Below are 50,971 nucleotides of genomic sequence, written 5' to 3' on the forward strand. Positions count from 1 at the left end.
GCGGAAGGGCGAACGACGGCCTGGAGAAGGGGAGCAGCATCGGCCACTTGCGCACCGACATCCAACAGGCGAGGCTCCTCCCGACCCTTCTTCGAGAGCAACCGGGAAGTCAGTTCACCACCCCGCACGGCGGCGGCGCCCAGGGCGCGCAGCAGCTTGTCTCGTTCCGATCCGGAAAGCTTCTTGATTAGCAGATGCTGGATGGAGGTGATCACGGCGAACAGGTTGCGAAGATCGTGAACGATCTCTCGCGCAAGATCCTGGCTCGATAGGCCAGCCTTTAAGTCGCTCGAGTCCCGCATCATCGCCTCCACACTGTTCGAGACGATTTTAGGAAATGCGTGCTTCCTCCCTATTCGCAACTTCCCGTAAGTAGCCTTTCTTCAAATCTCGTTCGGGTGATTGGCCTGCGGCATTTACGAATGTCGGCCAGAGCAGCGCATCCCCTAGGATCACTCAGGCAAGCGCCAGCGGCGCATTTGAGTGAAAGGCTGTACGAGCCATGACGATCCGCAACCTGTCGCCCCTTCTTCATGCCAAAAGCATAGTTCTGGTCGGAGCATCGGAGCGCAAGGGAGCCGTCGGAACCCTGGTGCTCGACAATCTGCTTGCGGACGGATTTGAGGGCAAAGTCTATGTCGTCAATCCGCATCCGGTCGCCCGACAAGGCGTGACATGGTTCGCGACCATCGACAGCCTCCCGGAGGCGCCTGAACTAGCGATCGTCATGACACCAGCATCGACGGTAGCTCCGATCATCGATCAGCTGGGGAGGCTCGGCACGCGCTGCGCCGTGATCCTTTCAGCCGGGCTGACCGATTCTGGCGGCCTTCGCGGCGAGGTGCTGGACGCAGCGAAGCGGCATGACCTACGGATCGTCGGCCCCAATTGTCTCGGCATCATGTCTCCCCATACCAGGATCAACGCCACCTTCGCACGCACCCCGGCAAAGCCCGGCCATCTGGGCCTCATATCTCAAAGCGGCGCGCTGATTACCGCCGTGCTCGATTGGGCGCAGACCCGCAGCGTAGGGTTTTCCGCCATCATCTCGGCCGGAGACATGGCCGACGCTGACCTCGGCGACCTCATCGATCTTCTTGCAACCGACCCGCACACCCATGCCATTCTTCTCTACGTCGAGGGCGTAACCCAGGCGGCTGAATTCATGGTGGCGGCACGGGCAGCGGCGCTCACCAAGCCCATCATCGCGATCAAGGCCGGAAAGAGCGAGCTCGCAGCCCGGGCAACGCTGTCTCACACCGGCGCCATGATCGGTGCCTATGATGTCTATGAGGCGGCCTTTGCCAGGGCGGGCATCCTGTTGGTCGACAGCCTCACCGAGCTTTTCGATGCCGCCGAAATCCTTTGCACCTGCAAGCCCGTCGCTGACAACCGGCTGGCGATCCTCACCAATGGCGGGGGGGCGGGTATATTGGCGGTCGATGCGCTTGCAAGAACCGGCGCTCAACTCGCCGAGCTGACCCCGGAAACGCAGGCAATGTTTGAGAAGGACATGCCCGCCGATTGGTCACGCAGCAATCCCGTTGATGTGCTGGGCGATGCCGACGCGACCAGATACAGCGTCGCGTTGCGAGCCATCTTGCGGGACGAGGCAAGCGACGCAGTGCTGGTCATGAACTGCCCCACGGCACGCAGCGAAGCGGGCGAGACGGCGCTGGCGATATGCCGGGAAGTCGCCACGGCGGCACAAGAGCGCATATGCAAGCCCGTCCTTGCCTGCTGGCTCGGCGACGCAAACGCCAATGCCGTAAGGTCTATATTCACGGCGGCAGGCATCCCCGTCTTTTCCACGCCAGATGACGCCGTGCGCGCCTTTGGCTATCTGGCGCAGGCGCGCCGCATTCGCAGAAGCCTGACCGATGCACCCGCGCAAACGCGCGAGGTGAAGGCCGACCGCGCCGCTGCCCGCGCCATTATCGCCAGCGCACAGGCGGACAAATGCACGCTGCTGTCCGAGCTCAAGGTGAAGCAGCTGCTGGAAGCCTATGGTGTCCCCATCGCGCCAACCCGCTTTGCCGCGTCCGCGCAAGCAGTGGAGGAAGCCTGCTGCTGGCTGAGCGCGCCCTATGCCGTCAAGATCGTCTCTCGCGATCTACCGCACAAATCGGATGTGGGCGGCGTGGCGCTCAACCTGCCCGATGCTCATGCGGCAGTTGCGGCCGCACAAGATATGGAAAGGCGGATACAGCGCGATTTCCCGGACGCGCGCATCCAGGGCTTTGCCGTGGAAGACATGATCAAGGCCGAGGGCGGCACCGAGATGATAGTCGGCATCGCGACCGATCCGACATTCGGCCCGATCATCATGACGGGCGCGGGCGGCACCGCTACGGAGCTTCTGCGCGACAAGGCTATCGACCTTCTTCCCCTCGACCATGCGGGCGCACGTGCCCTGATTGCGCGAACACGCATCTCGGCCATGCTTGCCGGATACCGCAACGTGCCGCCCGCCGATGTGGACAGCCTCGCCAATGTGCTGGACGCCGTGTCGGCGATGGCGGTCGATCTGCCCGACCTGCTCGAACTCGACATCAACCCCCTGTTGGTAAGCGCCGCAGGCGTCATCGCGCTGGATGCACGGGCGCGTATCACCGCTGAACCAGCGCCTCAATCGCGCCTCGTGCTGCGCGCGCCGCCGGGAGGCTGGGCTTCCGACCTTGTGACGGAGCATGGCGTCCGTTTTCATGTACGACCGGTACGGCCGGACGACGAGGCGGCTGTCGCAAGCTTCTTCGATCATGTTTCAGCCGAAGATCTGCGCTTCCGCTTCATGTCGGGCCTCCCCAAGGTGCGGCATGAGCAGATCACCATGATGACACGGGTGGACTATGTCCGGACGATCAGCTTCCTGGCCTTGGGTGAAGAGGGTGGAGAGGTCATTGCGATCGCCATGCTGGCGACGGACCCCGACCGCAGCCGGGCGGAAATCGCGCTCACCACGCGGACGGACAGTAAAGGCAAGGGGATAAGCTGGACATTGTTCGAACATGTGCTGAGCTATGCAAAATCGGAAGGCATCGACATGGTTGAATCGGTCGAGTGCGCCGATCATGACGCGGCGCTGCGCATGGAGCGTGAGCTGGGCTTCGTCACGATCGTCGATCCGGACGACCCAACCATTCGCATCGCCAGAAAAGGCATGGCGGCGGCCGATCCTGGCTGAAGGCCGCAGCATCGCTATCGAAATTGCCTGCTCCGTGCAGACCGCTTTTTCGCGACGCCACGGATCATCACAATGCCGGGCACGAGCGGTAGCCAGAGCGTGAACAGCCGCAGCAACATGGTGGCGGCGAAGGCTGCCTCCAACTCCACGCCGAGAAGATGCAGCATCGCGACCGCTGTCGCTTCGAAGCTGCCAAGGCCCAGCGGGATTGGCCCCAGCGTTGCGATGACCGACGCCATGATCAGGGCAATGAACGCCGTCCCGAACGCCGCCTGCTGATTGAGGCTGTGCAAGCACGCGAACAGCGTCCCGGCATCGGCCAGGAAGATCATCGCATTGCACGCCGTGACGGTCAGGGTGAGCCGCGTGTCTCGCAAGAGCGCGGCTGGCGCCTGCGCGACGGTTTCGAGCAACCGGCGCACGAAGTCGATATGTTCGATCCGGTCCGGCAATGGCCTGCTCCCCCGGCGGCGAAGCCACAAGGCGAGCGAAGGGATCGCGAGGGCAACGAGGAGAAAGATCGTGACGACCCCCGCCATCAGCGGTGTGGCGCGGTCGTGAAGCCAGAGCAGGATCAGGGTCACGAGCGCGAAGAAGGCATAGGCCGCATAGAAGCCGATCATGGACAAAAGGAGAGCGGCCACCGCCGTTCCCTTCGGCACGCCAAGCGCCCTCAGTTGATCTACCAGCAGGATGTTCCCACCCATGCCAGCGCTGGGCAGAACCTGATCGGCGAACAGCTTGGTCAGGGCGATTCGCATCAGGGGCCGCAAAGGCTGGGGCGTCCGCGCACGCCGCAACACTGCCGCCCATCCGCCTGCCACGCTTGCATAGGTTGTCAGTTGAAGCACAAGTGCGAGGCCGATCCAGCCCGGCTCGGCTTCACGCAGCAGGGCCGCGAACCGCCTCACCTCTCCCCAGTGGGCGACGGCGGCGATAAGACCCGCGGCGATAAGGATCGCGAGAAACCAGCTTCGCCATCGAGCAGACGCCATACCCTCCTCCAGTCCCGACGACACCCACGCGCTCCTGACTGCGAACAGCGTGGTCCGAAAGACCCGTCGACTTTACGGGAGCCTTCGACCGGGCGAACCTCGGACAGCTACGTAGCTTAACGGATTAGAGCTGGGATCAGCATGGGTCATGTCATCCTGCTCGATCCGCTGGTTTTTTGGAGCTGCGATGGCTTTTTCCATTCCCTTGCCGTTCCGACAAGCGGCTCATCAAAGGCCGGGCAGCGATCCTTCTTCCGCCGCCATCAATCCTGACAGCGCAATGAACCAGGTCGCCGCCGAATATTGGCGGATGCCCGTTGAGCAAAGCCTTGTCGCGCTCGTCGCAAAAGAAGGCGGCCTCTCCTCCGAGGAAGCCGGACGCAGATTGGCGGTCGCTGGCCCCAACATCCTGTTCGAACGATCCCGGCGCCACGTTGCCGCAGATCTGGCGCGAAGGCTTGGCAACCCGTTGGTGCTGATGCTGCTTGCCGCCGCTGCCGTCGCGGGCGTGATGGGCGACATGGCGAGCTTCCTGCTGATCCTTGCCATGGTCCTGCTGTCCACGATCCTCGACACGGTGCAGGAACGACGCGCCGAAGCTACCGCCGCAGCGCTCAGGGAGGCGATCGCTCTCACCGCGCGAACACTGCGGGATGGGGCCGTTGTCACTCTACCCGTGCGCGATCTGGTGCCGGGGGACGTTGTCATGCTCGCGGCGGGGGATCTGATACCCGCCGATGGACTCGTGCTGTCGGCCAACTCGGCTCAGGTCAATCAGGCCGCGCTGACCGGAGAGCCCTTCCCGGTCGAAAAGTCGCCGATTGTGGAACCCGACGCTTCCATGGCCGTGGCAAGAAACCTTCTGCTGCACGGCAGTTCGATGATCGGGGGCAGCGCACAGATGCTGGTCGTCCAGACGGGCGATCGCACCCATTTCGGCGGGATCGCCCGGTCGCTCGGCGATGAACAGCCACCGACCGCCTTTGAGCGAGGAATCCACAGGCTGGGGCTGCTGATCGTGCGGATGACGATCTTCCTCGTCCTGTTCGTCATCCTGGCTCATCTGGCGCTCGGCCGACCACCGGTGGAATCCTTCCTGTTCGCGATGGCGCTGGCGGTCGGTCTTACGCCCGAACTGCTGCCGATGATCATGACGATCGGTCTGGCGCGCGGAGCGCAGCGCATGGCTGCGGCGAAGGTGGTGGTGAAACGGCTTTCGGCAATCCACGACCTGGGTGAGATGGACATATTATGTACCGACAAGACGGGTACGCTCACGGAGGCACGGATCATGATGACCGGCCATCCGGGGATAGACGGCGCCGACAGTGAACGCGTGTTCGAACTTGCCGCGGTCAATGCCCGGTTCGAAAGCGGCCTGCGGAGCCCACTGGACGATGCACTGCTCGCGCACACGGGACATCATCCGCTCACCGGATGGCGCAAGCTCGACGAGCGTCCGTTCGATTTCGAACGGCGGCGGGTTTCGGTGCTGGCGCAATGGGAGAGCGAGAGGGTCGAGATCGTCAAGGGCGCGCCGGAAACGATCCTTGCCCTTTGCGATCAGGCCGAAGCGGCAGATGGCAGGATCGTGCCGCTGGACCCCGCGTTGAAGGGGCGGCTCATGGCCCTGCATGACGATAATGCCAGCCAGGGCCTTCGTCTGCTTGGCATCGCCTGGAAAGCGGCGGCGGGCCGTGAGCGCATCGAAACGGACGATGACGACCATCTGATATTTGTCGGCTTCTGCCTTTTCCTTGATCCGCCCAAAGGCTCGGCTGCCGCCGCGATCGGACGGCTGGAGGCGGCGGGCGTCGCCACCAAGGTCATCTCAGGCGACTCCGCCGCTGCCGTGCAGCATCTTATGGCCGCGCTCGGACGGCCGGTTTCGGGCCTCCTCACCGGCGATCAGATCGCCGCGCTCGATGACGAGGCGCTGGCAGTGCGTGTTGTGGAGACGGACCTTTTCGCCCGCATCACCCCCGACCAGAAATTGAGGATCGTGCATGCGCTTCAAGCGCGCGGACATATTGTCGGATTCCTCGGCGACGGCATCAACGACGCGCCCGCGATCAGGGCAGCGGACGTCGGCCTTTCGGTGGATGGCGCCACCGACGTGGCTCGCGAGGCTGCGGACATGATCCTGCTGGCGCCTGATTTGTCCGTTCTCACCGACGGCGTGGCGGAAGGACGCCGCACCTATGCCAATATCCTCAAATATATCCGCATGGGCACCAGCTCCAATTTCGGCAACATGCTGACAATGGCGCTCGCGTCCCTGTTCCTGCCCTTCCTGCCACTGACGCCAGTGCAAGTCCTGCTCAACAACATGCTCTATGATCTCTCCCAAACGGGCATCCCGTTCGACCGTGCGGAGAAAAGCGATCTTGCGGCGCCCCATGGCTGGAACATGCGGGCCATCGTCCGCTTCACACTAATCATGGGACCTTTGTCGTCGCTGTTCGACATCGCGACCTTTGCCGCGCTGATCGCGCTTTTCCATGTCGATGTGCCAACATTTCGCACCGCATGGTTCATCGAGTCCATGGCAACCCAGATATTGGTGGTTTTTGTCATTCGCACGGCAGTGCCGTTATGGCGGCAACGGCCCCATCGGCTGCTGGTGACGACCGCCGGACTTTGCCTGTGCACAGCGATCGCGATACCCTTTCTACCGATCGCTCCAGCATTGGGCTTCGTCGCGCCAGGCCTTCCCATCGTCGCCATCACGACCATATTGGTTGCCGCTTACCTGCTGTCCGCCGAAGCGCTCAAGCGCGTGGCCATGCGTTAGGAGGCCGTGCATGAGCGCAATGATTGCCATGCAGATCAGAACCGTCCGGACTCCCCTGATCCGGATCGAGCGTCCCGTGCCCCATCCGGGTCCCGGCGAATTGCTGATCGAAGTGGCTGCCTGCGGGGTTTGCCGAACCGATCTGCATGTGCTCGATGGCGAGATCCCCGCGCGTTATCCGATCATACCAGGACACGAAATCGTCGGTCGCGTCGCAGCGATCGGGGTCGGCGTGGAAGGTTTTGCAATAGGCCAGCGGGTGGGTGTTCCATGGCTGGGACATACATGCGGTCGATGTCCCTACTGCCGGGCAGGAAAGGAAAATCTCTGCGACGCACCGCTCTTCACCGGAGCCACGCGAGACGGCGGCTATGCCAGCCATGTGATTGCCGACGCCCATTATTGCTTCGACCTGCCCGATCGTTTTTCCGACGTGGAAGCAGCGCCGCTCCTTTGCGCCGGCCTGATCGGCTGGAGAGCGCTGCGGCTGGCCGGCCCTGCGCCGGTCATAGGTCTGTATGGATTTGGCGCCGCGGCGCATATTCTCGCACAGGTCGCCCGGCATCAGGGACGCACTGTCTATGCCTTCACCAAGGATGGCGATGAGGATGGACAGGCGTTCGCGCGTTCGCTGGGCTGCGAATGGGCAGGCGGTTCTTCCGACGATCCGCCAGCGCCACTTGATGCAGCGCTGATCTTCGCACCCGCAGGAGAGTTGGTGCCGCGTGCCCTGCAAGCGGTCAGGAAAGGCGGCCGCGTCATCTGTGCCGGTATCCACATGAGCGACATTCCTTCATTCCCCTATGCCGACTTGTGGGAAGAAAGGCAGATACGCTCGGTCGCCAATCTGACGCGAGAAGACGGAACCTCCTTTTTCGAACTGGCAGGTGACATCCCCCTTCACACCGTCACGGAGACCTTCCGGCTCGAAGATGCTAATGACGCGCTGCAACGGTTGCGAACAGGCAAGATCAAGGGTGCCGCAGTCCTCGTGCCCTGATCCATGAGTTCGTGACTCTACTTATGGCGCCACTTCGCGCGCAGGGCGACACTCCCACCCGGAGTCTTGTTAGGGAGGACTGTTCATGCGCCGCTTTTTCATCGCCGGTGCCGGTTTCTTGAACCTGATGTTCATTGCCGGTGTATCGGCACAGACTGCACAACCGCACGCCGGGCACCACCCGGCCGAAGCAGCGGAGAGCGCCCCGTCTGCGGTAGCGGAGCCCCAGCATGATTGCCCCATGATGAAGGATGAAGACGGCCACAGGATGGGTTCCGCTACACACGCGCCATCGCCACAAATGGGCCAAGCGCACCAGATGCCCGACGGCATGAAGCATTGCAACGAGATGCACAGCCCGGTGGCTTCCGAAAATCCGCAACAGCCCAGACAATGACGGGGCGAACCGCCACGCACAAAAAAGCAGGAGAAAGACAATGACCGACTTTCGTTCGCTGATTCCCTTTGGACGCACCGGCATGTTTCGTAGTGGATTTGATCCGCTAGCCGATCTGCGCAAGGAAATGGATCGCCTGACCGATGACTTCGGCCGCGGCTGGATCACCAGCGATGCTGGCGACCGCAAGGGCTTTCTCCTGCCCAAGGTGGACGTTGCCGAGACGGACGGCGGACTTGAATTGACCGCCGAACTGCCTGGTTTTGACGAGAAGGATGTGTCCCTGGATGTTCATGACGGCATACTCACCATCAAGGCCGAGCATAAGGAAGATCGCGAAGAGAAGGACGAAAAGAAGCATTATCATCTGATCGAGCGCAGCCGGGGAAGCTTCTTGCGGCGGGTCGCCCTGCCCTTCGAAGCGGATGCCGACAAAGCCAGTGCGCATCTGGAAAAAGGGCTTCTGAAGGTCATCGTTCCGCGTCTCGCGACTGAGGCAAGCAAGCCACACCAGATCCCGATCGGATCGAAGTAGAATGCGACTGCTGAACCGATACGGGCACGCAATGATTTCAGCATGATGCTATAGTGGGGGCATGAAACGCATTGCGCTCTGGCTGTTGCCGCTGGCGCTGCTGGCGGCGGCGGCAGTTTATTGGCTGCTCGCCGGGCGAGCGCACGACGTCACTCTCATGCCCGTTCGTGTCGGCGATGCGGTCGAACTGGTCTATGCCACCGGCTTTGTCGAGGCGGAACATCCTGTCACCATATCCGCGCGCCTCACCGCCCCTGTCCGTCAGGTGCTGGTGGAGGAGGCGCAGCGCGTGGCGCGCGGCCAGCCGCTCGTCCTGCTGGATGACGAGGAACAGCGCCATGCGGTACAACAGGCGACGGCGCAGCGCCGCGTTGCCTTGCAGGAGGAGCGGCGCACGCTCGCGCTGTTCGCCAAAGGATGGGTCACGCGGGCCGCCCGTGATTCCGCCGTTGCCGCAGCCGACAGTGCAAAGGCGGCGGAGGAAGGCGCGCGTGCCCGCCTCGATCAGATGGTGGTGCGGTCAGGCATCAACGGCATCGTCCTGCGCCGCGATGTGGAACCGGGCGATCTCGCAACCCCCGGCCGCGCGCTCATGACGCTGGGCGATCCTGCCAGCGTCCGAATTACCACAACGGTCGATGAACGCGACGTGCCGAGGATTCGGGCGGGCCAGGCGGCGCTGATGTCCAGCGACGCCTGGCCCGGTCGGGTGCTGCATGGCCAGGTCCGCGAAGTGACGCCCGGCGGCGATCCTGAACAGCGCGCCTTCCGCGCTTATATCGTTACCGACCAGCGTCTGGCGCTGCCGCTCGGGCTGACGTTGGAAGTCAACATCGTCACCCGGCACGCCGATCGCGCGCTGCTGGTGCCGACGAGTGCAATAGAGGACGGCAAGGTCTGGGTCATTCGCGACGGACGCGTTCATGCGCGGGCGGTGCGGACTGGCATCGCAGGGTCCGGCGATGTCCAAATCCTTTCAGGTCTATCGCAGGGCGAAATGATCGTGAGAGCGCCCGAGGGCAAACTGTCGGACAATATGCGGGTGCGGGTAACGCGATGAGCGGGCAGCTCCGGCTGTTGGCAAGCATCGCCGCCCGGCATCTGGTAGGTCGGCGCCGACAGACTTTGGTTGCCGTGAGCGGCGTTGCGGTAGGCGTTGGCTTCTTCCTGGCCGTCTCCGCGATGATGATCGGCAGCCAGAATGATTTCATCAAGACGCTGATCGACGCCGCGCCGCACATCATCATTTCCGACGAGCTGCGAAGCCCGCCGCCGCAACCGGGCGTCAGATTATATAAAGGTGCGGCGATAGACCTACGCCATTATAAGGTCCGCAACGAAGTGCGCGGGCTGAAAGGCTGGCCGGAGATACTGCGAGCCGTCAATGCGCTGCCCGGCGCCGTCGGCTCGCCCAGCCTGACGGGCGCGATCACCTTGCGCAGCGGCGGACGGGAGGAAGCGTTGACAATCGTTGGCGTCGATCCGGCGGTCGAGGAGAAGGTCAGCGCCATCGAAGACAAACTGCGCACCGGACGCCTCCGCGATCTGGAAAGCACGCAAGGCGGCATCATCATCGGCGAGGAAATGGCGCGGCGGCTCGGCCTTGCCATAGGCGATGTCGTGGGTGCAACCTCGGCATCGGGCAACAACCGTTCGCTCCGCATCGTCGGCCTGTTCAAGCGCGGCCAGACACAGCTGTCCTCTTCGCTCGGCTATGTGCTTCTGCGCGAGGCGCAATCTCTGCTCGGCCGCCCCTTCATCATCAACCGCATCGGCGTGCATCTGGACGATCCCTATGGCGCGCAGCTCATCAGCCGACGCCTGGAAGAGCGCTTTGCCTACAAGGCCGAAAGCTGGGAGGAGCGATCCGCAGACTTTCTCTCGCTACTCGTGACCCGCAATGTCATCATGTACAGTGTCGTCTCGGCGATCCTGCTGGTCGCCAGCTTCGGCATCTACACCGTCGTGTCGAACAGTGTGTCGGACAAGAGACGCGACATTGCGATCATGCGCTCCATCGGCTTTTCCGAAGGCGACCTCCAACTGATTTTCGTGTTCGAAGGGTTGGCGCTGGCGCTGGTCGGAATCTTTGTCGGATGGCTGCTCGGATATGGATTGCTGGCGATACTGGGTTCCCTCCACTTTCCCATCGGCGGCGACAATGAACGTCTGCCGCTCGATCGATCGGCCCGGCAATATGTGATTGCCGCTGCGGCATCGCTGTTTTCGGGTGTGATCGCGGCCTGGCTTCCCGCGCGCAAAGCGGCACGGGTCGATCCCGTCGACATATTGCGGGGCGCGGTATGAGCGCGATCATGCAGGCGCAGGGCCTTTCCCGCGAACTGGCCGGAACACCCCCAGTAACGCTGGTTGCCGATGTTTCGCTGACGATTGATCCGGGCAGCTTCGTCGCCATCGTCGGGCCGTCGGGCTGTGGCAAATCCTCCCTCCTCTATCTATTGGGGCTGCTGGACCGCCCGACCGAAGGGTCCCTACTGTTTGAAGGGCGCGACATGAACGCGCTGGACGGCGACGAGCGCGCGCAGATCCGACTGACGCATTTCGGCTTCGTGTTCCAGTTTCACTTCCTGCTGCCCGAGTTCACCGCACTCGAAAATGTGATGCTACCGATGCGCAGACTGGGCCGACTGTCGCCAGCACAGGCGCGGGAGAAGGCGCAGAGCCTGATGGCCACCGTCGGCTTGGCCAAGAAGATGGACAAGACGCCCAACCGCCTGTCGGGCGGCGAAAGGCAGCGCGTGGCGATCGCCCGAGCGATCGCGAACGATCCCGCGCTGGTGCTTTGTGACGAGCCCACCGGCAATCTCGACAGCCAGAACAGCGCCCACGTGGTCGAAATGTTTCGCGCACTCGCCCATGATCAGGGCCGCGCAGTTGTGTGCGTGACCCACGATCCCGACGTCGCTGCCGCAGCCGATGTGCAGATATCGATGCTGGACGGCCGTATCAGCGGAACCGACATTCGATCGCGATGAACGAGAACTCAAACCCTCAGTCCCGCTGAAATCGCTGATTTTGACGCACGTCAATTCGTCGCCGGGACTGAAGATTTAATGTCTTTGGAAAGGAGACATTAAATGGATCAGTTGTTTGGCCTTTACTTCCCGCATTTCGTCGCTGGCCTGATGATCGTGTTCATGCTCGTTCTGGGCGGCCTCAGCATCCAGGACGCCATGCGCGGCGACCGGAATTGAGCGAAGAGCAGCCGCCCTTCCACGCCGTGGGCGGACGCGAAGGGGTCAGCAGGATCGTGGATCGATTCTATGACCTCATCGACTCCGTCCCCGCCTGTCGCGACCTGCGGGCGATGCATGCCGATGACCTGACGCCTATGCGGCGGTCGTTGAGCGGTTTTCTGTGCGGCTGGCTGGGTGGCGACAGCGACTGGTTCGCGGCCAACCCCGGTAAGTGCATGATGACGCTGCACGCCCGCTTTCCCATCACCGATGTCGTTGCCGTTCAATGGACGTCGGCGATGCGGAAGGCGATGGAGGATTGCGGCGTCGAAGAGCATCTGGCGGCGCGCATTGGCGGCGCCTTCGACGCGATGGCGTCGGCCATGGTTCGCGCCTGATTCTTACTGCCCCCGTGCATGTCGCCGGGGGCAGTTCTTGCGTCACCGGCTGGCATCCGAAACCGCAAGGATGTGGTCCGCACGGCCGGGGAAGATGTAATCGAACTCCAGAACCACGCCGCCGCCCAAAGGGCCATCGACGATCAGGTCTGTCTCGCAAAAAGCTTGCACGCCATTGCGCCCATAGGTGTAGCGCGTGATGCCTCTATAGACTGGTGATGCATCAAGCCGGGCGTCGATCTCCGCGTCGCCCGGTTGAGCGCGATTGACCAAAAACTTCAATCGCCCGGCAAAGCACGGATTATTGGCCTCCAGCGCCTGGAGCGCCAGATAGCGATCTTCCAGCTGCTCAAGCGATGCATGCAGAAACCCAACATGAAAATCATATTCGGGATCGGCTGCCTGTGCTGCCCGATAGGCTGAAACAGCGGGATGCTCGCTATCGGTGCCCAACCCCAGCGCTTCACGCGCCGCAGTCAGCAGCGCCGCTGTCGCCGCCGGTAGCGGGCTCAGATAGACGATGTTGTCCCCGCCATTGGGGGCAAGGACATTGGTGGTGAAGCGATAGAATATGCCGCCTTGCGGCAGTTCCATTTGCTGGGTCTTCATGAGTCCGGCGGTTTCCAGCAGCAACGCAGCCGCCGGACCATCTTCGGGCCGGGGATAGTGCAGATTCACGTGGCTGATTGTCTGCGCCGCCTTTGCGCGCATGGTCGATTGGACGTTCATGCTGTTCCTCTCTGCCGCAGCTTCGAACACGCCCGGCCCCCTGATAGGAAGGCGAAGTCGCCTCAAGCGCCTTGAGGCAGGTCAAATTTCAAATTTGCGCGTAGAGTTTTGTTCTATTTGCAACGAGATTTGTCGCTGACTTAGTGCATTCACCGCGAATGATCGGAAAAATATCACTTCACGAAAGCGAAAATTCCTGAAATTTGATGATGGTCAATTCCCTCCCGCTCGACCCGGTCCATCATGGCCTCCTTACTCACGGAGGACGACATGGAAGTCGCGGCTCTTGCCTACAGCATCATTACGTCCCGCGATCTTCAGCAATGGGTCCGCTTCGCCGAAGACGTCGCGGGATTTTCCGTCCATGCGCTTCCGGGCGGACTGGCGCTGCGTATTGACGAGCGCGCGGGGCGGCTGTTCATTATCGAAGGCGAGCGCGACGGCTATTGCGCCAGCGGCTGGGAAGTGCGCAACGAACAGCAATATGCCGTGGCCTTGGAGGCCTTGGACGCACGCGGGATCGCCTATACCCACTCGACGCCAGCGGAGCGGGCGCTGCGCCATGTCACCGACATGGTCTGGTTCCACGATCCGTCCGGCAATCGCCATGAAATCAGCTATGGCTATGTCAGCAGCTTCGCGCCCTTCTGCTCCCCGCAAGGCGTGCGCTTCGTCACGGGCGACCTTGGCTATGGCCATGCGGTACTGCCCGCCCCCAACATCGTCGAGACGCGTCGCTTCCTGGCAGACCTACTCGGCCTTGGCCTGTCCGATTTCATGGTGCACCGTCCCGCAGGAGACGGCGGCCCCGAGATGCGGATCGACTTCCTGCATTGCGCCAATGGCCGTCATCACAGCCTGGCGCTGTTCGAAGGCGAAGTGCCATCGGGCTGCGTCCATCTGATGGTGGAGGTCGCGACGATCGACGAGGTCGGCCACGCCTATGACCGCATGCTGGCATCCGGCGCGCGGCTGATGGCGACGCTCGGCCGCCATACCAATGATCACATGATCAGCTTCTACGTCGAAACGCCCGGCGGCTTCGCGCTGGAATATGGCTGCGGCGGGCGGGTCATGGACTGGGACCGTCACACCGTTTTCGAAAGCACATCGGCCAGCCTGTGGGGCCATGATTTCAGTGTCGGCTTCGGCGCCGACGAACAGGCGAAACTGGCCGACGCGGCCTGATCATAAGGAGAGGGAATATGACGCTTGCCAACGCGACCACCGCGCCCGCCATGGCCGATCTTGTCGATCGGGCGGCGGCGCTCGTGCCGGTCCTGCGCGAACGCGCCGGCGCCTGCGAAGCGGGCAACAAGGTTCCGGACGAAACCATCCGCGATTTCCAGAAAGCGGGCTTCTTCAAGATCCTCCAGCCCCGCCGGTCCGGCGGATATGAGATGGATATCGAAACCTTCTACGCGGTGCAGATGAAGCTCGCGGAAGGCTGCATGTCCTCCGCCTGGGTGCTGGGCGTCGTCGCCGTGCATAACTGGCAGCTCGCCCTGTTCGACGCGCAGGCGCAGGAGGATGTGTGGGGCAAGGATAACACCACGCTCATCTCCTCTTCCTACATGCCGCGCGCGCAGGTCACGCCGGTCGAGGGCGGCTATCGGATCAGCGGGCGCTGGGGCTTTTCCAGCGGCGTCGATCATTGCGACTGGGCATTTCTGGGCGGCCTAGTCAACGATCCCGAGACGGGAGAGCCGGACTTCTGGACCTTCCTCGTCCCCCGTGGTGATTTCAAGGTGCTGTCGATCTGGGACACGATCGGGCTTGGCGGCACGGGCAGCCATGACGTGACGGTGGAGGACGCCTATGTCCCCGCCTACCGCACCCATCGGTCAAAGGACGGCTTCGCGTCCACCAACCCCGGCGCGAAGGTCAACCCCGGCCCGCTCTACAAACTGCCGTTCGGGCAAGTCTTCGTACGCGCCGTATCCTCTTCCTCGATCGGGGCGCTTCAGGGCGCGCTCGACTGCTTCGTCGAGAAGGGCGCGAAGCGCAGGAGCGCCAATAGCGGGGTCAGCGCCTCGGTCGATCCCGATGTGCAGATGGTGATCGCCGAAACCCGCGTGGCGATAGACGAGATGAAGACCATCCTGTTCCGCAACTTCGCGCACCTCACTGAAAAGGCACGCATGGGCGAGCAGGCGGACCTTGAAACGCGTCTCCACTACCGTTTCCAATCGGCGCAGATTTCCGGCCGCTGCTGCGCGCTGATCGCTCGCATCTTCGCAGCCAGCGGCGCGGAAGCCATTTATCGCGGCAATCCGATCGCCCGCACCTTCTGCGACATTCATGCGGGGCGAGCCCATGTCGCCAACAATCCGGGCGTGGTCGGCCGCAACTTCGGCGGCGTCATGCTGGGCGCACCGAACAGCGACAGCTTCATTTAAGAGGAAGGGCGCAGATCATGGCAAAGACAGCCGAATATGGCCTGGGCGAACTGACCTTCCCCCGTGGCTGGTTCATGGTCGCGATAGCCGACGAGGTGACGCAACAGCCGCAACCCGTCCGCTTCTTCGGGCAGGACATGGCTCTTTATCGCGGCAAGAGCGGACGCGTGGTGCTGATGAATGCCTATTGCCCGCACATGCGCGTCAACATCGCGCGCAACAGCACATCCTATGTCGTGCGTGACGGCAACCAGGTGGAGGGCGATTCCATTCGCTGCCCCGCCCATGGCTGGCGCTTCACGCCGGAGGGCCAGTGCGACGATATTCCCTATTCGACGCACAAAATCCCCAAGGCCGCCTGCATCAAGTCGCACAAGGTCGTGGAAAAGGCAGGCTGCATCTGGATGTGGCACGATATGGAGGGCGGCGAACCCGACTATGACCTGCCCGCCTTCGCCGAATGGGACCGCACCGGCGAAGGATGGGTCCGCTGGCAGGTGGATCATCTGGGCACATTGCCGATCCACCCGCAGGAAATCCTCGACAACATGACCGACTATGCGCATTTCGCGCCGGTCCATGGCTCCTCGGGCAATGTCTTTTTCGAAAATGAATTTGACGGTCCGATCATGCGCCAGCGCTTTGCGTCGGGTCACCGTACGCTGGTCGATGGCAGCGCAATGCTGGAAACCGACACCTGGTACACCGGCCCCGGCATCCTGCTGTCCCGCATGGAGGGCAAGCATCCCTCGCTCATGATGATCTGCAACACGCCGGTCGAGGATGGCGAGGTTCGCGTCTGGTTCGCGGTGATGGCGCAAACCGGCGCAAACGGCGAAGCGACGGCAGAGGAGTGCGCCACCGCGCGCGCCTATCATGAGGCAGGGCTCGCCGCCTTCTCGCAGGATTTCGAACTGTGGAAATATAAGGAAGCGGCGATCAACATCCTTCAGGTGCCGGACGACGGGCCGTTTCACAAGGGACGGCTATGGTATCGCCAATTCTACAATCCGCGCGCCCGCGCGGCCGAGTTCCAGAAGAGGGTCAACGGCGTCCATACCACCGTGGACCTGCGCGGCAGCAAGGCTGCGGCCTGAAATCCCATAGCTGAGTGATCGTCGGCGGAGCTTCCCTTAGGGCCGCTCCGCCGCTGCCATATGCACTGCCCGATTTTGACGCACGTCAATTTGTTCGCGCCAAGTAAGTATATACTCACATCTTGAGCGAACCGGCATTTCTGCCGCCGCGCACCAAGAGAGGAGCGAAGATGAACGCGCATAGCCAGCCACATCCGGCGACCACATGCCCCCTGCCCATCGCCGACCGCGATGGACTTCGCAGGGCGTTGCAGGACGCCAACCTGCCTAGCCTGCTGATGGTTTACACGACCTATGCGCAGGACCGCGAATATCTGGACAGTTTCGCGCCTTACCTGACCGGCATCTACACGGCAGAAGCGCCGTCGAATGTGCCGGTCGAAATGGCGCAGGATCTGCGGGATCGCCTCTTCGCGCTGCTGACCAACCCGACGGCGCCGGTGGAACGCCCGATCGATCCTGAACTGCTACGCCGGATGATGGGCGTCAGCGTCGGTGAGGATGTCGATCCCACGATCATGCCGGTGCTTTACGACCAGATGGGCTTTGAACGCCCGGTGCCGCGCAAGGACATGCCCGGCCGCATCCATCCGCCCGCCGGTTTCCGCGTGCTGGTGATCGGCGGCGGCATGACGGGCATTGCCGCAGGCATCAAGCTCGGCGAGGCCGGCTATGACTATACGATCATCGAGAAGAACCCTGACCTTGGCGGCACATGGCTGGAAAACCGCTATCCCGGCGTCGGCGTCGATACGCCCAGCCACTTCTACTCCTATTCGTTCGAACTGAACCCCGATTGGAGCAGCTACCACCCTAAGGGGCCGGAGATTCACAGCTATCTGACTGGGGTCGCCGACAAATATGGCATCCGCGATCATGTCCAGTTCGGGACGAAGGTGCTCGCCGCCCGCTGGAGCGATGCGGACAGCCACTGGCACGTCACCTTGCAGGATGTGAAGACCGGCGCGGAACGGGTGGAAGTGGTGAATGCGGTGCTACTCGCCCATGGCGTGCTTAACCGCTGGTCCTTCCCCAATATCCCCGGCCTGGACAGCTTCAAGGGCACCAAGATGCACACCGCCGGATGGGACCCGGACATGGACCTTACCGGAAAACGCGTGTCGGTCATCGGTACTGGCGCCAGCGCCGCCCAACTCGCGCCCGCAATTGCTGACAAGGTTTCCAGCCTTGTCATCTTTCAGCGGTCAAAACATTGGGTGCTCAATAACCCGGAAATCACCGCACCGGTGAACGACAATATTCGCTTCGCGCTGCGCAACATTCCCCATTACAAGGAATGGTTCCGCTTCCGCGTTTACTGGTTCACCGGCGACGGCCTCTATGGCAATGTGAAGAGGGACCCGAACTGGCCCAACCAGGACGTCTCGATCTCTGCCCAGAATGACGGCGCGCGCAGCTATGCGCTGCAATATATCCATCGCAAGCTGGCGGGCCGTCCCGACCTTATCGAAAAGGTCGTTCCCGACTATCCGATCTTTGGCAAGCGCATCGTGCTGGACGCCGACGGCGGCTGGCTCGACACTTTGCTGAAGCCCAATGTCACGCTGGAAACCGACCACATCGATCATGTCGAGGAAAATGCGATCGTCACCAGGAGCGGCAAGCGCTACAAAGTCGATGTGATCGCGCTCGCCACCGGCTTTGAACTGGCCCCCGCGCTCGGCCCGCTCAAGGTCTATGGCCGGGGCGGCTGCGATCTGGCGGCGGCATGGGGCAAGGACGAGGCGCGCGCCTATCTGGGCGTGATGGCTCCCGCCTATCCCAACTTCTTCATGACGCTTGGGCCGAACAGCGCGCCCAACCATGCGGCGGGCGTCAACATGGTTCTGGAAGCGCAGATCCACTATATCGTCGAAGCGCTCGACAAGATCGTGGCCGCTGGCGGCAAGGCGATCGAGCCGACGGAGCAGGCCTATCTCGACTGGAACGAGAAGGTCGATGAGCAAATGAAGCAGATGGTCTGGACCCACCCCAAGGCCAAAAGCTATTATCTGAACAGCAAGGGCCGCAACTATGTGTCCTGCCCGTTCAAGCTCGCCGAATACTGGAACTGGACACGCAATCCTGATCCGGAAGCGATGGTCATTTCCTGAGCTTCAACAGAAGGCAGCAAGAGGGGCCTGATCCATTCGAACCAGGCCCCTTTGTCGCACCCGCCATGTCCAAAAGTTCGTCATCCCGGACTTGATCCGGGATCCCGCTCTCTTTGTGATATTTTCAAAAGTAGCGGGACCCCGGGTCAAGCCCGGGGTGACGGAACGCAGACTTTGAAGCTACGGTTTGGCCAAAGGTCGACAAGGCACCAAAGCACCCTGCGGTCAATCTTCGTCGATCAGTATCCGCGCCGCCGCGCCTTCGCTGTCATCGAACTGCCCGTCCCGCAGCGCCCAGAAAAAGGCGGCAAGGCCCAGCAGCCCAAGGAACAACGCGATCGGGATCAACAATCCAAGGCCGGTCATCTCGCGGCTCCTTTCAGGCGCAAAGCATTGGCGATCACGATCAGCGACGATGTGGACATGGCGATCGCCGCGACAAGCGGCGTCACCTTGCCCGCAACGGCCAGCGGCACGGCCAGCACATTATAACCGATCGCCAGCGCAAAATTCTGCTTCACCACGGCGATCGTCCGGCGCGCCGCGCGAACCGTCACTGCCACGGGCGCCAGCCTGTCGCCCAGGAACACGGCGTCGGCCGTCAACTGGCTCGCATCGCTGGCAGAAGCCGGAGCCATGCTGGCATGACCCGCCGCCAGAGCCGGGCCGTCATTCAGCCCGTCGCCCACCATCAACACCTTCTCGCCGCGCGCCTGTAACCGCCCGACGAGCGCCAGCTTATCCGCCGGGCGCAGATGGCCGATCGCCGTCGTTCTGGTCGCACGCGCGATCCCTTCCAGAGCTTCGGGACGATCCCCGCTGGCGATCAGCGTCTTGAGGTCCATCGAGCGCATCTCGCTCAGCGTTTCCGCTGCATCCGGGCGCAGGGCGTCGGAAAAATGCAGCAGCGCCGACCGCTCCCCGAACCGATATTCGCTCGCAAGGCCGAACAGGCTGACGACGCTTCGTGGCCGGGCCAGCGCCACCGCCACGCCGCCATGATCGGCGAATATGCCCTCACCCGGAATTTCGCGGATCTGGTCGAGCGATGCCGGAGCGACTTGCCGAGCCTCCAGCGCCTGCCGCAGCGCGTCGCTCAACGGATGACGCGAAACCCTTGCCAGCGCCAACAAGATCGACTGATCCTCACGTCCCAGTCGGTCGAGCGCCTGCGGCACCGGACGGCCAAGCGTCAGCGTGCCCGTCTTGTCGAACAGCGCCTCGCTCACTTCCGACAGCCGCTCCAGCGCCGACCCGTCCTTCACCAGCACGCCGCGCCGCATCAACGCGCCGCATGCAACGATCTGCGCCGCCGGGACCGCAAGGCCGAGCGCGCATGGACAGGTGATCAGCAGCACCGCCACCGCGATCAACAGCGCTTGATGCGCGCCGGCACCCGCAATCATCCACCCTGCGAAAGACAGCGCGGCGAGCAGATGGACACAGGGCGCATAATAGCGCGCGGCACGGTCGGCGATCTGGACATAGCGGGACTTTCCCTGCCCCGCTTCCTCCATCAGCCGGGCGATGTCGGCGATGACCGTGTCGGCTCCGGCCGCCGTCACTTCGACGGTGATCGGTCCTTCGACATTCATCGCCCCGGCCTGGACGGCATCGCCAGCCCTCACACGTACCGGCGCGCTTTCGCCGGTCAGGAAAGCGAGGTCGATGCCGCTTTCTCCTTCAACGACCCGACCGTCGGCGGCCAGCCTTTCGCCCGCCGCGACGATCATGCGCATGCCGGGACGCAGCGCACTGGCCGCTGTCCACTGGCTGCGGCCGCCTTCGGCCAGCACCAGCGCGCCAGGCGCCGTCTGCTTCAGCAAAGCCGCCACGCCAGCCCGAGCCCGCCCCCGCATCATGCTGTCGAGGCAGCGCCCCGCGAGCAGGAAGAACAGCAGCATCACCGCCCCGTCGAACCAGGCATGTTCACCGCCACTGATGGTTTCGAAAAGGCTCATGGCGGTGGTCAGCAGCACGCCGATGCTGATGGGCACGTCCATGTTCGTCCGCCCCTGCCGCAACGCCGCCCAGGCGGAACGGAAGAAAGGCTGGCCGGCATAAGCGACGGTCGGCAAAGCGATCAGCGCCGATAGCCAGTGGAACATCGTCCGCGTGGCCCCTTCCGCGCCTGACCAGATCGACACCGACAGCAGCATGATGTTCATCGCCGCGAAGCCCGCCACGGCAAGCGCGCGCACCAGCGCCTTGCTCTCTGCCGCCGCGACATCCTGACCCGGATCAGCGAGCGCCTCCGCGTCGAACCCGAGCGCGACGATCGCCGCCTTCATTTCCGGCGGGGTCAGTGCAGGATCATGGCTGATCGCGACCCGCTTGGCGCTCATATTGACCCGCGCGGAGTGGATGCCGGGCGTCAGCGGCAGGCCATTCTCGATCTTCGAGATGCACCCCGCACAATGAATGCCCGGCACCGCGAACAGGCTTTCCTTTGCTTCAGCCGAAGCTTCCTCGTTGAGAACAGGCTGGCTGGCCATCAGTCGATCTCCCGCAGCAAATGTTCTTCTCCGCCGCCATGGCGAATGTCGAAGCGCAGCTGCCACCGGCCACCGGGCAAGGCGCGATCGCTCACATAAAGTCCCGGCGCGGCCTCATGCAGGCGCAACATGATATCCGGCGCGCGCCCAAGCGGATGTTGCGCCACCGCGCTCATCTGCGCACCCTGCACGTTCAGCTCCATCCGCACATGGCGCGCGGGGTCCAGCGTCACCCGGTCGCGCCAGCCCAGCTTTTCCTGCGCCCGCGCCTGCGCCAGCCAGCCGTTGAACTTCTGGCTGGCGACATAGCTATTCTCCACCACTGTCCCGCCGAAGGATCGCACGGCGATCGTCGCCATCAGCATGTTCACGGCGATGACGACGGCAAAACCCGCGACGAGTATCGCGGTCATGTGCCAGCCGGTGAATGGACGGGCATGTTTCATGTTCAGGGCCTTTCGAAACGAGCGTCTTCGCTTTCGCCGCCGCCTTCGCGGTCCAGGGCGCGCACGGTGAAACGGAGATCCTGCCGCGCCGGACCTGCGGAGGGCATCGTTAGGAACAGGCGCAGCTTGGTCACGCTGTCAGCAGCGACCGTTGCGCGCACCGCATCACTCGCCTTTTCCCGCGATCCGGCGTCGGTCCAGATCTTTGCGCCGGGCAGACCCGTAACGCGCACCTCCACGTCGCGCGGGCGCGCCTCCATATTGCGCAGCTTCACCGTATAAGCGTTGCGGATCGCGCCGTCCGACAGGCGCACGAAGATCGGATTGCGATCCTGCTGCGCGCTGATGTCGAGCCGCGTCCGCGCACCCAGCGTGAACAGCATCGCCGCACCAATGCTCGCCCACACGCCGAAATAGGCGATGGTCCGCGGGCGCAGCAATGTCTTCAGCACCGGTTTTGGCGCCGCACCCTTCTTCTCCGCTTCCGCATCGTCCTGCGTGCAATAATCGATCAGCCCGCGAGGCCGTCCGATCTGTTCCATCACCTTGTCGCAGGCGTCGATGCACAGCGCGCAGGTGATGCAGCCGATCTGCGGCCCTTCCCGAATATCGATGCCGGTGGGGCAGACCGCGACGCACTGGTTGCAATCGATGCAGTCGCCAAACTCTCCCGGATGCGCCTCCGCCTTTTTTAGGCTCCCACGCTTTTCGCCGCGCCAGTCCTTATAGGTGACGACGAGCGACTTCTCGTCGAGCATCGCGGTCTGGATACGCGGCCAGGGGCACATATAGATGCATACCTGTTCGCGCATGAATCCGCCCAGGATGAAGGTCGTGGCGGTCAGCACCGCCACGGTTGCATAGGCGACCGGCGCCGCCGCCCCGCTCCAAAACTGCTGTTGAAGCGTCGGCGCGTCGGCGAAGTAGAAAATCCATGCGCCTCCCGTGATGAAGGCGATCGCCAGCCACACAGCCCACTTCACCAGTCGGCGCCCCAGCTTGGCCGCGCTCCAAGGGGCCTTGGCTAGCTTCAGCTGCGCGTTGCGATCCCCGTCGATGAAGCGTTCGACATGCTGGTACAGGTCGGTCCACACCGTCTGCGGACAGGCATAGCCGCACCACGCTCGCCCCACCGCCGAAGTAACGAGGAACAGGCCGATCCCCGCCATGATGAGCAGTCCCGCCACATAATAAAATTCGTGCGGCCAGATTTCGATTGAGAACATGTAGAAGCGACGATGCGCCAGGTCGACCAGCACGGCCTGATCCGGTGCATAAGGCCCCCGGTCCCACCGAAGCCATGGCGTGCCCCAATATATGGCGAGCGTCACCGCCATGATCGCCCATTTGAGGCGACGATAAAAGCCGTCCACCGCCTTGGGATAAACGCCCTTGCGCTTCTCGTAGAGCGAGGGGGAGTCCGACATCAGCATGGGCTGCTCCCGGTATGAGGGGACAAGCTACATTCACACACCCCCGTCATCCCGGACTTGACCCGGGATCCCGCTTCTTCCCCACGCCCGTTCCAAAGGGCAGCGGGACCCCGGATCAAGTCCGGGGTGACGAAGAAGGGGCGGTTGTTATTGCGCGGCATTGCCCGGCACCTTAGCCGCAAACTTCACCGGCACAGCCTCACCCCCGCCGAGACTGTGCACATAGGCGGCCAGCATGCGGATCGTCGCCTTGTCCAGCTTGTCGTCCCAGCGCGGCATCACGCCATGGCGGCTGTTCCAGACAGTCTCATGGATAGTGTCCGCGTCGCCGCCATAGAGCCAGATCGCGTCGGTCAGGTTCGGCGCACCGAGCTCCCGGTTCCCCTTCCCCGGAGGTCCATGGCAGACGGCGCAATTGTCGGCGAAGACCTTGGCCCCCCGATGCGAGGCGGCGCTGGCCCGATCCTGCCCGCTGATCACCCGTACATGCGCGACCACGTCGTCGACCTGCGCAGCGGTCAGCAACTGATCCTTGCCGAAAGCGGGCATCAGCGACTGGCGAGTTGCGTCATGATCGGGATTGCGCACGCCGTCGGTGAGGGTCTTTTCGATCGCGGCCAGATCGCCGCCCCACAACCAATCGTCATCATTCAGGTTGGGATAGCCTTTTGACCCCGCCGCGCCCGATCCATGGCACTGCACGCAATGCACGCGAAACGCAGCGCGTCCACCCTCGACCGCCGCCTGCATCAGTTGCGGCCGCGTCGGCAGCACGTCGATGGAGGTGTCGGCGATCGCCTGCCGAACCGGCGCAATCTGCTGTTCGCGGACGGCCAGTTCCTTATCCAGCGCACCCCGGCTCGACCAGCCGAGCACGCCGCCTGTCGCCCGGTCGATCATCGGCAGGGCGGGATAGGCGATCACGTAACCGATCGCGAACAGGATGGTCGCGTAGAAGGTCCACAGCCACCATCGCGGCAACGGCGTATCCAGTTCCTGAATGCCGTCCCATTCATGATGCTTGATCTCTGTGCCGGTGGCGGCGTCGATCCGCTTTTCATCAGCCATGATCCGCCTCCGCATGCTCAGTCTCGAAAATGGCGCGCGCGGCCTGCGCACTGCGCTCGCGCCCTTTGGGCCGGAAATGCCAGCCGATCAGGACGGCATAGGTCACACCCATGAAGACCAGCCCCCAGCTATCGGCGAAATGCCGCAAGGCGTCGTAGCTCATCGTTCAACCTCCTGCGGCTTGGCGCTTTCCACATCGACCAGCGTGCCCAGCATCTGGAGATAGGCGACCAGCGCATCCATCTCCGTCACCTTGCTGGGATCGCCGTCAAAGTCCCGCGCCTGCGCCTTGGGATAGCGCTTGATAAGGTCCGTGGCGTCCGCATCCGGATCGGCCTGCGCCTTCAGGTCGTCATTGGCCTTGGCGATGGCATCCTTGCTGTAAGGCACGCCGACATTGGACAGCGCCGTCAGGTCCTTGCCCATGTCGCCGGACTTCAACTCCCGCTCCGCCAGGAAGGCATAGCCCGGCATGATGGACTCCGGCACCACGGCGCGCGGGTCCTTCAGATGCTGGACATGCCACTCATCCGAATATCTGCCGCCCACGCGCGCCAGGTCAGGCCCTGTGCGCTTCGATCCCCATTGGAACGGGTGGTCATACATGCTCTCGGCCGCGAGGCTGTAATGGCCATATCGTTCCGTCTCGTCACGGAAGGGGCGGATCATCTGGCTGTGGCAATTGTAGCAGCCCTCGCGGATGTAAATGTTCCGCCCCGCCAGCTCCAGCGGCGTATAGGGACGCATGCCATCCACCTTCTCGATCGTGTTGTCGATCCAGAAGAGGGGCGCGATCTCCACGATCCCGCCGATAGCGACCACGATGAGCGACGCGATGCCCAGCAGGGAAACATTGCGCTCCAGCTTGCCATGGTCCCAGAACTTTCCCTTTGTCTTGCTTGTCATGTCTTGGCGTCCTTAAGCAGGCTGGGCGACAAGCGGCCGATCCGCCGCCGGATCATAGGCCGCATCACTCATCGGCTTCTCCGCGCGCAGCGGGCTGCCCGCGATGGTCTTGCCGATGTTCCAGGCCATGATGATCGCTCCGGCGAGGTACATGAGGCCGCCAGCCGCCCGGATCACATACATGGGGAACATGGCGCTCACGACTTCGGAGAAGGCATAGACGAGGTAGCCGTCGCTCCCATATTCGCGCCACATCAGGCCCTGCATGATGCCAGCGACCCACATCGACGCAGCGTAAAGAACGATACCCAGCGTCGCGAGCCAGAAGTGCCAGTTCACCAGCCGCAGCGAATAGAGCCGCTCCCGCTTCCACAGTCGCGGCGTCAGATAATAGAGGCAGGCGAAGGTGATGAGTCCGTTCCACCCCAGCGCGCCCGAATGCACATGACCAATCGTCCAGTCGGTATAGTGGGACAGGCTGTTGACCGCCTTCACCGACATCATCGGCCCTTCAAAGGTGCTCATGCCGTAAAAGGCCAGCGCCATCACCATCATGCGGATGATCGGATCGGTGCGGATGCGGTCCCATGCGCCGTTCAGCGTCATCAGGCCGTTGATCATCCCGCCCCAGCTCGGCATCCACAGCATGACCGAAAAGACCATGCCCAGCGTCTGTGCCCAATCGGGCAGCGCGGTATAATGAAGATGATGCGGACCCGCCCAGATATAGAGGAAGATCAACGACCAGAAGTGGATGATCGAAAGCCGATAGCTATAGACCGGCCGCTCCGCCTGCTTGGGCACGAAATAATACATCATGGCGAGGAAACCGGCGGTCAGGAAGAAACCGACCGCATTATGCCCGTACCACCATTGTGTCAGCGCATCCTGCACGCCTGCAAAAGCGCTGTAGCTCTTGGAACCGAGCAGGCTCACCGGCACCGACAGGTTATTGACGATGTGCAACATCGCGATCGTCAGGATGAAGCTCAGGTAAAACCAGTTCGCCACATAGATATGCGGCTCGCCGCGGCGCAGGATCGTGCCGCCGAAGACGATCAGATAGGCGACCCAGACGATCGTTAGCCAGATATCGACATACCATTCGGGCTCGGCATATTCGCGCGCCTCGGTAATGCCCATGACATAGCCAGTGGCGGCCAGCACTATGAACAGCTGGTATCCCCAGAACACGAACCGCGCGAGCGAGGGAAAGGCGAGCCGCGCCCGGCAAGTGCGCTGCACGACATAGAAACTGGTCGCGATCAGTGCATTACCGCCGAATGCAAAGATCACCGCCGAGGTATGCAGCGGCCGCAATCGCCCGAAGCTCGTATATTCAATGCCAAGGTTCAGCGCGGGAAAGGCAAGCTGCAAGGCGATGTACAGCCCCGCCAGAAACCCCGCCAATCCCCAGAAGACCGTCGCGATCACGCCCCAGCGGATCGGATCGTCATCATATTTCCCCTGATCGGCGGGCATTTTCAGCAGTCCGCGCGCGATGCCGGCATAATCTGCGCCACCAATCGTCACCACCACCATCAGCAGCGCCGCCGCACAGGCTATGGCCATGTGGACGGCAAAGCCGCTGTCCACCGCCATCAACGCCGCCAACAAGGTCAGCACAGCAAGCGCGAACCAGCCGCCCGATTTCAATAACAAACGATCCATCGGATTTCCCCGCGAAAGGTCTTTGCAGCGCCCCTCGTCCGGTCGCCGCCCCTATGCCCTGACCTCTGGCAAAGGCGGCGCGGCGGGTATGTAGGGGAATATCCTTAGGCAGATTGTCGCTGATACTCCCCCTCCCGCAGGCGGGAGGGTGGGAGGAATGCTAAACCGCCCCTCCCGCAGGCGGGAGGGGGCTGGGGGGTGGGCCAGCGCAACATCCATGCTGATTTTCAAAGGCCAGCCGAGAAGCTCGCTTCGCTCGCGCCCACCCCTAACCCCTCCCGTTTACGGGAGGGGAAGTGTCGTGATAACGGAAACCCGCTATCACTCGCCCTCGGCCATGGCCTCCAGCCGGTCGGCATCGGAAATCCGCACGCCGCGCCGCCCGGCCAGCGCGATCACGCCCAACCGCTTCATGTCGCTGATCTGACGCGAGACGGTTTCTATGGTTAGCCCCAATATGTCCGCGATCTGCTGGCGCGACAGAGGTAGGTCAATCACGCCGTCCGGGTCCGCGCGCAGCCGCCTGCTCATGTCCAGCAGGAAGGACGCGACCTTCTCTCGCGCATTCTTTCGCCCCAGCAGGAGCATCCAGGCTCGCGTCCGATCAAGGTCGTCCAGCGTCCTTTGGAGCAGCCGATGCTCAAGCTCCGAATGCTGGCGCGCAAAGCCGTCAAAAGCGCCGCGTGGGTAGAGGCAAAGTCGCGCATCGGTCAGCGCCGTTACGCTATGCGGCGTGCGCGCGCCGAAGGGTCGGCCGATGAAATCGGATGCATAGACCACGCCGACAATCTGTTCGCGCCCGTCGCCCGTCGATGTGGCGAGCTTCAGCGTGCCTTCGATCACATTGGCAACGACCATGCTGTCATCGCCCTCCCACATCACCGTCTGCCCGGCCTGCAACGTCACCCGTCGCCCGATCCGGTTGAGCGCCGCGCGCTCCTGCGGGTCCAGATCGGCGCAGATCGCCTGATCGCGCACCTCGCACCGATCGCAATATCCTGCACCGCAGCCTCCGGCAGCCGGGGTCATCACCGCCGCCATTTCGGCACCGCCGGGCGCCTTTTGCGCCAGATCAAATTGCATATCCATGCCCGCTGCATGCCGCCATGCGGGTTTCAGACCTATCCGTAAATCTCCCTAGCGATCCCCTCCTCCGTCACCCCGGGCTTGACCCGGGGTCCCGCTTCTTCAATGCCAAAACCATGGAGCGCGCACTAAAAGGCGGTTGGGTTTACATTATGAGCGATCGATATCGCGGAACGATGTATGTGGGCGTGACGTCAGACCTTTCCGCCCGCATCCACCAGCATAAAACCGGCACGGGGTCCGACTTCTGCGCGCGATATCGCTTATACCGACTGGTCTGGCCGAACGGAGCGATGACATCTCGGCATGCATAGAGCATGAGAAGCGCCTGAAGCGCTGGCAACGTCAGTGGAAATTCGCACTTATCGAGCGCGCCAATCCGAACTGGGGGGACATGTTCGAACTGCTCGCCTGAAGGTAGCGGGACCCCGGGTCAAGCCCGGGGTGACGACAGCTATACCCTCACTCCACCCCCGCATGGAACGCGATCCGCAGCGCTTCGGCCAGGCTCTTCACTTCCAACTTCTGCATCAGGTTGGCGCGATGAATCTCCACCGTGCGCGGGCTGATCCCCAGGTCGAAGGCAATCGTCTTGTTGGGCAGTCCTTCGACCAACCCGTCAAGCACATCGCGCTCCCGATCGGTCAGAACATTCAGCCGCGCCCTTGCATCCTCCGCCCGCGCTCCGGCCCCACGATCGGCCGCCGACAGCAGCCGCGCTGCCTCGACGCATCCCAGCAGCGCCGCCTTCTCGAACGGCTTTTCAATGAAGTCGCTCGCGCCCGCCTTCATCGCCGCGACGGCCATATCGATGTCGCCATGACCCGTCATGATCACCACCGGCAGCATGATGCCGCGCGCGCGCAATTCCCGCTGCACCTCCAGCCCGTCAATGTCGGGCATGCGCACGTCCAGCAGCACGCATCCCGGTTCCAGTCCCGCCGCTTCCTTCAGAAACGCCGTGCCGCCCTCGAACAGCCGCACCGCATAGCCGCTGGTCTTTAGCAGGAAGGACAGCGACCGGCGGATCGCCTCGTCATCATCGACGACATAGATGGGGAAAGGTTCGCTCATGCTTTCAGTCCGCGCTGTCCAGGGTGAAGTGAAAGGCCGTGCCGCCCCATTGTGACGGCTGCGCCCAGATGCGCCCGCCCTGTCCTTCAACAATGGTCTGGCTGATCGACAGGCCAACGCCCATGCCGGACGGCTTGGTGGTGGTGAAAGGGTTGAAGAGCGTGCGTGACATGTCGGGGTCCAGACCCATTCCGCTGTCCGCGACGATCACCTCCACCCGCCCATCCTCGGCCGGGACGGCGGACAGGCGCAGGATGCGTGCGGGGCTGCTCGCCATCGCCTCCACCGCATTCTTGATGAGGTTGATGATCACCTGCTGCAACTGCACGCGGTTGACCAGCACATTATTCACGCGCCGATCGACGCTGATGTCCATGTCGATGCCCCGACTGTCCATGCCGATAAAAGCGAGCGCCGCCCCTTCGGCCAGCAACTCGCGCAGCGATTCAGGCTGGCGCATCGTCTCGCCGCGCTTGATGAACTCGCGCAGCGACCGGATGATCTCGCCCGCGCGCAGCGCCTGGCGTGCGCTTTCGTCCATCGCCTCGCGCAGCATCTCGCGATCCACCGGCCCATCGGCGTCCAGCAGGTCGCGCCCCGCCTCCAGATAGTTGGCGATCGCCGTCAACGGTTGGTTCAACTCATGCGCCAGCGCGGACGCCAGCGTCCCCATAGCCGTCACCCGGCTGGCATGCGACAGTTCCGCCTGAAGGTCGGCGACGCGCCGCTCGGCCTGCTGCCGTTCGGTAAGGTCGCGGATGAAGCCGGTGAACAGCCGCTGCCCCCGGTCATGCACCTCCCCCACCGACAATTCGATCGGAAAGGTCGATCCATCCCGCCGTCGCGCGCTGGTCAGGCGGCCGATGCCGATGATCCGTTTTTCGCCGGTACTGAGATAATGGTCGATATAGCCGTCATGCCGTTCCCGATCCGGCGACGGCATCAACATGGAGATATTTTCGCCCAGTACGTCCGTTTCGGCATATTGGAACATGCGCTGCGCCGCCGCGCTGAACGACACGATCCGCCCGGCCATGTCGATGACGATCAGCGCGTCGGGCACCGTCGCGAGGATCGACCCCAGCAGCGCCTGTTCCAGGCTATGCTCGCGCTCGCTCAAGCCTTCCGTGTCATCGTCGTCCGCCACCGCCATCGGGTTACAATGCCCTGTCTTCAGTGCGCCAGCAAGACAGGCACGCGTCCGTCGCGCAACATCGTTCGGGTCACGCCGCCGAACACGAACTGGCGCAACCGGCTGTGACCATAGGCGCCCATCACCATCCAGTCGGGCTTCAGCGCTTCGACGGCGGCCATCAGGGCATCCTCCACAGCGCGCCCGTCCCGTGGCCAGCTATGGACTTCCGCTTTGATCCCATGGCGGGCAAGATATTCGGGAGCATCAGTCGCGGGGAAGACATTTTTGCTCGCTTCCTCCACAGTCACGATGTGCACATCCTGCGCGAGCTTCAGCAGCGGCACCGCGCCCCGCAGAGCCGCCGATGCTTCCTGCGATCCATCCCAGGCGACCAGCGCCCGCCCCGCTACCATCAGCGATTTCGCCGATTGCGGGACGGCCATCACCGGCACCGGCCCTGACAGGGCCAGTTCGGCGGCGATCGGCGGTGGATCGGTGAGCACCCTGCGCGGCCCTTCAGGCAGGGTCACGACGATGACATCGGTCAACGCCGAGGCGGCCAGTAGGCCATGAAGGATATCGCCATCGAGTTGCCGCCAATCCCAACTCACACCTTCTGCGCGAAGCCTTTCCTCGGTACGCGCTTTGATTCGCTCATCAATTTCACGCAGCTCGTTGATGATGGAAGGCGCCAGCGCCGCGCCGCCATACATGTCCGCGGCCACCATATCGGGCATTTGCGTCACCTGAACGCAACGAATGTGCGCCCCCGTCGCGCGCGCGATGTCGCACGCTGCCTGCAGGCGGCTTTCCGCGCCTCGATCGTCATGGATATGAAGCAGTATCGATTTCATCTCACATCTCCTGCCGAGGAACCGTAACTTGTCCTTGCTGGCTAGGATCTGACGGCCTCCGCCGCCATCCGGGATAGTCCTTATAGTCTTTGTCCCCCGAAAACCCGATCTGGGTGGTATGACATGGACAACGATACGCCTCGAACTCGCACGCACACCTGCTTTTCCGAACGGATCGGCAGCTCGCAGCTATGTCATGCGCCTGCCGCTGGGCCAGGACGGCCTGATCGACGAGCAGGAATATCGGCATAAACCCGAACTCGCCACCGTTCGGCGCTTCTGGCCGAATGAACCCGACCGCCATGGCTGGCTGCTACGGACTTCCAACGGCTGGGCGCTGTCCTACGAGCCGGGTGAGGAGGATGACGAGCAACTCTTCCGCCTGGACGCGCATGCGATTCAGCCCGGCAGCTATCTGACCCTGACGGAGCCGGATGGCGAGCGCCTGCCCTTCGTGGTGAAGGCGCTCGCCGCGGCATAGGGTTTCAGAACTTTACGCCCACACCCACGCCAAAGACCAGCGGATCGAGATGCACGCGAACCTTCTGCACGCCCGCCGCCGTGGTCGAGAGCCGAGCCGTGGTATCGATATCGATATATTTGACATCCAGGTTCAGGAAGATGCTGTCCGTCAAATCGACATCAACTCCGGCCTGCGCCGCCCATCCGAAGCTGTCCGACATGTGCACCCTGGTCGCGCCCACCGCACCCTCCAGCGCGTTCGACGCCTTTTCATTGTAGAACAGCGTATAATTTACCCCCGCCCCGACATAGGGCCGGATCTTGGCTTCCGGCAGGAAATGATATTGCGCCGTCAGCGTCGGCGGCAGCACCCAAGTGGATGCCAAACGGCCGATCGCCCCGGTCGTTCCAGTGCGTCCGCTGGCGCTGTGCTTGGTCGTGGCGGCGATCAGCTCAAAGCCCACATGGTCGGTCGCCATATAAGTCACGTCGATCTCCGGCATCACGCTGTTATCGACTTTCACCTTTTCGCCCGGAAAGGCGGGCAGCACGCTCCCGCTTCGTTCATTGGGCGCAACCATGATGGCGCGCAGCCGCACCAGCACGTCGCCTTGCGCAGCCTGCGCGGGTGCGGACATGGCGGCGCAACCAGCCGCTGCTCCAAATAAGATAGTCTTGATGTGCATTTCCAAAGTCTCCGTCCCTGTTGTCGGTGACATGGCTTTGCCCCGGCGCCGCATGCCCGGCATTGATCCGGCGCAAGCGGCAATTTGACCTGGCTCAATGCTGCGCGCGCTGTCCCATGCGATCCGGTTCAGCCATGTGGACCTACTATCCTGACCTGCTGGCCCAGCCGGTGCCGCGCTACACCAGCTATCCCACCGCCGCGCAGTTCACCGCCGATGTGGGCGCGGATGACCTTGCAGCTAGGCTGGACGGGGTGGAAACGGACGCCCCCCTCTCCCTCTATGTCCATATCCCCTATTGCCACGACATATGCTGGTATTGCGGCTGCAATACAGGGGCGGCCAATCGCGCCCAGCGGCTGACCGCTTATGTGGAGGCGCTGGAACGAGAGATGGCTTCCATCGCGGGGCGCTTGCGCGGACGCGGACGCGTCGCGCGGATCGCCTTCGGCGGTGGTAGTCCCAATTCGCTGCCGCTCGTCGATTTCGTCCGCTTGCTCCAGCAATTGCTGCTCTGTTTCGATGCGCGTCACGCCGAAATCTCGGTCGAACTCGACCCGCGCCGCCTCGACGCCACCTGGATTTCCACCATGGCGGCCATGGGCGTCAGCCGCGTCAACCTTGGCGTACAGACCTTCACCCCGCATGTTCAGGCCGCGATCGGCCGCATTCAGCCGCTCGACATGGTGGAGCGAGCCGTCGATCAACTCCGCGCAGCCGGGATCGCGATCGGTTTCGACCTCATGTACGGCCTACCCGGCCAAAGCCTCGATGATCTTGCTGCGACTTTGGAAGCAAGCGTCGCGATGCAACCCGCCCGTGTCGCCCTGTTCGGCTATGCCCATATGCCGCAACTCTTGCCTCGCCAGCGCCGCATCGACGGCAGCAAACTGCCCGATCTCGCCACGCGCTTCGACATGGCCGCACAAGGCTATCGCATGTTAACCGCCGCTGGCTATGCGGCGATCGGCTTCGACCATTTCGCCCTGCCGCAGGACGGCCTGGCAATAGCAGCACGTGACGGACGGCTGCGCCGCAACTTCCAGGGCTTTACCGATGATCCCGCCGATATTCTCCTGGGCCTGGGCGCCAGTGCGATCAGCCAATTTCCGGGCCTCATCGTCCAGAATGAGAAGCAGGCCGGACCTTGGCGCGAACGCGTAGAGCGCGGCGAGCTTTCCGCCACTCGCGGCACGCTGCGCACGGGCGATGACCGGCGTCGTGGCCGGATCATCGAGGCGATCCTCTGCCGGGGCGAAGCGCATGTGGGTACTGACCTGCCCCAGCCCGACCTGTCGCGCTTCGAGCGACTTGGCCTATTGCGATTGAGCGAAGGCCGAGTGCAACTGACCCCCGGCGCGCTCCCCTACGCCCGCAGCATAGCCGCCGCATTCGACAGCTATCTGCAACCAGCGGAAAAGCGGTTCAGCCATGCGGTTTAGTGCGCTGGCGCTGGCAAGCCTCGCCTTCGTCAACCTCTCGGCCGGACAGGTGCCCCACTTTGCGGCGCGTTCGCCCTATTTCTGCGGCCGCCCCCCTCTCGGTTGGAAGCCTCCGGGCCAACACAAGCCCGCGCTGCCTTCGGACGAGAAGATGGGCTGCCACTTCCTCATGTGCGGACGCAAGCGCAATCAAGCCAGAGCAGATGGGTCTTGCCCCACTTAGTTGAACCGTTCACCCCGTCGTCATCCTGGACGACCGAACCAGCAGAACCGACGTTCGACCGCGATGAAAGGAAGCTTAGACGCCGCGCAGCGCGACATATGCGCCCACGGCGATCACCGTGACGGCGAACAACCGCTCCAGCAGCCCTTTGCGCGCCGCCATCTTTCGGCCGAGGGCGATACCTATAGCCGCCCCACCGACACCGCCCGCGATCAATACCCCCACGAGTGACCAATCGACAAAGCCCGACAGCGCATAGGAAGACGCAGTGGTGAGACCCAGCGCCGTGACGACGACGAGCGACGTTCCCACTGCATTTTTGAGTGGCATGGCAGTCGCCATCATCAGCCCCGGCACGATCAGGAAGCCGCCGCCGATCCCAAAAAAACCAGCGGCCAATCCCACTCCAAGGCCGATCGGAACGAGGCGTGGCAACAATCGACCAGCGGTTGCTCGCGACAGCCGTACATCGGGCGCGTCGGTGGCGCGCTTCGTCCGTAGCATGGAAAGGCCCACGCCGATCATCAGCAAGCCAAACAGCATCAGCAATCGCTGGCCGTCTACAGCCTTCCCGATTTCCGCGCCGATCGCCGCGCCAGTGACGCCAGCTCCCGCGAAAACGAGGGCGCATGGCCATTTCACCGTACCGGCGCGGGCATGGCCGATCAGGCTGAAAGCCGCATTGGCGGCCACGGCGACCGCTGCCGTCCCGATGGCGGCATGAGCAGACCCCACGCCCACCACATAGACCAGCAGCGGCACGGCAAGGATTGAGCCGCCGCCCCCGACCAGACCCAACACAGTCCCGATCAGGCCGCCCGAAGCCAGAGCCGCAACGATCATGGCCGGAGACATAATCGGCCTACGCGCCGAGAGCGCGGCGATTCCATGGCATCGCCTGCAACAGCTTCGCCATGCCGCACCAGCCGGTCGCCCCCGCCATCATCAACCCCGCGCCCACAAAGGCCGACAGGCCGAAAAAGGCAGGAGCGACGAGGAAGCCGAGCAGGACGCCCAGCAGCACAAGGCCACCGGCCACCAGTTGCACCTGCCGCATGATCTCCAACGGCTGTGCCCGGTCGAGGCGCGTCGGCAATCCCGCCGCGCGCCAGCCGTCCAGACCGCCCTGAAGTATATGGCAGGGCGTGAAGCCCGCCGCCGCCTGCAAGGCTGCCTCATTGGCTTGCGTTCGCATGCCTGACTTGCAGTGAAAGATGATTGGCCCGGCCACCTGTGGCAGTTCCGCCAGACGATCGAGCGGGACATGGATCGCCCCCGGAATATGCTCGCGGGCATGTTCGTCAGGTCCACGGATATCGACGAGCGTGGCGCCCTTGGCCACGGCTTTATCCGCGTCGTGCGGGGTAATGGTTGTGATCGGCATCGGATCATTCCTTGCAGAAAATGGTGTAGAGACTGGCGAGCAATTGTTCCGTCCGCCCATCGGCGATGCGATACCAGAGCGTCTGGCTCTCCCGTCGAAAAGCGACCAGCCCCTCCTCCCGCATCCTGGCGAGATGCTGCGACAAGGCGGATTGCGACAAACCCACCTCTTGCGCGAGGTCGCCCACGGTCATTTCGCCATGTTCGACCAGCTTGCACAGCACCATCAGGCGCCGGACGTTGCCCATCGCTTTCAGCAGGTTCGAGACTTCGCCCGCCTTCTTTTCGAAGGTGGCGAGGTTCATCAACGGACGGATCATCATGCACTCCATTAGATATTGCTAATTTAGATATATGTAATATATTGTCAAGGAGCAATGGAGGACGACATGGACACAAAGCCCCTGATCGAAGCCTTTTTCGACGAGGCGACCTATACGGTGAGCTATCTGGTCGCTGACCCCGAAACCCGGGAGGCGGCAGTCATCGACCCCGTGATGGATTTCGACGTCGCCAGCGGCGAGGTGGATACGCGCTCAGCCGAGCGGCTGCTGGCCTTCGCTGAAAAGCAGGGTTGGCGGATCACTATGGTGCTGGAGACGCACGCCCATGCCGATCATCTGTCCGCAGCACCCTTTATCAAGGGCAGGACCGGCGCGCCGATCGGCATTGGCGAGCATATTTGCGACGTGCAGAAAATCTTCCGTCCCGTCTTCGGACTCAACGACATGCGAATCGATGGTTCCGATTTCGACCGTTTGTTTCGAGATGGCGAGCAGTTTTCAGTGGGCACGTTGCGCTTCACCGTCATGCATGTTCCGGGGCATACACCTGCGGACATCGCTTATCTGGTCGGCGATGCGGCCTTTGTCGGCGATACATTGTTCATGCCTGACTATGGCACGGCGCGGGCGGATTTCCCTGGTGGCGACGCTCGCATTCTTTACCGTTCCATCCGGCGGCTGCTGAGCCTGCCCGATGAAACCCGCCTGTTTCTGTGTCATGACTATAAGGCGCCCGGCCGCGATGACTATCGTTGGGAAACGACCGTCGGCGAAGAGCGGCGCGCAAGCGTCCATATCCATGACGGAGTGGATGAAGACAGTTTCGTCGCCATGCGCGAAGCCCGTGATGCGACGCTGCCCGTGCCTCGGCTGCTGTTGCCTTCCATTCAGGTCAATATCCGCGCAGGTCGTTTCCCCGAAGCGGAAAGCAACGGCGTTCGCTATCTCAAAATTCCGGTGAAGATGAAGACGGTTTGACTGCGACTTATACCTATCGCGATCTGCTCCGATGCGCTTAGGCTAGCTAAACCCATGTTCAATATCGCTCACCCCTATCTTTCCCTGATCGCATCGATCGCAGTGGGCCTGCTTGTAGGGATGGAGCGCGGCTGGACACAGCGGAACTTCGGCAAGGGTCGACGGGTCGCGGGCTTTCGCACCTTCGGGCTGATCGGGTTGCTTGGGGGGCTCGGCGGCCTTGCCCCCGACATGGTCGCCGCTGCCCTGGGCCTGGGCGTCGCGGCCGTGCTGACGGTCGGCTACAGCCGAAGCGCCGATCAGGATCATCTGTCCGCAACCACAACGCTGGCGGGCCTGCTGACCTTCGGCGCCGGTTTCTGCGCCACTCGCCTCTCCCCTGCTCTAGGCCTGGCAACAGGTGCGGCGATCTTTGCGATCCTGAGCTCACGGCAATCGATGCACGCTTTGCTCCGGGGAATGGATGAGAGCGAGATTGAGGGTGTGTCCCGCTTCCTGCTGGTGTCTCTCATCATCCTGCCGCTACTGCCAGATGCCTCGTACGGCCCTTACGACGCCTGGAACCCCCGGAAAATCTGGATGGTGATCGTCTTCGTGATGGGACTTTCCTTCGCCGGCTATGCTATCTCCAGGCGCTTCGGCCGCGATCGCGGTGTGTTGCTGGCCGCGCTTACCGGGGCCATTGTGTCGTCCACCGCCGTCACCGCCGATTATGCCAGGCGGCTCCGCGACGAACCCGATAGCCGGGGATTATTGACGGCGGGCATTGCGGTCGCATCAATCGTGATGTTCATGAGGGTGCAGCTGGTGGCACTCGTTCTCGTTCCCCGCGCGTTACCGTCTCTGGCACTGACCATGGCTCCGGCAGCACTTGTAGCCGTCGCGTTCGCCCTGACCGCATGGCGTGCCCACGGCAAAGGCGGCAACGGAGCCGCCGTCGCCAATCCCCTGGGCTTTACCCCTGCGCTTCTGCTGGCTGCCCTTGTCGCGGGATTGTCGCTCGCCGCGCGTTGGGCGTTGGAACATTTTGGGCAAGAGGGCATGGCAGTCGTCCTGACTCTCACCGGGATATCGGACGTCGATGCAGCCGTGATGACGATGGCGGGCCTCCCCCCACATACGATCGACGATCAAACCGCTGGCTTCGTACTGGGCGGCGCGGTTCTGGCCAACACTTTGGCGAAAGCCGTCATGACGGTGGGCATCGGTTGGGGCCACGGCGGCATGAGAGCCGCGATACCGCTGTTCGCCGCTCTTGCAGCGGCGGCGGCGAGCCTTGCCGCCTGGATCGCGATCGGCTGACTTTCACGCCACGCGCAACATGGGATGGAGCGCTGGCACCAGCTCTCAGTGGCCGAGTATCAGAGGCCATTTACTGCGGGTAAGCAGACGCCGTGTCACGCCACCGAATGTTTCCATGATCCTTCCGCGGCCATAGGCGCCCATGATAATATAATCCGCCCTCCATTGTTCGGCCTCTTCCTCGATTATCGCGTCCGCAGGATGAAGGCGATCGTTGAGAACCCGAATGCTCGCGTGCACATTGTGACGCGAGAGATATCGGGCAGCGTCACTAGGTTCAGCCTGAATCGAGCCGTCCTTTATGGTCAGCACTTCGACTTCCTCCGCCAGCGCAAGCAAAGGCGTGCAGGCTCGCATCGTTGCGATGCATGAAGGATGGCCATCCCAGGCCAGCAATGCCCGTTTGATGCTGAAGCCATTGACCTCTTGTGGCACGGCTAGAACCGGAACCCGGGCGTGCATCAGCACCTGGCCGACGATCGTCCGCATGTCTGGAAGGGGATAACTGTCCAATTGCCGATTGAGGACGACGATGTCCGCAAGCGCGGCTTCCTTCAGGAGGCAGCTTGCTATCTCCCCTGTGATGTCGACCCAGTCCCAACTCACATCCTCTTTGGCGAGGCGAGCGCTGATCTTTGTCTTGTTCCGGGCTTCGCTCTGGCGCTCATCAAGCATGACAGCGGTTTCGCCAAAACCTGCATAAAGATCGCCGGCTATGACCGGAAATGGCGTGACATCGATGCATTGAAGATGGCCGCCGAGGGCACGGGTCAAATCCAGTGCCGCTTGCAGTCGAGCTTCCTGACCCTCATCATCATGTACCAGGAGAAGAATATTCTTCATCATAGCCTCCTCGACAAAGGCATCAGGTTAAGGCGCGTCATCTATAGCAGGTATGAGGAAACATACTTAGAAGCGGCAGCGTCGCCTTTTCTTGCGTCATAAATCGGCCGCCTGCTCCTTTTGTTGACCCAAGGGGAGCCCCGCCGCCGACTTGTCCTCAGCCGCGATGAATCCCTGCCGCATAATGCAGGTTATGGACTTTACCAGTGGTACTGGAACATCATCCTGCCGCGCTCGCTCTTACCAGAGAGATAGAGCACCAGCGCCAATAGCTGCACCGAGGCCAGGCTTTCGGAACACCACCGCGCGTTCGAAAGCCGCAGCTCTCGTTAGGAAAATAGATCGCCATGTCCACGATAGGTCCGCAACCTCAAGTCGAGAGCACATCCCCGCCCGTTCCCCGCGACCTGAAACATGTGTCGCTGAAGGAGGATATGGAGGTGCAATATTGGTCTCAGCGTTTTCAGACATCTCGGCGCCAATTGGAGGAAGCGGTGGAAAAGGTCGGCCATAGCGTTAATGCGGTAGCCGACTATATCGGTCGAAACCGCTGACGTGCCATGAACCGCATCGACCCGCCACTGCCCCGTAACACAAGACGGGCGGATTGCCTTGAATCGGCGATTTTTCCCGCCGATAGCCGACATGCCTGCTTCTACAAAGCCCTGCCCCGATCAGGTAGACGTCCCAGCCGCTCATTAGTCGCAGACGGGGCATTCCCGGAGTTGACGGACTAGCTTTCCAGCATTTCGCGGATGCGAGCGGAGAGCATTTCGATCTGAAATGGCTTGGTGATCATCTGCATGTTGTTGGATAGGAAGCCGCCCCGCACGGCGGCCCCTTCCGCATAGCCCGTCACAAACAGGATGGGCAGGTCGGGCAAATGCGCTCGCGCGATTTCCGCCAATTGCCGCCCGTTCATTCCCGGCAAGCCAACATCGGAGATCAGAAGGTCGAAACGCCGCCCGGACTCCAATATGCGCACCGCCTGCTGTCCGTCGGCGGCCTCGGTCGCCTTGTAGCCCAATTCCTCAAGCACATCGCGCACGAGGAGCCGGACGGAGTCATCATCCTCGACCAGTAGCACCGACTGGCCGTCGCCATGATGAATGGCAGCATGTTCGACGGATTCGGTTTCAACTTGTTGTTCCGCGACCGGCAGGAATATCCTGACCACCGTCCCTTCGCCCACCGTCGAATTGATGCGCACCAGGCCATTCGACTGCTTGGCGAAACCATAGACCATCGACAGGCCGAGACCCGTGCCCTGCCCGATCGGTTTGGTCGTGAAGAAGGGATCGAACACCTTGTCCAGTGTATCGTCATCGATGCCGACGCCGGTGTCAGACACCCCAACCATGATATAGCGGCCCGGCGTGATGCCTGGATTGCGCGCGCAACACTCCGCATCCAGCTCCACCTCTTCACATGACAGCGTCAGTCGGCCGCCGTCAGGCATCGCGTCGCGGGCATTGATCGCAAGGTTGATGATCGCGCTTTCCAGCTGATTGGCGTCCACCAGCGCCGTCGGCAACGGGGGGGAGGAAAGGATTTCCACCTCGATCGATTCATTCATGGTGCGGCGGAGCAGGTCCTCCAGCGAATGAATGAGCTTGCAGACGTCGGTGGGGCGGCTGTCGAGCGATTGCCGCCGGGAAAAGGCGAGTAATCGGGACGTCAGCGCCGCCGCGCGCTGCGCCGACGTGCTGGCGGCATCCATGAAGCGATCAAGGTCGTCCAGTCGGCCACTGGAAATCCGACGCTTCAGGATGTCGATGGCTCCAATGATGCCCGTCAGCATATTGTTGAAGTCATGCGCGATCCCGCCGGTCAATTGACCGACCGCCTCCATCTTCTGCGCCTGGCGCAACGCTTCCTCGGCCCGGGCGCGTTCTTCCGCCTCGGCTTCCAATCGCAGCAGCGCCTCCCGCAATTCGCGCGTGCGGGCATCAACCTCCTGCTCCAGCCGCTGGGCCGCCTCCGCGAGCGCCTGCTGGCTCCTTTTCTGCTCGTCTATATCGACAATCACTGAAATCGAGCCGGTGACCCGTGAGCTGCCGGGGTCGAGTAACGGCACGCCGCTTACCCGGGTCCAGACCGAAGGACCTTCTGTCGGGTGATGCAGAAACTCGATTCCCCGCACCTGCTCGCCCTTCAGAGCGCGCATCGTCGCGAAGCGATCCCGCGTGATACGGCTTCCATCCTCTTCATAGCCTTCCCACCGGTCCTCCCCGTCAGGCAGCCGGGCGGGGATGTCTCCGCTGGGCAGGAAGCGGCGGAATGCGGGGTTGGAAAGCAGTGTGCTGCCGTCGGTGTTTATGAACGCGACGCCGACCGGAAGATTTTCGAGCAATGTATTGAGGCGGCCGCGTTCCGCATCGATGGCCGCGAACTGGTCGCGGATCTGCAATTGTTTCTGCCGGGCCCTTATGCCCGACGCGACAGCGCTGATCAGTGATTCCCCGCTGACCGGGCGTTCCAGCAGGATGACGCTGAGCGCGTTATCGGGCAGTCGGCGTCTGATGGCCTCGCTGGAAGCAAAACGGCCCGCCTGCCGTCCGGCGAGCAGTATGAAGGGAACATCCGACCATGCAGGCTGCGCATCCAGCGCGCGGTGCAGGGGGCCAAGGTCAGTGAACAACGCTTCTTCCGTGACCAGCGCGACGCCCGTCTGCTCATCGATCGCGTCTGCCACTTCGGTCAAGGTGGGGCAGATTTGGACCCGATGCCCCTCCCCCCGCAGCAGCCGCGTCACGCTGTCCGCGTCGCTGCCATATGGTGCGCTGACGATGACCCGGAGGGTTGAGGATGTGGCGGCCTTATGCACGGCCGTCGCGATCCTCCATCAGTGGTGTGGAAGCTCCCAGATATTCCGGCGTCCCGGTCAGCACGCCCCTGAAATCAGAGAGCGGCGCACCGACCCGAACGCCATGGGCGTCGATCCTGAATTCGCGGATGGAGTCTTCATGCGCGCCGCTGCGGTGCTTGATGACCGACAATGCCTTCCGGATGCGCCCCTCTGCCTCGAAAAAGCGCAGTAGGATGACGATGTCCGCGATGTAGGACACATTCAGCTCGTCGGTTCGCATCGACCCGAAGAAACCCTGCTGTGGATTGACAAGCAAGGTCACGACGCCCCGGTGGCTGAGGTAAGACAGAAGTTCGTGCAATTGCAGGATCAGCTGCTGTTCCTGAGGCATGGCGGCCAGATAGCCGTTGAGGCTGTCGATCAGGATGATGCGTGAATTTCGCTCCTCCACTTCCTGCCTGACCATGGCGGCGAATTCGCCGGGCGCGACCTCTGCCGGATCGATTTGACGAATGACCAGACGGCCATCCTCCATCAAAGCCTGCAGGTCCGTTCCGAACAATCGCGCCCGGGTAATGAGCGTTCCGATGCGCTCATCAAATTCGTATATCACCGCATTTTCGCCGCGTTCGCAGGCGGCGATGACATATTGCAGGGCCAGCGTCGTTTTGCCCGCGCCCGCAGGACCAGTGATGAGCGTGCTGGTACCGCGTTGGGGGCCGCCGTCCAGAATGGCGTCGAGCTCCGGAACCTTGCTGGCAATCGGTTCGCCGACGAACGGCGCATGATGGTCGGACGCGATGAGACGGGGGAATATGTCGATGCCACCCTTCCGGATGATCATGTCGTGATAACCGGCGACGAAATCGACGCCGCGCATCTTCTGGATTTGCATGCGCCGCCGTGCCGCACCGAAATCAAGCGTCAGCCGTTCCAGCGTTATCACTCCATGACAGAGACTATGCAGATGATTGTCGCGGATACCCGCGCCGCCAGTCAGGTCGTCCACCAGCAGAACCGTGGTGTCGATCTGCGCGAAAAACTGTTTGAGGAACAGCAGCTGGCGCCGGTAGCGGAGCGGGTCCTGCGCCAGAAGCCGCAATTCGGACAGGCTGTCGAACACGATGCGACGGGGTTTCAACCGTTGCACCTCTTCCCGGATCAGTTCGATGGTGCCGCCCAGTTCCATTTCCCAGCTGTGCAGGATCGATTGGTCCCGTCCTATGCCCAGCACTGAATCGGCAGAAGCAAGTTCGAAGAGGTTGACGTTGTTCAGGTCCCAGCCGTGCGAGGCAGCGACGACCGATAATTCTTCGCTGGTTTCCGACAGCGTCACGTAGAGGACTGGCTCGCCCGCCGCCACGCCTTCGAGCAGGAATTGCAGCGCGAGCGTCGTCTTTCCTGATCCGGGAGCGCCTTCGAGAAGATACAGTCTTTGGGCAGGCAGACCTCCCCCCAGCACCAGATCGAGCCCTGAATTGCCCGTCGAAACGCGATCAAAAATTCCTGTCATTCAACCATGCCTCCGTCAGCACGGCCGTCAGCATATCGATCAAAGTCACAAAATCCATCGCCTGCCGAGGCAGGATCAGACGCACCGCACCGCAAAATCATGAAGCTATAACGCCGCAATATCCCGGCGGTTGCATCTTCATTGCAATGGCTTAACGACCGGGCGCGTCGTGAGGCGCAGGGATGTGTCGGTGCCATCGGGGTGGGTGTCGGCCGGATTGACTCCACACCGCTTCCTTGCAGCGGCTACGGGGCTGGATCATAGGCGGCTGACACAGCCACTGCTGATCGGAATAGAAGAGTGACCCAATCCTGCGACCTTGCGATCCGAATGCGGCGGGGGGCATTCAACCGGGCGTTGGCGGAGATGGACCTGAGCGCGATAGGCCCCCTGCTGTCACCCGCCGCGATACTGGTGACCGGCAGTGACAGCGGAGTGATCAGCGGCCGGAAGGCGCAGCTAATGGCATGGAAGCGCGAGTTCGCGTCGGCCGAGCGCACCATCTATGTCCGGATGCCCACCAGCATCACCGTCTCGCCGATCGAACCGATCGCGATGGAACAGGGCGAATGGAAAGGTTTGGCGGCTGACACGCAGGAGCCGACCGCGTCCGGTATCTACAGCGCGAAATGGCGCAAACCTCGGGACGAGTGGCTGATCGAAGCGGAAATCTTCGTGACGCTCGGCTGATAGTTGCTGGCGCGGGATTATGCCGCGCAAGCCGACCGCGACCAAAGCAGAGTGTGTTCAAGTTTAATGCACAATCCGTTCGGGCTGAGCCTGTCGAAACGCTTCACTTCTTTGGAAGAAAGAAGAGCCCTTCGACAGGCTCAGGGCGAACGGTTTCAGGGGGTAAGGCCGTTTTGATCCACGGCGCTTAGCCCAAAGCCTTCGCCATGATCCGGCCAAGCCGTTCGGCAAAGGCGCGCGGATCGGTGGGCAATTCGCCATCGGCAATCCGGGCCTCGTCCAATAGCAGCCAGGCGGCATCTTCGCGCAGGCTATTATCGTCCTGAAGGCCGCTCAGCCGGACGATCAGGCTGTGGCGCGGGTTGAGTTCCAGCACAGGCGCCGAAGCCCCGCCACCGCGACCGGCGGCCGCCAGCAGCTTTTCCAGCTGGCGATCCATGCCATGCTCCGCCGCGACGAGGCAGACCGGGCTTTCGGTCAGCCGCTCGGACACGCGGACGTCGGAAACCTGATCCTTCAGCAGCTCCTTCGCAAAGTCGATGAAGCTGCTGACTTCCTCCGACGCAGCGGGCGCGGCCGTCTCGCCTTCGGGCAGGGGCATGAGGCTGAGGTCGGCAAGGCCCTGCGTCACCGATTTGAAGGGCTTGCCGTCATAATCGACGCCAGCGGTGACCCAGAAGCTGTCCACCTGATCAGTAAGCAGCAGCACCTCAATGCCGCGCGCGCGGAAGCCTTCGAGCTGCGGCGAGGACGCAAGGCGGTCGAGATCAGAGCCGGTGGCGTAGTAGATCGCCGTCTGGTTCTCCTTCATGCCCTCGGCATAATCCTTCAGAGAGCGCCAGCTATCGGTCGAAGCAGTGGATTTGAAGCGGGCCAGGCCAAGCAATTGCTCGCGGCGGGCGAAGTCCTCGTACAGCCCTTCTTTCAGCACCGCGCCGAAATTGTCCCAGAATTTGATATAGGCTTCGCCATCATTGGCGGAGAGCTTTTCCAGTTCGGTGAGGATGCGATTGCTGACGCCCTTCTGGATCGCCGCGAGAACAGGACTTTGCTGGATCATTTCGCGCGACACGTTGAGCGGCAGGTCGCTGGAGTCCACCAGGCCGCGTACGAAGCGCAGGTAGCGCGGCAATATCTCGGCCTCGTCGGTGATGAAGACGCGGCGGACGTAGAGCTTCATGCGGCCGGTGCGATCGGGATCGAACAGGTCGAACGGCTTCATTTCGGGGATGAAGGCCAGCACGGAATATTCATGCAGACCCTCGGCCCGATAGTGCAGCGTCAGCGCGGGCTGGTCGAACTGACCGGCGACGCTGCGGTAGAAATCGGTATATTCCTCCGCGCTGATCTCGCTCTTGGGCTTGGTCCAGAGCGCCGCGCCATCCGCGATCTGCTCGGGTTCGGCATCGGGCTTCTCCTTGAGGAAGATCGGCACGGGCACATGGCCGGACTGGTCCTTGATGATCTGCTGGACGCGATAGCGTTCGGTATAGGACGCGGCGTCTTCCTTAAGATGCAGGATGACGCGGGTGCCGTGGTCCGGCGCTTCGGCTGTTTCGGCGGGCTGGACGGTATAGGTGCCAAGGCCATCGGACGACCAGCGCGCCGCCTGGTCGGAGCCTGCGCGGCGGGACAGGACGTCGACGCGATCGGCGACCATGAAGGCGGAATAGAAGCCGACGCCGAACTGGCCGATCAGCTGCGTGCCTTCCGCGTCCTTGGCGCTGGCGACGCGTTCCATGAACGCCTTAGTCCCGGAACGCGCGATCGTGCCGAGCGCCTCGACAAGCTCGGCCTCGCTCATACCGATGCCGTTGTCCTCGATCGACAGCTGGCGGGCGTCGGGATCGAGCGTCACCGTCACTTGCGGGCTGCCGCCAGCGGCGAGCGCGGGATTGCTCAGGCTTTCATAGCGCAGCTTTTCGCAGGCGTCGGCGGCGTTGGAGATGAGTTCACGCAGGAACACATCCTTGTCCGAATAGACCGAGTGCACCATCAGGTGCAGCAATTTGGCTACGTCAGCTTCGAAGGAACGGGTTTCAGGAGCAGCGTCGGTCGGGTTCGTCATGGCGTTTCTTTCATGCCCTCCAATGAATTTTGGCCGCCGGACAGATGGCGCGGGGAGCGGCGGGTTTCAAGCTGGATGGGGTTCAATTCATGAATGAGAAGGTGAATTAATCGCGTTTAGAATGGGGAAAAGCATGTGTAACCAACATATGTGTTTGGTTACATCGTATATGTTGATATAGCCCGGAAATGCTGGATTTTTCTTCGTCTTCGGAGCAGGCGTTTCTTTTGCTGGGGAGGCTTGATGGGCGGCTTGCCAACAGTCCGGCCACCGACATCTGGCTTGCCCGGTCGCGCCTTAAAGGTGCTGCCGCGCTGGCCAGTGTCGCGTCGGTGCCCATTTCCGTCGGAGATTTGCAGGACTGGATCTGCGGGCGGACGCCCCCACCCCGCCATAGTGAGGGGCTGAACGACCCCTTGTCGATCGCGGCGCTGGTTCATTTCGTGCTTTCGGCGAGTGAGGGCGAGCGTGATCCGATCGCGCGGGCGACGCTGAACATATCACGCCAGCTGCTGGACGACAGGAAAGAGGCGGAGATCTGGGCATCAGACGATCTGGTGCGCTTCGGCCCGGCCTGGCGGACGGTTCAGGCGGTTGTGGAGGCCCCCTACCCTTCAACGGGCGTGGAAGAGGTGGCGGAGCGCCTCATCGCGGCGCGGGAGGGCCTGGCGGCGCCCATGAGCGAGGGGCAATTGCTGACGACGGCGGATGGACGGCAGTTGCAGATCGATCCTCGTCGGACAGATTTGGGATGGGTGGTGGCGGCGCACATCCCGGCGGCACTAGAGGCGTGCGGGTTGACGGCACGGCGACTGCCGTCCTTCGTGGATCTGCCCCGATTTCCCGGCGCGGATATAAGGACGCTGACGGGGCAGCTGATCGAAATGATCGGACGGCAGGCCGCGCAAGGGTTGGCGGAACTTAACCGACTGGAGGCGCGGCTCAAGAAGCTGCCCGAAGAGCTGCCAGTGACGAAGCGGAGCAAGGCGCCCCTGCTGATGCGGTTGGAACTGGCCTATCCAGGTTTGAGCAAGGTGGCGATCGCGCGCCTGCTCGGCATCTCCCATCAAGGAGCGACCAAATTGGTGTCGCAGCTCGCTTCTTCTCTTCCTTCCAAAAACTAGAAGAATCTCCTTCTGGTTATAGGGTTTAGTAGAAAGTTAGAGAGTTAAGCCTGCGTGGGATGCGGCAAAAGTGGCGGGGATAGGCGAGTCGGGCGAACCGGGCTGTTCCCGAAAGGTCGGGCTTTCGTTCCCGGAGTGTCGAGGCTGGTGTTCCTGATGTGTCGGGGGATCGTTCCTGAAGGAGCGTTGGCCGTTCCCGGAGTGTCGATGGCGTCCGGATAAGGTGGGGATTTCAGCAGGGATTGAATCAGTTGCAATGGTCGGCCGCTTAATGTCGTTCAAAAGCTGTGGATGAAATGAACGCGGCTGTAGGTTCGGGAAATCAGGCGCCGAACACATTGTGGAGCAACCGACACTTCGGGAACGCTTATGCGCTAACGAGCAAGGCCGGACTGACGAGGGGGCCTTTTGGGCCGAAACGTCAAAGGCGGTGGCGGTTCTTTTCATGGAAACGGCGCACGAAGCCGATGAAGGCTTTCTGGTAGTTGACCGGCGTGCGCGTCGGGTCAGCGTCGAGCCAGTTGCGGAAATCCTGATGGAGGGACTGATAGTCCCAACCTGGACATTCGGTGCGCAGCGTGGCGAGGGTTGCGTCGGTGAGTTCGCCAGCGGTCGCGCGGGAGGAAAGGCTGGTGACCGTGCGGCGGATGACATCCCCGGCGTCGAGAAAGGGTTGCGGGTCGGGTGCCGGACTCTTGCTGGGGGACGCTTTCGCGCCGGTCAGAGCCGCGACCTTGGGTGGGATGCCCATTTTCGCAGGCGGTACGTCGTTTGAGGCGCGTGGGGCTTCGGCCGACCGACGGCTCATGCGTAGCGATGGCTCGCGCTTACCCTGGGGCTGTTCGAGCAATAATGTGTAGCCGGGCAATGGGTCACGTTCGGCGATCTTGGCGATCTCGAACTTGAAGCGGCGATAGGCGCCTTCCGCGCCAGACTTTTCGAACAGGGTTGGCATGGATATGGAGAAGCCCCCCTCCCCTGCCCCGCCAGCATGTTTGCGCGCGACCTTGTACAGCCAGCGTTCGCGCCCGCCCGTCAGGTCGAAATAGGCGCGATCGATGGACAGGACACCGCCCTGCATCAACACGCCTTCGTAGAACCAGTTGCTGAGTTCAATGGTCATGCCGCGCGAGCGTTCGGTGCGTTCATCGACAAGCTGGGTCCAGCCATCGAGCCAGCTGAAGGTCGCTTCGCGGCGGTTTTCGGCGCGGATGTTGGTCTTGATCGTGGTGGACACCAGACGGTCGAGCGACTGGCCGAGCAATTCATAGGCGCGGCCGGTGGTCGGACGATGGATGGCGCGCAGCAGGTCATAAGGCATGAGGTGCAGTTTGCGCGGCACGTCATTGATGCCGCGCCGGGCCATGTCGGCCAGAACCGAGGCGCAATAGATGAGGATGTCGGCATCCCAGATGGTCGCCATGCCGTAATCGGGATTGGCGGACACATGGACCCAGGCTTTGCCGTCGGGGGAGGTATAATCGATCGGTTTGACGCGCTTCGACTTGGCGAGGCTGAAGAAGGGGCGCTCCATCATCTCGCGCTGGTCGCGCAGCGGCATGTCCGCGATATAGGGGAGGAACAGCTCAAACTGATCGGTAAGCTCGGCCTTGCCGGTGCGCGTCATGGGCGGCTCCTTGGCAAGGGCAGGGTGGCGAGGGTGTTTCCCCGGGGAAACGGGGATGGAATTAGTGCGAAAGAATGAAGTCTGCGGGAGGAGAGGGGAGGGTGGCCCGATCTGGGGTGGCCTTGTTTCCCCGGGGAAACAGCGCGTGACACAAGGGCGAGAAAGATGCCCGTCCCCTGTGTCGCGATGATGTTGTGCCCCCCCGAGCCTGTCACTGCTGTAGACCCATTCCCTGCCGCTCAAGATGTTCGAGCGTGTCGCGGAGCGCGGTCGCCAGCGTTGCCATGTCCGCTCCCGATCCCGCGTGGAAGCGAATGGTGATGCCTTGGCGGTTGACCGACTGCACGGTGAGGGCGGGGCGGCCGTAGCGCGTGGTCCAGGTGAAGGGCTCTTCCTTCGGTTCCGACACGGCTACGCGCGGCGCGTCGAGCAGGCGCTTCAATACTTCGGCAGCGGGGAGGGGCGGTGCGCCCGCGTAACGGCGTTCCCGTTGTGTCGTGATGAGCCGCGCGGCCTCTGCATTGATGGCCGGGGCAGCAGCAGGATCATCCAACGCTTGTGCCAGCGGATAGGCGGGCTTTAGCTGGACGTCGCCAGGCGAAGGGAATGCGTCGATGATGTAGTCAGGAATGCCCGCAACCTTGATCATCTTGCTGAGCCAGCCCTTGGAGAGCTTTAGCCGTTCGGCCATGCGGGTGAGGTGGCTGCCATAATGGGCGCCCAACGCTTCGGCATAGTTGCGCGCGCGCTCCAGATCGGTGACGTCCTTGCGCGCGCGGTTTTCGAGGTCCGCGAGGCGGAAGGCCGCTTCATCGTCGAGCTGGGCGACTTGCGCCACGAACATCATGTCGGGATAGCTGTGCGCCCGCAGCCAGCTGATCGAGAAATGGCGGCGCGTGCCCGCGATCACTTCATAATCATGGTCCGGATCGCCTTCGACACGGCGGATGACGGCGGGCACTTTTTGCCCGCCCTCCGCGATGATTGAGTCGATCAGTTCGCGGCAATTGTCCTCAGTCAGATGGGAGTAAAGCCGGGCGTTGCCGCGCCAGATACGAACCTTTGCTGGATCGAGCAGCAATTGCGTGACCTGCCGCACCTCGCCCGAGGCGAGCCGGGCAAGCGCTGTTTCGCGGCCGAGCAGTGTCGCGCCGCGCGCGCGTTCGGGGCGAGCCGGGGCAGGGGAGGGGGACGACGTTTCGGCCTGGGCAACAGGCGGGCTGTCGGCCGCTGGAACGGGGGCGGGACTTTCCGCCTCGTCTGACAAAAGGGCTGCCAGATAATCCGATTGCTTACGCGCCATGGGCTTGTCCTCCGATTCGCGGGGAACATATGGTGAACATGTCGCTGTAGGACAGCGTTGATTTTTGTTCGCGCAGAGGCGCAGAGGCGCAGAGAGGGTGTGCGAGCGGCGCAGTCCCTTGTTCGACGCAGGTGACAGCGCCAAGCTGAGGCCTTGCATCGGCAAATTTGCCTGCGGCGCTGTGCGTGCCCTCCGCATCTCCGCGTCTCCGCGTGAAATCAAGCCGCATTGACGATGTCCTCCTCACGCGCGGGAGCGACGCGGCCCCAGCTTTGGCGGACGAGCGCTTCGATCTGGCCCATGGCTTCGTCGAGATTGGCGCGGCACCGCTTGTGGGTGCGCGGCGTGCCGATCGGCTTTTCCAGCTCGTACACGGTCATCATGCGCAGCGCCGCATGGCTGATTTCCGCGCTGTCGAGGATGGGCACGGGGAGGAGGGCAGGGCCGAAACTCTGCTCCATGATCGCGCGGACCATCGAATGGCTGGGATCATTGCTGTCGAATTTCGAGCAGAGCAGGCGGATGAACTGATAATCGACCTCTATGCCAGCGGTTTGCAGCTGCTTGATGACCTGATCCATCATCGAGAGGAACTGGACGGTGGAGCAGAAGTCCGGCGTCGTCGCGGCGAGCGGCACCAGCAGCGCATTGGCCGCCTGCATCACCGCAAGGCTGATCGTGCCGAGCGCTGGCGGGGGATCGAGCAGCACCACGTCATAATGGCGGGCGAGGTCCATCAGGCCCTGTTTCAGCTTGCGGAAACGCGCCGCCAGGACGGAGCCGCCATCGCTGCCCGCCGCCGCCAGCTCATATTCCACGTCGAATAGCTCGAGATTCGACGGGATCAGATCGACATTGGGCCAGGCGGTATGTTTGACCGCATAGAGAAGGTCGACCTGGGTCGGATCGATGGAGAGATAAGGGTATAGCGTCTCTTCCCGCTGAATATTGAAGTGCGGGTTGAAGCCGAACAGGGTGGTCGTGGTGGCCTGGCTGTCGCAATCGACGACGAGCACGCGATAGCCCTGCACCGCGAAATAATGGGCCAGATGCGTGGTGACGGTGGATTTGCCGACGCCGCCTTTGAAATTCTGCACGGCGATGATCGCGGGAATGTCGAGCGGGGCGCGTTCCGGCGAGGCGCCCAGCACCTGCCGCATGTTGAGCAGCTCTTCGACCTTATAGCCGGGACGTCGGCCATTTTCGGTCGGCGGGGCAGGGGGGAGG

General features: G+C 62.6%; 46 protein-coding genes and 1 pseudogene (2 of these 47 running past the window's edge). 21 read left to right on the plus strand and 26 right to left on the minus strand.

Annotated features, from left to right (window positions below):
• Positions 1 to 302: the start of an ATP-binding protein gene (locus tag ACZ5TH_RS13965; RefSeq protein WP_464795590.1), read on the minus strand. Its footprint begins 451 nt before the window's first position; only the first 302 of its 753 coding nucleotides appear in the window; it begins with the start codon at positions 300 to 302; the stop codon falls past the left edge of the window.
• Between the two features lie 200 nt (positions 303 to 502).
• On the opposite strand from ACZ5TH_RS13965, the gene ACZ5TH_RS13970 reads away from it, so the two are divergent.
• Complete coding sequence (locus tag ACZ5TH_RS13970) at positions 503 to 3,184, plus strand: bifunctional acetate--CoA ligase family protein/GNAT family N-acetyltransferase (protein ID WP_464795591.1); 2,682 nt, start codon at positions 503 to 505, stop codon at positions 3,182 to 3,184.
• 14 nt (positions 3,185 to 3,198) lie between these two features.
• Here the strand turns inward: ACZ5TH_RS13970 and ACZ5TH_RS13975 are convergent, their stop codons facing one another.
• The gene (locus ACZ5TH_RS13975) at positions 3,199 to 4,203 is read right to left on the minus strand and encodes a lysylphosphatidylglycerol synthase transmembrane domain-containing protein (protein WP_464795592.1); all 1,005 of its coding nucleotides are present in this window, start codon (positions 4,201 to 4,203) and stop codon (positions 3,199 to 3,201) included.
• A gap of 163 nt (positions 4,204 to 4,366) precedes the next feature.
• Here ACZ5TH_RS13975 and mgtA point away from each other — a divergent pair, with 163 nt between their 5' ends.
• The 8 genes from mgtA to ACZ5TH_RS14015 all read left to right on the plus strand — a co-directional run bounded on the left by mgtA (position 4,367) and on the right by ACZ5TH_RS14015 (position 12,500).
• Positions 4,367 to 6,973 carry a magnesium-translocating P-type ATPase gene (gene mgtA / locus ACZ5TH_RS13980; RefSeq protein ID WP_464795593.1) on the plus strand — a complete coding sequence of 869 codons (2,607 nt, stop codon included), beginning with the start codon at positions 4,367 to 4,369 and terminating at the stop codon, positions 6,971 to 6,973.
• A gap of 19 nt (positions 6,974 to 6,992) precedes the next feature.
• The gene (locus ACZ5TH_RS13985; protein WP_464795744.1) at positions 6,993 to 7,973 is read left to right on the plus strand and encodes a zinc-dependent alcohol dehydrogenase family protein; all 981 of its coding nucleotides are present in this window, start codon (positions 6,993 to 6,995) and stop codon (positions 7,971 to 7,973) included.
• 85 nt (positions 7,974 to 8,058) lie between these two features.
• Positions 8,059 to 8,370: a hypothetical protein gene (locus tag ACZ5TH_RS13990; RefSeq protein WP_464795594.1), complete on the plus strand. Its 312-nt coding sequence runs from the start codon at positions 8,059 to 8,061 to the stop codon at positions 8,368 to 8,370.
• Between the two features lie 40 nt (positions 8,371 to 8,410).
• Complete coding sequence (locus ACZ5TH_RS13995; protein ID WP_464795595.1) at positions 8,411 to 8,905, plus strand: Hsp20/alpha crystallin family protein; 495 nt, start codon at positions 8,411 to 8,413, stop codon at positions 8,903 to 8,905.
• A gap of 61 nt (positions 8,906 to 8,966) precedes the next feature.
• Complete coding sequence (locus ACZ5TH_RS14000) at positions 8,967 to 9,965, plus strand: efflux RND transporter periplasmic adaptor subunit (RefSeq protein ID WP_464795596.1); 999 nt, start codon at positions 8,967 to 8,969, stop codon at positions 9,963 to 9,965.
• Complete coding sequence (locus ACZ5TH_RS14005; protein WP_464795597.1) at positions 9,962 to 11,212, plus strand: ABC transporter permease; 1,251 nt, start codon at positions 9,962 to 9,964, stop codon at positions 11,210 to 11,212. The genes ACZ5TH_RS14000 and ACZ5TH_RS14005 overlap by 4 nt, the downstream gene beginning before the upstream one ends.
• Positions 11,209 to 11,901, plus strand: coding sequence for an ABC transporter ATP-binding protein (locus ACZ5TH_RS14010; RefSeq protein WP_449469586.1), 693 nt, complete (start codon positions 11,209 to 11,211; stop codon positions 11,899 to 11,901). Before ACZ5TH_RS14005 ends, ACZ5TH_RS14010 begins: the two co-directional genes overlap by 4 nt.
• A gap of 215 nt (positions 11,902 to 12,116) precedes the next feature.
• Positions 12,117 to 12,500 (plus strand): group II truncated hemoglobin, encoded by a 384-nt coding sequence (locus tag ACZ5TH_RS14015; protein WP_464795598.1) that lies wholly within the window; start codon positions 12,117 to 12,119, stop codon positions 12,498 to 12,500.
• A gap of 42 nt (positions 12,501 to 12,542) precedes the next feature.
• Here ACZ5TH_RS14015 and ACZ5TH_RS14020 read toward each other — a convergent pair whose 3' ends face one another.
• The gene (locus tag ACZ5TH_RS14020) at positions 12,543 to 13,259 is read right to left on the minus strand and encodes a hypothetical protein (protein ID WP_464795599.1); all 717 of its coding nucleotides are present in this window, start codon (positions 13,257 to 13,259) and stop codon (positions 12,543 to 12,545) included.
• Between the two features lie 240 nt (positions 13,260 to 13,499).
• On the opposite strand from ACZ5TH_RS14020, the gene ACZ5TH_RS14025 reads away from it, so the two are divergent.
• From ACZ5TH_RS14025 to ACZ5TH_RS14040, 4 genes are all read left to right on the plus strand, one after another.
• Positions 13,500 to 14,417 carry a VOC family protein gene (locus tag ACZ5TH_RS14025; protein WP_464795600.1) on the plus strand — a complete coding sequence of 306 codons (918 nt, stop codon included), beginning with the start codon at positions 13,500 to 13,502 and terminating at the stop codon, positions 14,415 to 14,417.
• 17 nt (positions 14,418 to 14,434) lie between these two features.
• On the plus strand, positions 14,435 to 15,628 hold the full coding sequence (locus ACZ5TH_RS14030) for a flavin-dependent monooxygenase (protein ID WP_464795601.1): 1,194 nt from the start codon (positions 14,435 to 14,437) through the stop codon (positions 15,626 to 15,628).
• A gap of 17 nt (positions 15,629 to 15,645) precedes the next feature.
• Positions 15,646 to 16,725, plus strand: a complete 1,080-nt coding sequence (locus ACZ5TH_RS14035) for a Rieske 2Fe-2S domain-containing protein (RefSeq protein WP_464795602.1) — start codon at positions 15,646 to 15,648, stop codon at positions 16,723 to 16,725.
• A 170-nt stretch (positions 16,726 to 16,895) separates the two neighbouring features.
• Positions 16,896 to 18,839 (plus strand): flavin-containing monooxygenase, encoded by a 1,944-nt coding sequence (locus ACZ5TH_RS14040; protein WP_464795603.1) that lies wholly within the window; start codon positions 16,896 to 16,898, stop codon positions 18,837 to 18,839.
• 225 nt (positions 18,840 to 19,064) lie between these two features.
• Here the strand turns inward: ACZ5TH_RS14040 and ccoS are convergent, their stop codons facing one another.
• The 9 genes from ccoS to ACZ5TH_RS14085 form a co-directional block, all read right to left on the minus strand.
• A complete protein-coding gene (gene ccoS, locus ACZ5TH_RS14045) occupies positions 19,065 to 19,205 on the minus strand; it encodes a cbb3-type cytochrome oxidase assembly protein CcoS (RefSeq protein WP_464780621.1) in 141 nt (46 codons plus the stop codon).
• Positions 19,202 to 21,334 carry a heavy metal translocating P-type ATPase gene (locus tag ACZ5TH_RS14050; protein ID WP_464795604.1) on the minus strand — a complete coding sequence of 711 codons (2,133 nt, stop codon included), beginning with the start codon at positions 21,332 to 21,334 and terminating at the stop codon, positions 19,202 to 19,204. Before ACZ5TH_RS14050 ends, ccoS begins: the two co-directional genes overlap by 4 nt.
• Positions 21,334 to 21,780 (minus strand): FixH family protein, encoded by a 447-nt coding sequence (locus ACZ5TH_RS14055; protein ID WP_449469598.1) that lies wholly within the window; start codon positions 21,778 to 21,780, stop codon positions 21,334 to 21,336. Before ACZ5TH_RS14055 ends, ACZ5TH_RS14050 begins: the two co-directional genes overlap by 1 nt.
• 2 nt (positions 21,781 to 21,782) lie before the next feature.
• Positions 21,783 to 23,213 (minus strand): cytochrome c oxidase accessory protein CcoG, encoded by a 1,431-nt coding sequence (gene ccoG, locus ACZ5TH_RS14060; protein WP_464795605.1) that lies wholly within the window; start codon positions 23,211 to 23,213, stop codon positions 21,783 to 21,785.
• A 147-nt stretch (positions 23,214 to 23,360) separates the two neighbouring features.
• Positions 23,361 to 24,281: a cytochrome-c oxidase, cbb3-type subunit III gene (ccoP, locus tag ACZ5TH_RS14065; RefSeq protein WP_464795606.1), complete on the minus strand. Its 921-nt coding sequence runs from the start codon at positions 24,279 to 24,281 to the stop codon at positions 23,361 to 23,363.
• Positions 24,274 to 24,444, minus strand: a complete 171-nt coding sequence (locus tag ACZ5TH_RS14070; RefSeq protein WP_449469602.1) for a cbb3-type cytochrome c oxidase subunit 3 — start codon at positions 24,442 to 24,444, stop codon at positions 24,274 to 24,276. The genes ccoP and ACZ5TH_RS14070 overlap by 8 nt, the downstream gene beginning before the upstream one ends.
• Positions 24,441 to 25,187 carry a cytochrome-c oxidase, cbb3-type subunit II gene (gene ccoO / locus ACZ5TH_RS14075; RefSeq protein ID WP_464795607.1) on the minus strand — a complete coding sequence of 249 codons (747 nt, stop codon included), beginning with the start codon at positions 25,185 to 25,187 and terminating at the stop codon, positions 24,441 to 24,443. The genes ACZ5TH_RS14070 and ccoO overlap by 4 nt, the downstream gene beginning before the upstream one ends.
• Positions 25,188 to 25,199: 12 nt before the next feature.
• Positions 25,200 to 26,858: a cytochrome-c oxidase, cbb3-type subunit I gene (ccoN, locus tag ACZ5TH_RS14080; protein WP_464795608.1), complete on the minus strand. Its 1,659-nt coding sequence runs from the start codon at positions 26,856 to 26,858 to the stop codon at positions 25,200 to 25,202.
• 321 nt (positions 26,859 to 27,179) lie between these two features.
• A complete protein-coding gene (locus ACZ5TH_RS14085) occupies positions 27,180 to 27,947 on the minus strand; it encodes a Crp/Fnr family transcriptional regulator (protein WP_464795609.1) in 768 nt (255 codons plus the stop codon).
• A 113-nt stretch (positions 27,948 to 28,060) separates the two neighbouring features.
• Between ACZ5TH_RS14085 and ACZ5TH_RS14090 the strand changes: the two are divergent.
• Positions 28,061 to 28,359, plus strand: a pseudogene (locus ACZ5TH_RS14090) (GIY-YIG nuclease family protein).
• A 47-nt stretch (positions 28,360 to 28,406) separates the two neighbouring features.
• Here the strand turns inward: ACZ5TH_RS14090 and fixJ are convergent.
• From fixJ to ACZ5TH_RS14105, 3 genes are read right to left on the minus strand one after another with little or no spacing between them, the layout of a single operon-like run.
• Positions 28,407 to 29,018: a response regulator FixJ gene (fixJ, locus tag ACZ5TH_RS14095; RefSeq protein ID WP_464795610.1), complete on the minus strand. Its 612-nt coding sequence runs from the start codon at positions 29,016 to 29,018 to the stop codon at positions 28,407 to 28,409.
• Between the two features lie 4 nt (positions 29,019 to 29,022).
• Complete coding sequence (locus tag ACZ5TH_RS14100) at positions 29,023 to 30,171, minus strand: sensor histidine kinase (protein WP_460988545.1); 1,149 nt, start codon at positions 30,169 to 30,171, stop codon at positions 29,023 to 29,025.
• Positions 30,172 to 30,191: 20 nt separating this feature from the next.
• On the minus strand, positions 30,192 to 31,007 hold the full coding sequence (locus tag ACZ5TH_RS14105; RefSeq protein WP_464795611.1) for a universal stress protein: 816 nt from the start codon (positions 31,005 to 31,007) through the stop codon (positions 30,192 to 30,194).
• A 118-nt stretch (positions 31,008 to 31,125) separates the two neighbouring features.
• Here ACZ5TH_RS14105 and ACZ5TH_RS14110 point away from each other — a divergent pair, with 118 nt between their 5' ends.
• On the plus strand, positions 31,126 to 31,488 hold the full coding sequence (locus ACZ5TH_RS14110) for a hypothetical protein (RefSeq protein WP_464795612.1): 363 nt from the start codon (positions 31,126 to 31,128) through the stop codon (positions 31,486 to 31,488).
• Between the two features lie 4 nt (positions 31,489 to 31,492).
• On the opposite strand, the gene ACZ5TH_RS14115 is transcribed toward ACZ5TH_RS14110, so the two are convergent.
• The gene (locus ACZ5TH_RS14115) at positions 31,493 to 32,155 is read right to left on the minus strand and encodes an OmpW/AlkL family protein (RefSeq protein WP_460988541.1); all 663 of its coding nucleotides are present in this window, start codon (positions 32,153 to 32,155) and stop codon (positions 31,493 to 31,495) included.
• A 134-nt stretch (positions 32,156 to 32,289) separates the two neighbouring features.
• Between ACZ5TH_RS14115 and hemN the strand changes: the two genes are divergently transcribed.
• On the plus strand, positions 32,290 to 33,597 hold the full coding sequence (hemN, locus tag ACZ5TH_RS14120) for an oxygen-independent coproporphyrinogen III oxidase (RefSeq protein WP_464795613.1): 1,308 nt from the start codon (positions 32,290 to 32,292) through the stop codon (positions 33,595 to 33,597).
• A gap of 298 nt (positions 33,598 to 33,895) precedes the next feature.
• Here the strand turns inward: hemN and ACZ5TH_RS14125 are convergent, their stop codons facing one another.
• The 3 genes from ACZ5TH_RS14125 to ACZ5TH_RS14135 are packed head-to-tail and all read right to left on the minus strand — an operon-like array spanning position 33,896 to position 35,526.
• Positions 33,896 to 34,675 carry a sulfite exporter TauE/SafE family protein gene (locus ACZ5TH_RS14125; RefSeq protein WP_460988540.1) on the minus strand — a complete coding sequence of 260 codons (780 nt, stop codon included), beginning with the start codon at positions 34,673 to 34,675 and terminating at the stop codon, positions 33,896 to 33,898.
• Between the two features lie 7 nt (positions 34,676 to 34,682).
• Positions 34,683 to 35,204 (minus strand): rhodanese-like domain-containing protein, encoded by a 522-nt coding sequence (locus ACZ5TH_RS14130; protein ID WP_196226875.1) that lies wholly within the window; start codon positions 35,202 to 35,204, stop codon positions 34,683 to 34,685.
• Positions 35,205 to 35,208: 4 nt separating this feature from the next.
• A complete protein-coding gene (locus tag ACZ5TH_RS14135; protein WP_464773200.1) occupies positions 35,209 to 35,526 on the minus strand; it encodes an ArsR/SmtB family transcription factor in 318 nt (105 codons plus the stop codon).
• A gap of 66 nt (positions 35,527 to 35,592) precedes the next feature.
• Here ACZ5TH_RS14135 and ACZ5TH_RS14140 point away from each other — a divergent pair, with 66 nt between their 5' ends.
• The gene (locus ACZ5TH_RS14140; RefSeq protein ID WP_449469627.1) at positions 35,593 to 36,465 is read left to right on the plus strand and encodes an MBL fold metallo-hydrolase; all 873 of its coding nucleotides are present in this window, start codon (positions 35,593 to 35,595) and stop codon (positions 36,463 to 36,465) included.
• Positions 36,466 to 36,519: 54 nt separating this feature from the next.
• On the plus strand, positions 36,520 to 37,767 hold the full coding sequence (locus ACZ5TH_RS14145; protein WP_464795614.1) for an MgtC/SapB family protein: 1,248 nt from the start codon (positions 36,520 to 36,522) through the stop codon (positions 37,765 to 37,767).
• 45 nt (positions 37,768 to 37,812) lie between these two features.
• Here ACZ5TH_RS14145 and ACZ5TH_RS14150 read toward each other — a convergent pair whose 3' ends face one another.
• A complete protein-coding gene (locus ACZ5TH_RS14150) occupies positions 37,813 to 38,610 on the minus strand; it encodes a universal stress protein (RefSeq protein WP_464795615.1) in 798 nt (265 codons plus the stop codon).
• Between the two features lie 347 nt (positions 38,611 to 38,957).
• On the opposite strand from ACZ5TH_RS14150, the gene ACZ5TH_RS14155 reads away from it, so the two are divergent.
• Positions 38,958 to 39,164, plus strand: coding sequence for a DUF3606 domain-containing protein (locus ACZ5TH_RS14155; protein WP_449469633.1), 207 nt, complete (start codon positions 38,958 to 38,960; stop codon positions 39,162 to 39,164).
• Positions 39,165 to 39,343: 179 nt separating this feature from the next.
• Here the strand turns inward: ACZ5TH_RS14155 and ACZ5TH_RS14160 are convergent, their stop codons facing one another.
• The gene (locus ACZ5TH_RS14160; protein WP_464795616.1) at positions 39,344 to 41,437 is read right to left on the minus strand and encodes a hybrid sensor histidine kinase/response regulator; all 2,094 of its coding nucleotides are present in this window, start codon (positions 41,435 to 41,437) and stop codon (positions 39,344 to 39,346) included.
• A complete protein-coding gene (locus tag ACZ5TH_RS14165; protein ID WP_464795617.1) occupies positions 41,430 to 42,932 on the minus strand; it encodes an ATPase domain-containing protein in 1,503 nt (500 codons plus the stop codon). Before ACZ5TH_RS14165 ends, ACZ5TH_RS14160 begins: the two co-directional genes overlap by 8 nt.
• A 300-nt stretch (positions 42,933 to 43,232) precedes the next feature.
• Between ACZ5TH_RS14165 and ACZ5TH_RS14170 the strand changes: the two genes are divergently transcribed.
• Positions 43,233 to 43,622 carry a nuclear transport factor 2 family protein gene (locus ACZ5TH_RS14170; RefSeq protein ID WP_464795618.1) on the plus strand — a complete coding sequence of 130 codons (390 nt, stop codon included), beginning with the start codon at positions 43,233 to 43,235 and terminating at the stop codon, positions 43,620 to 43,622.
• A gap of 187 nt (positions 43,623 to 43,809) precedes the next feature.
• On the opposite strand, the gene htpG is transcribed toward ACZ5TH_RS14170, so the two are convergent.
• Positions 43,810 to 45,690 carry a molecular chaperone HtpG gene (htpG, locus tag ACZ5TH_RS14175; RefSeq protein WP_464795619.1) on the minus strand — a complete coding sequence of 627 codons (1,881 nt, stop codon included), beginning with the start codon at positions 45,688 to 45,690 and terminating at the stop codon, positions 43,810 to 43,812.
• A 188-nt stretch (positions 45,691 to 45,878) separates the two neighbouring features.
• On the opposite strand from htpG, the gene ACZ5TH_RS14180 reads away from it, so the two are divergent.
• Positions 45,879 to 46,814, plus strand: a complete 936-nt coding sequence (locus tag ACZ5TH_RS14180; RefSeq protein ID WP_464795620.1) for a hypothetical protein — start codon at positions 45,879 to 45,881, stop codon at positions 46,812 to 46,814.
• A gap of 421 nt (positions 46,815 to 47,235) precedes the next feature.
• On the opposite strand, the gene ACZ5TH_RS14185 is transcribed toward ACZ5TH_RS14180, so the two are convergent.
• From ACZ5TH_RS14185 to ACZ5TH_RS14195, 3 genes are all read right to left on the minus strand, one after another.
• Positions 47,236 to 48,441 (minus strand): replication initiator protein A, encoded by a 1,206-nt coding sequence (locus ACZ5TH_RS14185; RefSeq protein WP_464795621.1) that lies wholly within the window; start codon positions 48,439 to 48,441, stop codon positions 47,236 to 47,238.
• 211 nt (positions 48,442 to 48,652) lie between these two features.
• Positions 48,653 to 49,744 carry a ParB/RepB/Spo0J family partition protein gene (locus ACZ5TH_RS14190; RefSeq protein WP_464795622.1) on the minus strand — a complete coding sequence of 364 codons (1,092 nt, stop codon included), beginning with the start codon at positions 49,742 to 49,744 and terminating at the stop codon, positions 48,653 to 48,655.
• 218 nt (positions 49,745 to 49,962) lie between these two features.
• On the minus strand, positions 49,963 to 50,971 hold the 3' portion of the coding sequence (locus ACZ5TH_RS14195; protein WP_449469649.1) for an AAA family ATPase. It continues 188 nt past the right edge of the window; only the last 1,009 of its 1,197 coding nucleotides appear in the window; its start codon lies beyond the right edge, outside the window — the gene reads right to left on this strand; it ends in the stop codon at positions 49,963 to 49,965.

Source organism: Sphingobium sp. TomTYG73 (genome assembly GCF_055394245.1).

Bases quoted from the DNA above. Each gene is read 5' to 3' on its own strand.
- ACZ5TH_RS14115 (WP_460988541.1), bottom strand. From the start codon at position 32,155: ATGCACATCAAGACTATCTTATTTGGAGCAGCGGCTGGTTGCGCCGCC.
- ACZ5TH_RS14155 (WP_449469633.1), top strand. From the start codon at position 38,958: ATGTCCACGATAGGTCCGCAACCTCAAGTCGAGAGCACATCCCCGCCC.
- ACZ5TH_RS13990 (WP_464795594.1), top strand. From the start codon at position 8,059: ATGCGCCGCTTTTTCATCGCCGGTGCCGGTTTCTTGAACCTGATGTTC.
- ACZ5TH_RS14165 (WP_464795617.1), bottom strand. From the start codon at position 42,932: ATGACAGGAATTTTTGATCGCGTTTCGACGGGCAATTCAGGGCTCGAT.
- ACZ5TH_RS14005 (WP_464795597.1), top strand. From the start codon at position 9,962: ATGAGCGGGCAGCTCCGGCTGTTGGCAAGCATCGCCGCCCGGCATCTG.
- hemN (WP_464795613.1), top strand. From the start codon at position 32,290: ATGTGGACCTACTATCCTGACCTGCTGGCCCAGCCGGTGCCGCGCTAC.
- ACZ5TH_RS14105 (WP_464795611.1), bottom strand. From the start codon at position 31,007: ATGAAATCGATACTGCTTCATATCCATGACGATCGAGGCGCGGAAAGC.
- ACZ5TH_RS14145 (WP_464795614.1), top strand. From the start codon at position 36,520: ATGTTCAATATCGCTCACCCCTATCTTTCCCTGATCGCATCGATCGCA.
- ACZ5TH_RS14100 (WP_460988545.1), bottom strand. From the start codon at position 30,171: ATGGCGGTGGCGGACGACGATGACACGGAAGGCTTGAGCGAGCGCGAG.
- ACZ5TH_RS14025 (WP_464795600.1), top strand. From the start codon at position 13,500: ATGGAAGTCGCGGCTCTTGCCTACAGCATCATTACGTCCCGCGATCTT.
- ccoG (WP_464795605.1), bottom strand. From the start codon at position 23,213: ATGCTGATGTCGGACTCCCCCTCGCTCTACGAGAAGCGCAAGGGCGTT.
- fixJ (WP_464795610.1), bottom strand. From the start codon at position 29,018: ATGAGCGAACCTTTCCCCATCTATGTCGTCGATGATGACGAGGCGATC.
- ACZ5TH_RS14000 (WP_464795596.1), top strand. From the start codon at position 8,967: ATGAAACGCATTGCGCTCTGGCTGTTGCCGCTGGCGCTGCTGGCGGCG.
- ACZ5TH_RS14110 (WP_464795612.1), top strand. From the start codon at position 31,126: ATGACATGGACAACGATACGCCTCGAACTCGCACGCACACCTGCTTTT.
- ACZ5TH_RS14185 (WP_464795621.1), bottom strand. From the start codon at position 48,441: ATGACGCGCACCGGCAAGGCCGAGCTTACCGATCAGTTTGAGCTGTTC.
- ACZ5TH_RS14085 (WP_464795609.1), bottom strand. From the start codon at position 27,947: ATGGATATGCAATTTGATCTGGCGCAAAAGGCGCCCGGCGGTGCCGAA.
- ccoN (WP_464795608.1), bottom strand. From the start codon at position 26,858: ATGGATCGTTTGTTATTGAAATCGGGCGGCTGGTTCGCGCTTGCTGTG.
- ccoS (WP_464780621.1), bottom strand. From the start codon at position 19,205: ATGACCGGCCTTGGATTGTTGATCCCGATCGCGTTGTTCCTTGGGCTG.
- ACZ5TH_RS14055 (WP_449469598.1), bottom strand. From the start codon at position 21,780: ATGAAACATGCCCGTCCATTCACCGGCTGGCACATGACCGCGATACTC.
- ACZ5TH_RS14140 (WP_449469627.1), top strand. From the start codon at position 35,593: ATGGACACAAAGCCCCTGATCGAAGCCTTTTTCGACGAGGCGACCTAT.
- ACZ5TH_RS14150 (WP_464795615.1), bottom strand. From the start codon at position 38,610: ATGAAGAATATTCTTCTCCTGGTACATGATGATGAGGGTCAGGAAGCT.
- ACZ5TH_RS14190 (WP_464795622.1), bottom strand. From the start codon at position 49,744: ATGGCGCGTAAGCAATCGGATTATCTGGCAGCCCTTTTGTCAGACGAG.
- ACZ5TH_RS14050 (WP_464795604.1), bottom strand. From the start codon at position 21,334: ATGGCCAGCCAGCCTGTTCTCAACGAGGAAGCTTCGGCTGAAGCAAAG.
- ACZ5TH_RS14135 (WP_464773200.1), bottom strand. From the start codon at position 35,526: ATGATGATCCGTCCGTTGATGAACCTCGCCACCTTCGAAAAGAAGGCG.
- ccoO (WP_464795607.1), bottom strand. From the start codon at position 25,187: ATGACAAGCAAGACAAAGGGAAAGTTCTGGGACCATGGCAAGCTGGAG.
- ACZ5TH_RS13985 (WP_464795744.1), top strand. From the start codon at position 6,993: ATGATTGCCATGCAGATCAGAACCGTCCGGACTCCCCTGATCCGGATC.
- ACZ5TH_RS14130 (WP_196226875.1), bottom strand. From the start codon at position 35,204: ATGCCGATCACAACCATTACCCCGCACGACGCGGATAAAGCCGTGGCC.
- ACZ5TH_RS13995 (WP_464795595.1), top strand. From the start codon at position 8,411: ATGACCGACTTTCGTTCGCTGATTCCCTTTGGACGCACCGGCATGTTT.
- ccoP (WP_464795606.1), bottom strand. From the start codon at position 24,281: ATGGCTGATGAAAAGCGGATCGACGCCGCCACCGGCACAGAGATCAAG.
- ACZ5TH_RS14070 (WP_449469602.1), bottom strand. From the start codon at position 24,444: ATGAGCTACGACGCCTTGCGGCATTTCGCCGATAGCTGGGGGCTGGTC.
- ACZ5TH_RS14040 (WP_464795603.1), top strand. From the start codon at position 16,896: ATGAACGCGCATAGCCAGCCACATCCGGCGACCACATGCCCCCTGCCC.
- ACZ5TH_RS14010 (WP_449469586.1), top strand. From the start codon at position 11,209: ATGAGCGCGATCATGCAGGCGCAGGGCCTTTCCCGCGAACTGGCCGGA.
- ACZ5TH_RS14125 (WP_460988540.1), bottom strand. From the start codon at position 34,675: ATGTCTCCGGCCATGATCGTTGCGGCTCTGGCTTCGGGCGGCCTGATC.
- ACZ5TH_RS14035 (WP_464795602.1), top strand. From the start codon at position 15,646: ATGGCAAAGACAGCCGAATATGGCCTGGGCGAACTGACCTTCCCCCGT.
- ACZ5TH_RS14030 (WP_464795601.1), top strand. From the start codon at position 14,435: ATGACGCTTGCCAACGCGACCACCGCGCCCGCCATGGCCGATCTTGTC.
- ACZ5TH_RS14180 (WP_464795620.1), top strand. From the start codon at position 45,879: ATGCTGGATTTTTCTTCGTCTTCGGAGCAGGCGTTTCTTTTGCTGGGG.
- mgtA (WP_464795593.1), top strand. From the start codon at position 4,367: ATGGCTTTTTCCATTCCCTTGCCGTTCCGACAAGCGGCTCATCAAAGG.
- ACZ5TH_RS13970 (WP_464795591.1), top strand. From the start codon at position 503: ATGACGATCCGCAACCTGTCGCCCCTTCTTCATGCCAAAAGCATAGTT.
- htpG (WP_464795619.1), bottom strand. From the start codon at position 45,690: ATGACGAACCCGACCGACGCTGCTCCTGAAACCCGTTCCTTCGAAGCT.